General features: G+C 62.7%; 39 protein-coding genes and 2 tRNA genes (1 of these 41 only partly in view). 12 read left to right on the top strand and 29 right to left on the bottom strand.

Annotated elements, in window-relative coordinates:
• The 5 genes in view from E4T66_RS13745 to E4T66_RS13725 are tightly spaced (at most 3 nt apart) and all read left to right on the top strand, a layout consistent with a single transcriptional unit that may run on beyond the window.
• Window positions 1–782: the 3' end of an ankyrin repeat domain-containing protein gene (locus tag E4T66_RS13745; protein ID WP_136849623.1), read on the top strand. 1210 nt of this gene lie to the left of the window's left edge; the window shows 782 of its 1992 coding nt (coding positions 1211–1992); the start codon falls outside the window, past its left edge; the stop codon is at window positions 780–782.
• Window positions 779–1639, top strand: coding sequence for a hypothetical protein (locus E4T66_RS13740; RefSeq protein ID WP_136849622.1), 861 nt, complete (start codon window positions 779–781; stop codon window positions 1637–1639). Before E4T66_RS13745 ends, E4T66_RS13740 begins: the two co-directional genes overlap by 4 nt.
• Window positions 1614–3260 (top strand): cytochrome c3 family protein, encoded by a 1647-nt coding sequence (locus E4T66_RS13735; RefSeq protein ID WP_136849621.1) that lies wholly within the window; start codon window positions 1614–1616, stop codon window positions 3258–3260. The genes E4T66_RS13740 and E4T66_RS13735 overlap by 26 nt, the downstream gene beginning before the upstream one ends.
• 3 nt (window positions 3261–3263) lie before the next feature.
• On the top strand, window positions 3264–5669 hold the full coding sequence (locus E4T66_RS13730) for a cytochrome c3 family protein (RefSeq protein WP_136849620.1): 2406 nt from the start codon (window positions 3264–3266) through the stop codon (window positions 5667–5669).
• Between the two features lie 3 nt (window positions 5670–5672).
• Window positions 5673–8126 (top strand): tetratricopeptide repeat protein, encoded by a 2454-nt coding sequence (locus E4T66_RS13725; RefSeq protein WP_136849619.1) that lies wholly within the window; start codon window positions 5673–5675, stop codon window positions 8124–8126.
• 9 nt (window positions 8127–8135) lie between these two features.
• On the opposite strand, the gene E4T66_RS13720 is transcribed toward E4T66_RS13725, so the two are convergent.
• The gene (locus tag E4T66_RS13720; RefSeq protein WP_136849618.1) at window positions 8136–9611 is read right to left on the bottom strand and encodes an NAD-dependent succinate-semialdehyde dehydrogenase; all 1476 of its coding nucleotides are present in this window, start codon (window positions 9609–9611) and stop codon (window positions 8136–8138) included.
• 189 nt (window positions 9612–9800) lie between these two features.
• Between E4T66_RS13720 and E4T66_RS13715 the strand changes: the two genes are divergently transcribed.
• Window positions 9801–11726, top strand: a complete 1926-nt coding sequence (locus E4T66_RS13715; RefSeq protein ID WP_136849617.1) for a pyruvate kinase — start codon at window positions 9801–9803, stop codon at window positions 11724–11726.
• Window positions 11727–11801: 75 nt separating this feature from the next.
• Here E4T66_RS13715 and E4T66_RS13710 read toward each other — a convergent pair whose 3' ends face one another.
• The 3 genes from E4T66_RS13710 to E4T66_RS13700 form a co-directional block, all read right to left on the bottom strand.
• Window positions 11802–13211 carry an AcvB/VirJ family lysyl-phosphatidylglycerol hydrolase gene (locus tag E4T66_RS13710; protein ID WP_136849616.1) on the bottom strand — a complete coding sequence of 470 codons (1410 nt, stop codon included), beginning with the start codon at window positions 13209–13211 and terminating at the stop codon, window positions 11802–11804.
• Complete coding sequence (gene mprF, locus E4T66_RS13705) at window positions 13208–15799, bottom strand: bifunctional lysylphosphatidylglycerol flippase/synthetase MprF (RefSeq protein WP_136849615.1); 2592 nt, start codon at window positions 15797–15799, stop codon at window positions 13208–13210. Before mprF ends, E4T66_RS13710 begins: the two co-directional genes overlap by 4 nt.
• A gap of 390 nt (window positions 15800–16189) precedes the next feature.
• Window positions 16190–17221 (bottom strand): AraC family transcriptional regulator, encoded by a 1032-nt coding sequence (locus E4T66_RS13700; RefSeq protein WP_169577619.1) that lies wholly within the window; start codon window positions 17219–17221, stop codon window positions 16190–16192.
• A 190-nt stretch (window positions 17222–17411) separates the two neighbouring features.
• Between E4T66_RS13700 and E4T66_RS13695 the strand changes: the two genes are divergently transcribed.
• The gene (locus E4T66_RS13695; RefSeq protein ID WP_136849613.1) at window positions 17412–18344 is read left to right on the top strand and encodes a fatty acid desaturase family protein; all 933 of its coding nucleotides are present in this window, start codon (window positions 17412–17414) and stop codon (window positions 18342–18344) included.
• 931 nt (window positions 18345–19275) lie between these two features.
• Here the strand turns inward: E4T66_RS13695 and E4T66_RS13690 are convergent.
• The 12 genes from E4T66_RS13690 to E4T66_RS13635 all read right to left on the bottom strand — a co-directional run bounded on the left by E4T66_RS13690 (window position 19276) and on the right by E4T66_RS13635 (window position 34393).
• On the bottom strand, window positions 19276–19875 hold the full coding sequence (locus E4T66_RS13690; protein ID WP_136849612.1) for a hypothetical protein: 600 nt from the start codon (window positions 19873–19875) through the stop codon (window positions 19276–19278).
• Between the two features lie 484 nt (window positions 19876–20359).
• Window positions 20360–20653 carry a hypothetical protein gene (locus tag E4T66_RS13685; protein WP_136849611.1) on the bottom strand — a complete coding sequence of 98 codons (294 nt, stop codon included), beginning with the start codon at window positions 20651–20653 and terminating at the stop codon, window positions 20360–20362.
• 266 nt (window positions 20654–20919) lie between these two features.
• Window positions 20920–21219 (bottom strand): hypothetical protein, encoded by a 300-nt coding sequence (locus tag E4T66_RS13680; RefSeq protein WP_136849610.1) that lies wholly within the window; start codon window positions 21217–21219, stop codon window positions 20920–20922.
• A gap of 427 nt (window positions 21220–21646) precedes the next feature.
• Window positions 21647–24760, bottom strand: coding sequence for a type I restriction endonuclease subunit R (locus E4T66_RS13675; RefSeq protein WP_136849609.1), 3114 nt, complete (start codon window positions 24758–24760; stop codon window positions 21647–21649).
• A complete protein-coding gene (locus tag E4T66_RS13670; protein WP_136849608.1) occupies window positions 24757–26019 on the bottom strand; it encodes a type II toxin-antitoxin system HipA family toxin in 1263 nt (420 codons plus the stop codon). Before E4T66_RS13670 ends, E4T66_RS13675 begins: the two co-directional genes overlap by 4 nt.
• Window positions 26019–26285 carry a helix-turn-helix transcriptional regulator gene (locus E4T66_RS13665; RefSeq protein WP_211242918.1) on the bottom strand — a complete coding sequence of 89 codons (267 nt, stop codon included), beginning with the start codon at window positions 26283–26285 and terminating at the stop codon, window positions 26019–26021. The genes E4T66_RS13670 and E4T66_RS13665 overlap by 1 nt, the downstream gene beginning before the upstream one ends.
• 147 nt (window positions 26286–26432) lie before the next feature.
• Entirely contained in the window at window positions 26433–28532 is a 2100-nt protein-coding gene (locus E4T66_RS13660) for a DUF4357 domain-containing protein (protein WP_136849607.1), read from the bottom strand.
• Window positions 28533–28709: 177 nt separating this feature from the next.
• Window positions 28710–29165, bottom strand: a complete 456-nt coding sequence (locus E4T66_RS13655; protein ID WP_136849606.1) for a hypothetical protein — start codon at window positions 29163–29165, stop codon at window positions 28710–28712.
• Window positions 29162–30421 (bottom strand): restriction endonuclease subunit S, encoded by a 1260-nt coding sequence (locus E4T66_RS21575; protein WP_211242917.1) that lies wholly within the window; start codon window positions 30419–30421, stop codon window positions 29162–29164. Before E4T66_RS21575 ends, E4T66_RS13655 begins: the two co-directional genes overlap by 4 nt.
• Window positions 30418–31395 (bottom strand): Fic family protein, encoded by a 978-nt coding sequence (rhuM, locus tag E4T66_RS13645; RefSeq protein WP_136849605.1) that lies wholly within the window; start codon window positions 31393–31395, stop codon window positions 30418–30420. Before rhuM ends, E4T66_RS21575 begins: the two co-directional genes overlap by 4 nt.
• A 12-nt stretch (window positions 31396–31407) precedes the next feature.
• On the bottom strand, window positions 31408–32589 hold the full coding sequence (locus tag E4T66_RS13640; RefSeq protein WP_136849604.1) for an AAA family ATPase: 1182 nt from the start codon (window positions 32587–32589) through the stop codon (window positions 31408–31410).
• 58 nt (window positions 32590–32647) lie between these two features.
• Entirely contained in the window at window positions 32648–34393 is a 1746-nt protein-coding gene (locus tag E4T66_RS13635) for a type I restriction-modification system subunit M (protein WP_136849603.1), read from the bottom strand.
• A 141-nt stretch (window positions 34394–34534) separates the two neighbouring features.
• Between E4T66_RS13635 and E4T66_RS13630 the strand changes: the two genes are divergently transcribed.
• Together E4T66_RS13630 and E4T66_RS13625 are read left to right on the top strand one after the other, a co-directional pair.
• On the top strand, window positions 34535–34732 hold the full coding sequence (locus E4T66_RS13630; protein ID WP_136849602.1) for a hypothetical protein: 198 nt from the start codon (window positions 34535–34537) through the stop codon (window positions 34730–34732).
• A 19-nt stretch (window positions 34733–34751) separates the two neighbouring features.
• Window positions 34752–35264 carry a hypothetical protein gene (locus E4T66_RS13625; protein WP_136849601.1) on the top strand — a complete coding sequence of 171 codons (513 nt, stop codon included), beginning with the start codon at window positions 34752–34754 and terminating at the stop codon, window positions 35262–35264.
• A gap of 128 nt (window positions 35265–35392) precedes the next feature.
• Here the strand turns inward: E4T66_RS13625 and E4T66_RS13620 are convergent, their stop codons facing one another.
• From E4T66_RS13620 to uvrB, 12 genes are all read right to left on the bottom strand, one after another.
• Complete coding sequence (locus E4T66_RS13620; protein WP_136849600.1) at window positions 35393–35680, bottom strand: hypothetical protein; 288 nt, start codon at window positions 35678–35680, stop codon at window positions 35393–35395.
• 27 nt (window positions 35681–35707) lie between these two features.
• The gene (locus tag E4T66_RS13615) at window positions 35708–36031 is read right to left on the bottom strand and encodes a hypothetical protein (protein WP_136849599.1); all 324 of its coding nucleotides are present in this window, start codon (window positions 36029–36031) and stop codon (window positions 35708–35710) included.
• The gene (locus E4T66_RS13610; RefSeq protein WP_136849598.1) at window positions 36031–37860 is read right to left on the bottom strand and encodes an AAA family ATPase; all 1830 of its coding nucleotides are present in this window, start codon (window positions 37858–37860) and stop codon (window positions 36031–36033) included. The genes E4T66_RS13615 and E4T66_RS13610 overlap by 1 nt, the downstream gene beginning before the upstream one ends.
• Window positions 37857–38717, bottom strand: coding sequence for a DUF1376 domain-containing protein (locus tag E4T66_RS13605; RefSeq protein WP_136849597.1), 861 nt, complete (start codon window positions 38715–38717; stop codon window positions 37857–37859). Before E4T66_RS13605 ends, E4T66_RS13610 begins: the two co-directional genes overlap by 4 nt.
• On the bottom strand, window positions 38714–38977 hold the full coding sequence (locus E4T66_RS13600; protein ID WP_136849596.1) for a hypothetical protein: 264 nt from the start codon (window positions 38975–38977) through the stop codon (window positions 38714–38716). The genes E4T66_RS13605 and E4T66_RS13600 overlap by 4 nt, the downstream gene beginning before the upstream one ends.
• Entirely contained in the window at window positions 38974–39423 is a 450-nt protein-coding gene (locus E4T66_RS13595) for a helix-turn-helix transcriptional regulator (RefSeq protein WP_136849595.1), read from the bottom strand. The genes E4T66_RS13600 and E4T66_RS13595 overlap by 4 nt, the downstream gene beginning before the upstream one ends.
• 442 nt (window positions 39424–39865) lie before the next feature.
• Entirely contained in the window at window positions 39866–40177 is a 312-nt protein-coding gene (locus E4T66_RS13590) for a helix-turn-helix domain-containing protein (RefSeq protein WP_136849594.1), read from the bottom strand.
• Window positions 40164–40499, bottom strand: coding sequence for a type II toxin-antitoxin system RelE/ParE family toxin (locus E4T66_RS13585; RefSeq protein WP_211242916.1), 336 nt, complete (start codon window positions 40497–40499; stop codon window positions 40164–40166). Before E4T66_RS13585 ends, E4T66_RS13590 begins: the two co-directional genes overlap by 14 nt.
• A 52-nt stretch (window positions 40500–40551) precedes the next feature.
• A complete protein-coding gene (locus E4T66_RS13580) occupies window positions 40552–41799 on the bottom strand; it encodes a tyrosine-type recombinase/integrase (protein ID WP_248679700.1) in 1248 nt (415 codons plus the stop codon).
• A gap of 174 nt (window positions 41800–41973) precedes the next feature.
• A tRNA-Val gene (locus E4T66_RS13575) sits at window positions 41974–42050 on the bottom strand.
• Window positions 42051–42107: 57 nt separating this feature from the next.
• Window positions 42108–43559: a sodium:proton antiporter NhaD gene (gene nhaD, locus E4T66_RS13570; protein ID WP_136849593.1), complete on the bottom strand. Its 1452-nt coding sequence runs from the start codon at window positions 43557–43559 to the stop codon at window positions 42108–42110.
• A gap of 115 nt (window positions 43560–43674) precedes the next feature.
• Entirely contained in the window at window positions 43675–45693 is a 2019-nt protein-coding gene (uvrB, locus tag E4T66_RS13565; protein ID WP_441347702.1) for an excinuclease ABC subunit UvrB, read from the bottom strand.
• Between the two features lie 195 nt (window positions 45694–45888).
• On the opposite strand from uvrB, the gene E4T66_RS13560 reads away from it, so the two are divergent.
• Both E4T66_RS13560 and E4T66_RS13555 read left to right on the top strand, forming a co-directional pair.
• Window positions 45889–47073 (top strand): pyridoxal phosphate-dependent aminotransferase, encoded by a 1185-nt coding sequence (locus tag E4T66_RS13560; RefSeq protein ID WP_136849591.1) that lies wholly within the window; start codon window positions 45889–45891, stop codon window positions 47071–47073.
• 102 nt (window positions 47074–47175) lie between these two features.
• A tRNA-Asn gene (locus E4T66_RS13555) sits at window positions 47176–47251 on the top strand.
• A 58-nt stretch (window positions 47252–47309) separates the two neighbouring features.
• On the opposite strand, the gene E4T66_RS13550 is transcribed toward E4T66_RS13555, so the two are convergent.
• Window positions 47310–50138, bottom strand: coding sequence for a protein kinase domain-containing protein (locus tag E4T66_RS13550; protein ID WP_136849590.1), 2829 nt, complete (start codon window positions 50136–50138; stop codon window positions 47310–47312).
• 337 nt (window positions 50139–50475) lie between these two features.
• Between E4T66_RS13550 and E4T66_RS13545 the strand changes: the two genes are divergently transcribed.
• Window positions 50476–57671: FG-GAP-like repeat-containing protein (locus tag E4T66_RS13545; protein ID WP_136849589.1), on the top strand; the 7196-nt coding region annotated here is incomplete at its 3' end.

The raw sequence follows: 57671 nt of genomic DNA, 5'->3' as shown, positions 1-57671 counted from the left end.
ATGGCCGCAGTGCGTTGCTGTATGCGGCTGCCGGTGGGCATGTCGAAACCGTGGCGGCACTCAGCGAGCGTGGTGCGGATCTGCACGCGCGCGACGCGCAGGGGCGCAATGCCCTGGCGATCGCGATCGACGCCGGACAGCAGCAGGCCGCGATCGATCTTCTGAAGCGCGCGCCGGATCTGGTCGATGCGAAATCGGATCTGCTGGCCCAGGCAATTGATGCCGGCATGACGCGGTTGGCGGCGGCAGTACTGGCTACTGCGACGGTTGATCGCGGCGTGCTTGACCTCGCGTTGCCGGCGGCCGTTCGCCATGGTGACAGCGCCTTTGCCGCCCAGCTGGTGACACGCGGCGCGTCGGCGCACGGCGCTGCGGGGGAGGCCATGTTGCAGAGCGCGATCCGTCAGCGGAGTGCCCCCTTGGTCAAGGTACTGCTGCAGGCCGGTGCGCCGGTCGATGGTGCGTCGGCACCGCCGCTGGTACTTGCGGCGGGGGCGGGTGATACCGAGATTGTGGCGCAGTTGCTTGATGGTGGCGCCAAGATGGATGCCCGAGACGGCGTCAGCCAGACCGCGTTGATGATGGCAGCGGCGCACGGACATCTCGCGGTGGTCGATCATCTGCTCAAGCGCGGCGCCGATCCGGCGATGCGCAACCGTGACGGTGACAATGCCATGGCCCTGGCACGGCGCGGAGGTCACGAAGATGTTGTCGCCCGTCTGCAGCAGGGTCGGCGCTCGGTGCTGGACATGATCAAGGGGAATGCGGGAGGCGGCACATGAACGGCCCCATGCCGCAGGCCCCTGCCTCGACGCAGGGCTGGAGCTACCGCCCGGTCGTGACGCGCGTGACGTCGTTGCTGACGTTCCTGGCGACGGCGTTGCTGTTGTACTGGGGCTGGATGCAGCGCGACCGCTTCTATGTCAGTCCTGCCGATGGTCTGGGCTACGCACTCGGGATCACCGGTGGCTCGCTGATGCTGCTGCTCGGGTTGTACCCGCTGCGCAAGCATCTGCGTTTCATGCATCGCTGGGGAGCGGTGCGGCACTGGTTCCGCATGCACATGGTCTTCGGTGTGGTCGGGCCGACCGCGATCCTGTTTCACAGCAACTTCAGCACCGGGGCGACCAACAGCAACATGGCGCTGTATTCGATGCTGATCGTGGCGTCGAGTGGCCTGATCGGGCGCCACCTGTACTCGAAGATTCATGAGGGGCTGTATGGTCGGCAGCTGGAGCTGAGCGAACTGCGGCGTTCGTGGGTCGAGGCGCGCGCACAGCTTGACCTGCACACGCACAATCTCGACGCGCTGGACGAGGCGCTCGAAGCGTTCGAACGTCCGTTGCAGACCATGAGTGGCAGCCTGCGTCACAGTCTGCTGCGCTTGCCACTCGCGACCTGGCGTCGCCGCCGGATCGTTGCGCGAGCCACGCGCCTGCTGAAGCAGGCACAGGTCCCTCAGGCGCAACGTGCACCCGCGATGCGGTTGCTGCGGCAACGCGTCGCCGCTGCCGCCGCGGTCTATCGGTATACCGCTTTCGAGCGTCTGTTCGGCGTGTGGCATCTGCTGCACCTGCCGCTCTACTTCATGTTGATTGTCACCGGAGTCGTGCATGTGGTCGCCGTTCACATGTATTGATTCCACGCGCCGGCGTGGACGATGGCATCTCGGCTGCCTGATCGGGATGCTGTTGTGCGCGGCATTGCCGGCGCAGGCTGCGCCCCTGGAAAAGCTGTTGATGCCGGGACCGCTGACCGAAGCGCACGCAAAATACGAAGACGACTGCGCGCAATGCCACAAGTCCTTCAGCCGGTCGATCCAGCAGCAACAGTGTCGTGACTGTCACGACAAGGTCAGTGCCGATATCGACAGCAAGCGCGGCTTTCACGGCCTGTCGCCGCAGGTCGCATCGCTGGAATGCCGGCAATGTCATACCGAGCACAAGGGACGCAAGGCCGACATCGTCGGACTGAGCCCTGCGCTGTTCGATCACGCGGTGACGGATTTCGCGCTCGAAGGACTGCACGGCAAGGTGCCGTGCGCGGATTGCCATGTGGCTGGAAAGCCGATGCGCGATGCTCCGCACGCCTGCAACGATTGCCATCAGAAGGACGACGTCCACAAGGGGCAGATGAAGGATCAGTGCCAGGACTGTCACTCTGCCAAGAGCTGGCGCAAGAGCGAGTTTGATCACAGCCAGACTCACTTTCCGCTCAAGGACAGCCATCGAGACGTGGCCTGCGCCAGCTGCCATCCTGACCGTCGCTACAAGGACACGCCCACCGCGTGCGCGTCGTGTCACGGATTGCAGGACCGGCACGGCGGTCTGTTCGGCGATCGCTGCGCGGATTGTCATGGCGCCAAGGACTGGAAGAGTGCGCGCTTCGATCACTCCAAGACGAAGTTCCCGTTACTCGGGCGACATCGCAGTGCGGACTGCCACAGCTGTCACACCGAGCAGACACGGAACAAGACGTTGCCAACGCAGTGCATCGACTGTCATCGCGGAAGCGATGTGCATCAAGGCCGCTTTGGCCGCGCGTGCGACAGCTGCCATAGCGTCGAGAGCTGGAGCAAGAAGAGCTTCGATCACGATCGTGAAACCCAGTTTCCATTGCAGGGGCCGCATCGCACAGTGGGCTGCAGCAGCTGCCACGCGGGTGCGATGAGCATGGCCGGCAAGCAGCCGAAATCGACGCCCGCACGCGCCTGTGTCGACTGTCACCGGGTTGATGATGTGCATCACGGGCAGCAGGGCGATCGCTGCGATGCCTGCCACCAGGTCAAGTCCTGGCGTGAGGGCGTCAAGTTCGATCACGACCTGACCTTGTTCCCCCTGGTCGGACTGCACGCGACCGCATCGTGCAACGAGTGTCATCTCGATTCCAACTATCGGGCAACGGCGACCACCTGCAACAGCTGCCACAAGACCGATGACCCGCATCGGGGCGCGTTCGGCACGCAATGCCAGAGTTGCCACAACCCTGCCGGGTGGCAGCGCTGGACCTTTGATCATGACAAACAGACCGACTTTCCTCTGGAAGGTCGACATCAGCAGGCGCAGTGCGAGTCTTGTCACAAGCCGCCGGTAGCGCATACGGACGGCATCAAGCTGGATCGCAGCTGCAACAGTTGCCACGCCAGTGACGATGCCCACCACGGTGGATTCGGCAAGAACTGTGAGCGCTGCCATCAACCCAGCGCATTTGGCGACGTGCGGATCGGTCCGCGCGCTGCCCGGACCAAGGAGGCGCAGTAGACCATGCGACGCTTAATTTCGATGTTGAGTCTGAAGCGGTTGCGTTGGCTGGCTGCGCTGTTCGGCGGCGGCGCGCTGTTGGCCCTGCTGCTGGGCGCTTCTGCTGGAGGCAGTCCGCCGGCTCCATGGACAAAGTTTGATCACGACCAGACCGGGTTCGAATTGCGCGGGCGGCACCGCACCGTCGACTGCGAGAGTTGTCACGTCAACGGAGTCTTTGTCGGCACGCCGAAGACCTGCGAGTCGTGCCACAACGGCGTTACCGCGCCGGGCAAGTCGTCATCGCATCTGCCGACCACGGACCGTTGTGAATCCTGCCATAGCGACAACTCGTGGCTCAGCGTGCGTCGCATGCAGCACATGGACGTCACCGGCAGTTGTACGAGCTGTCACAACGGCACTCTGGCAATCGGCAAGCCACTGAATCACATTCAGTCGGGCAATGATTGCGAGAGCTGTCACACGACCTCGCTGTGGACCGGGGTTCGCTTCGACCACGCCAATATCACCGGGACCTGCGTCAGCTGTCACGACGGCGGCACGGCGACGGGCAAGGACGCGAAACACATCCTCAGCTCGACCAACTGCTCGGCCTGCCATAGCACGCGTCGCTGGAGTCCAGTGACCCGGGTCGACCATATCGAGCTGAGCGGGACCTGCACCAGCTGTCACAACGGTAGTACGGCAGCCGGCAAGCCGGGCAAGCACGTTGCTACCACCAGCGACTGCAGCATCTGCCATTCGACCATAGCCTGGACGCCGGCCAACTTCGATCACACTGCAGCGACCGGCAACTGCGCCAGCTGCCACAACGGCACCACCGCCACCGGCAAGGACGCCAAACACATTGCCAGCTCCACGCGTTGCGAGGCCTGTCACGGTACGGTCGCATGGTCTCCCGTCACGCGCGTTGACCACATCGAGGTGACCGGCAGCTGTTCCACCTGCCATAACGGCAGTACCGCGACGGGCAAGCCGGCAAATCACATTGCGTCCGGCAACGACTGCGAAAGCTGCCATTCCACCACCACCTGGTCGGGCGCGCGCTTTGATCACAGCAACGTCACCGGCACCTGCACCAGCTGCCACAATGGCAGTACCGCGACCGGCAAGCCGAGCAAGCATGTCGCCACCACCAGCGACTGCAAGGTGTGCCACTCCACGGTGGCGTGGACCCCGGCCAACTTCGATCACGCGAACGCGTCCGGCAACTGTTCGACCTGTCACAACGGCAGCACGGCGACTGGCAAGAATCCGCAGCACATTGCCAGCTCGACTCGATGCGACGCCTGCCACAGCACGGTTGCGTGGACGCCAGTGACGCGAGTCGACCATCTGGAAGTCTCTGGCAGTTGCGTGACATGCCACGATGGGCGTACTGCGACCGGCAAGCCCGGCAATCACATCCCGTCAGGGACAGATTGCGAAAGCTGCCACACGACCAGTAGCTGGGATGGTGCCGTGTTTGATCACAGCAACGTCACAGGCACCTGCTCGAGCTGCCACAACGGCAGCACCGCGACCGGCAAGCCGGGCACGCATGTCGCCACCACCAGCGACTGCAAGGTGTGCCACTCCACGGTAGCGTGGACTCCGGCCAACTTCGATCATGCCAACGCGTCCGGCAACTGTTCGACCTGTCACAACGGCAGCACGGCGACTGGCAAGAATCCGCAGCACATCGCCAGCTCGACTCGATGCGACGCCTGCCACAGCACGACTGCGTGGAGCCCCGTGACGCGAGTTGATCATGTCGAGGTGACAGGTAGTTGCGCGAGTTGTCACGACGGACGTACGGCGACCGGCAAGCCCGGCAATCACATCCCGTCAGGGACAGATTGCGAAAGCTGCCATTCGACCAAGACCTGGTCGGGCGCCGTGTTCGATCATCGCAATGTCACCGGCACTTGCACCAGCTGCCACAACGGCAGTACCGCAACCGGCAAGCCGGGCAATCACATACCGACCACCAGTGACTGCAAGGACTGCCACTCGACGGTGGCATGGATTCCGGCCAGCTTCGATCATTCCGGTGTGACCGGAAACTGTGCCGGCTGTCACAACGGCAGCAAGGCCACCGGCAAGCCGTCGAACCATTTTGTGACGACCGAGGACTGCTCCAGCTGCCATAACACGTCGAACTGGTCGTCGGTCAACTTCAGGCACACCTCGCCGAATTACCCCGGTGATCATCGCGGCAGTCCGCCATGCAGTGCCTGCCATCGAACCAATTCGCAGACAATTCCATGGCCAAATTCGTCTTATGCGCCGGATTGTGCGGGCTGCCACGCCAACGATTTTGATGCCGGAGAGCACGACGGCGAGACGGTCAGCCAGCTGCGTGATTGCGCTGGGTCATGCCACCAGGGTTCCGGCCATCATCGCGTCAGCGATTCCAGCTGGGATTGAGCCATGACCAAGCTGAAATGGTCGGTGGTGACGCTGTGGACCGTGTTGCGGGCCGGGCTGGCGATGGTCGCTGCGACGCTGTCGCTGGATCTGTCTGCTGCCGATGCGACGGATCGTTTGCTGACGCGGGTGGATGCCTATCGACACGACGGGCGCGCCGATATCGTGATCAGCCTGACGCAGGGGCTGCGCTACGTCAGTCACACGCTGGATGCCTCGGGCAATGTGCTGGAAGTGCGCTTGCGCGCGGAAAGCGCAGCCGGCAGCGGGACCGAGGATGGCGCCACGACGCTGCGCTGGGCCGAGTCGAGCGGACCTGACCGGATTCCGCTGGAACTGATCAGTGCCAATCTGAACGGGACGATTCCGTCGGTGATCCTGCGATTTGCGCAGCCGGTCGACGTGCGTGAGGTGACGGCGAATCCGGACGACCGCACATTGACGGTTTCGATCCTGCGACCCAAGGCTGTCGCAGCGCCCACACCGGCGCCGAGCGCACAGGCTGTCGAGCCTCTGCCGCGGGCTGGCATCTTCGTCATCAATCTCACCTCGACCAGCACCGAAACGGTGATTGACCCCAAGCAGCGTACGGCGCTGACGCAGGGCAGGCATCTCTATCAGGTGAAGTCGCGCACCAACGAGGTATTGCGATTCCGTCAGCGATTGGGATTCTTTCCGACCGCGGCCGCTGCGCTGGCCGCGCTGGAGCCGCTCAAACGCGACTATCCCGATGCCTGGGTCAGCGAGATCACGAACGTCGAGCGCGATGCCAGCGTCAATGCCGGGCCGGTGCTCGATCTGTCAGCGGTGATGGTCCGTGCCGACGTCGGCCAGGCGGTAGCGCCGACCGACCTCAATCGCCTGACCGAATTGATGGAGGATGCAAAGTCTGCGGCAACCTCCGGCAATCTGACGCGCGCGGCGACCATCTATGAGCGCGTGTCAGCCTACGCGATCGCGCCGATGCAACAGGACGCGCGCGAACTGCTGGGTGTTGTGCGCGAGAAAGCGGGGCAGCCGGCGCAGGCCAAGGCAGCGTATGAGGCTTATCTGCAGGCGTACCCGAATGGCGACGGTGCAGAGCGTGTGCGCCAGCGTCTGACCGCGCTGGTGGCGCCCCCGATCCGGGTGGACGCCCGAGCTGACCATCCGCTGGCGGAGGGCTCTGCGGCGCAGTGGGACGTGTTCGGCAGTTTCTATCAGTTCTACCGATACGATCAGTTCCAGGTCAACAGCGAAGCGTCGCAGACCACACTGTCGCTGCTGAGTACGGATCTGGACGTCAATGGCCGTCGCCGTTCCGATGCGCTGGATCTGCGCATGCGCCTGTCCGGTCGCTATGACTATGATTTTCTCGACAGTGCGGACAATCAGTTCCGCGCCTCGATGGCGTATATCGATCTGGCCACGCGTGACCAGGTTCACAGCGCCCGTGTCGGTCGGCAGACGCGCACCTCTGGGGGGGCGTTGGGACGTTTCGACGGCTTGTACTACGGCTATCGGACGACCCAGCACAGCCGCGTGAATGTGCTGGCGGGAACGCCGGTGGCGTCGACGGCGGACAGCTTCAGCACGGATCGCGTGCTGTACGGAATGAATGTCGATATCGGGCCGATTGCCGAGCGCTGGAACTTCAACGTCTACGGCGTCAATCAGACAGCCGATTCCAGCGTCGACCGGCGTGCTGTCGGCACCGAATTGCGTTATTTCAATGACGGCGTCTCGCTGTTCGGTCTGTTCGATTACGACGTCTATTTCAGCGAACCCAACATCGCGTATGTGATCGGCAGCGGCAATTTGAGCGATGAGACGACGGTGAGCGTTGTCGCTGACCGACGCCGCAGTCCATTGTTGAGCGTAAGCAACGCGCTGATCGGGCAGACGCAGACCACGCTGTCCGAGATGCGGCAGATGTACTCCGACGCCGAGCTGAAGCAGCTGGCGCTCGACCGCAGCGCGATCAGCACCAGCTACACCGCCAGTCTGTCGCAGGCCATCAGCACCCGGTTCCGCATTTCGGGCGATCTGACTTCTGCGGAACTGACCTCCACACCGGCGTCCGGCGGCGTCGAGGCGATTCCAGGCTCCGGTCCCGATTGGTACTACAACCTGCAATTGATCGGCAGCGACTTCTGGGCCGTCGGCGATCTTGCGATTCTGGGGCTACGCTATACCGACACCACGACCTACCAGGGTATCGCGACCTCGCTGAATTACCGGCGCCGGTTGTTCGATCAGCTGGACATCAATCCGCGCCTTCGGGTTGACCGTCGCAGCACCGATGCCGGCCGCACCCAGTGGATCTACGGGCCGAGCGTACGTGTGGTCTGGACCGGTCGGCGTCCGTGGACGATCGAAGCGGAACTGGCCGCTGAACTCTCCAACGAGAAGTTTCTCGACACGACCGACAAGACCAAGCTGTACTACGGCTATCTCGGCTATCGCTACGACTTCTGAGGCGTGGCCTCAGGTGGGTGTGCCGAGACCGGCGACGAGGACATACTTGATCTCGACATATTCGTCGATGCCGTGGTGTGAGCCTTCGCGTCCGTTGCCGGATTGCTTGACGCCGCCGAACGGCGCCAGCTCGGTGGAGATCAGGCCGGTGTTGAGGCCGACCATGCCGTATTCGAGCGACTCGGAGACCCGGAACGCGCGGCCGAGATCGCGCGTGTAGACATACGAGGCCAGCCCGGCGTCGGTGTTGTTGGCCATCGCGATGACTTCGTCTTCGTGCTCGAAGCGGATCACCGGTGCGACCGGGCCGAAGGTTTCCTCGCGTGTGATCAGGGCGTCCGCCGGCACGTCGACCAACACGGTCGGCTGGAAAAAAGTCTGGCCGAGGGCATCACGTGCGCCGCCGAGCACGATCTTTGCGCCGCGCTGCGTCGCGTCGGCGATATGGCGTTCGACTTTTTCCACTGCCGCCGCATTGATCAGCGGCCCCTGCGTTACGCCGGCTTCGGCGCCATTGCCCAGGCGCAGCGCGCGCGAGGCATCGGTCAGTCTGGCGACGAAGGTGTCGTACACCGCGGACTGCACATAGAAACGATTGGTGCAGACGCAGGTCTGCCCGGCATTGCGGTACTTGGACACCATCGCGCCTTCGACTGCGGCGTCGATATCAGCGTCGTCGAAGACGATGAAGGGTGCATTGCCGCCGAGCTCCAGCGCCACGCGCTTGACCGTATCCGCACATTGCCGCATCAACAGCTTGCCGACTGCGGTCGAGCCGGTGAAGCTCAGAACGCGCACCGCAGGGTGGCTGGTCAGTACGCCGCCAATGGCCTGCGCGTCGCCGGTGACGACGTTGAACACGCCTGGCGGGAAGCCGGCGCGCTGCGCCAGTTCCGCCAGCGCCAGCGCTGACAGCGGGGTTTCCGGGGCCGGTTTGACCACCACGGTGCAGCCGGCCGCCAGCGCCGGTGCGACCTTGCGCGTGATCATCGCGTTGGGGAAGTTCCACGGCGTGATCGCCGCGGCGACGCCGCAGGCCTGGCGCTGCACCAGCATGCGGGCATCGCTGCGGTGACTCGGCAGAATCTCGCCGGCAATGCGCTTGGCTTCTTCGGCGTAGAACTCGACATAGGACGCACCGTAGTCGATCTCGCCGCGCGCCTCGGCCAGCGGCTTGCCCTGTTCAGAGGTCAATAGCAGCGCAAGGTCGTCACGATGCTCGCGCATCAGCTCAAACCAGCGCCGCAGAATCGCACTGCGTTCCTTGGCGGTGCGCCTCGACCAGGGGCCAAAGGCGCGAGACGCCGCGTCTACCGCAGCCCGTGTGTGTTCGCTGCCCAGGTTCGGAACGCGTGCGATCTCATCGCCGGTGGCGGGATTGCGCACGGACAGCTCCGGTGAGCCGACGAAGGCGCCATCAATCAGACATCCGGTCCGCAACAGGCCGGGATCGCTGAGCGCTGGGGGGCGTGCGGTGACGGTCATCAGGGGCTCCAGGCGAATGGCAGTGGGGCGCAGCTTGCTGCGCTGGGGGCGGTTCCAGACGCTCGATTCTACTGATTCATTGACGGGGGTATCGCGGTGCTGTGGCTTCCCTGTCATGGTTTTGCCATCAAGGTTTCACGCAGAATCACTACGGTGAATGGTCCGCTCCGGTTCCGCTTGAGTCGTCCGATGTTCGCTTCATCTGCTGATCGCGCTGCTGTGCTGAATGCGGGTCCGGCCCGTGACGATGCGGCGCTGAGTCTGGAAAATCTGCTCGCATTGCGCCAGCGCGTCGCGGAGTTCGCGGACCATGCGGCTGCCGATCTATCCGGGATCTCACCGCAATACGTCGAGAGCGCGCGCAATCTGTTGCATTACATCGCGCTGCGCCAGCAGGATTTGCGACCGTTGCAGGAACAGCTGGCACAGCAGGGCCTGTCGTCGCTGGGGCGCGCCGAAGCCCACGTTCTGGCGACGCTGGATGCAGTGATTCGTGCAGCGCAGGCGGTGCTTCCGGCCGGCGCGTCCGGAGCCTCGGAGCCGGTGCCGTGCGCGGCAACGGCGCATCGATTCGAGTACGGCGAGCGTCTGTTGCAGCGGCATGCCGAAGATCTCTTCGGCGTGGCGCCGGAGGGCCGCCGGACCCGCATCATGGTGACGATGCCCAGCGAAGCGGCCGATGACGATGCGTTGGTGCTGAATCTTCTGCGCAGCGGCATGGATTGCATGCGGATCAATTGTGCGCACGACGATGCCGACGCGTGGCAACGCATGATCCGGCATCTGCGCCGGGCCGAATCATCCACGCAGAGGCGTTGTCGCGTACTGATGGACCTGGGCGGACCCAAGCTGCGCACCGGATCGATCGAACCGGGGCCAGCGGTCATGCGCGTACGGCCGCAGCGTGACGCATTCGGGCGCGTCATCCGCCCGGCGCGAATCTGGCTGACGGCGTTGGATCGACCGCAGCCGGCGCCGGGTCCTGCGGACGCCGTGTTGCCGATAGCGGCGGACTGGCTGCGTCGCCTGCGGGCCGGAGATCAGATCGAGTTCGACGATGCGCGCGACGCGCATCGTCATTGGCGGGTCGATGACATCGCCGCGGCAGGATGCTGGGTAACCGCGAGCAAGTCCGCGTATCTCGTTCCCGGCTTGCGCCTGCGCCGCAGCAGCGATGGTCCAGTGGCGCACGCCGAGGCGGAGATCGCCGAAGACGCCATTGCGCGTCGCGAACGCCCATTACTGTTGAGGTGCGGTGATCATCTGGTGCTGCACGGGGATGACTCGCCCGGACGACCGGCCCGCCTTGATGGCGAGGGCAACCTGCTTGAACCGGCGACGCTCGGCTGTACCTTGCCCGGGGCCCTGGCGGCGGTGCGTGCCGGCGAGCGCGTCTGGTTTGATGATGGCCGTATCGGCGGGGTGGTGGAGCACGGCGATGGCGATCGAGCCTGGGTTCGTATCACGCAGGCGCCGCCGGACGGCGGCAAGCTGTCGGCGGACAAGGGCATCAATTTTCCCGATACGGCACTGGGAATTCCGGCGCTGACCGACAAGGATTTCGCGGACCTCGAATTTGTCGCCAGGCACGCGGACATGGTGGGCTTGTCGTTCGTCAATCGCGCGGACGATGTGATCCAGCTGCATCAGGCCATCGAACGCCTGGGTCCGGAGCGCCCGGCGATCGTGCTGAAGATCGAGACGCAAACCGGATTCGCGCATCTGCCTGAACTGTTGCTGGCGGCGATGCGCTATGACCGCTGCGGCGTCATGATCGCGCGCGGCGACCTGGCGGTCGAATGCGGCTTCGGTCGTCTGGCTGAAGTCCAGGAGGAGCTGCTGTGGCTGTGCGAGGCGGCACACGTGCCGGTGATCTGGGCGACGCAGGTGCTCGAAAGTCTGGCCAAGCGCGGTATGCGCTCACGCGCCGAAGTCACCGATGCGGCCATGGGCAACCGTGCCGAATGCGTGATGCTGAACAAGGGCCTGCACGTTGCTGATGCTGTGTCCGCACTGGACGAGATCCTCAAGCGCATGCAGGCCCATCAAACCAAGAAGACGCCACGGTTGCGGGCGTTGAAGCTGGCGTCAGCATTTCGCCCGGCGAGGCCATAGCCAGCGGCGTTGAAGGCGGCTTTTGTGGGGCTGCCCAGCGCGCCAGGCGATGCTGTCCGGTGTCTGGCCGGATGTTCAGGCTCCGGCGTGATACGCGAGGATGCGTGACGCCAGCGCAGTGTAGTCGCCGTCGAAGTGATGGCCGCCCTGCAGTTGCTGCACCTGAATCACCGGATTATGTGTCAGCGGGCACGCGCTATCGTGTTCCTCGGTGCCATACAGGCAGAGCGCAGGAATTCGCAGACGCGCCAGTTCCGGATCGGTGGATGGATCGCGCTCCGAGATGTGCCACCAGTTGCCGATATGAAACTCAAACGCTGCGTGTGTCTGCAGTCCCATCAGCACGGTGCTGTCGATCATCTGTGTGGTTGCGGGGGGCAGGCGGTTCAACGCGGCCGGCAATACGTTCGCACCCTGGGAGTAGCCGATGACGATGGCGCGTGTGCGATGCCATTGCTGCGCGTAGCGGTGCAGCAGATGATCCAGATCGCTTGCGATCGAGTCGGGCGTTCTGGCGGTCCAGAAATAGCGCAGGGTGTCCAGGCCAGCGACGGGCACGCCCTGCGCCGCAAGTGCTTCCGCAACACCGCGGTCGAGTCCGGCCCAGCCGCCGTCGCCAGAAAGTAGTAGCGCAAAGCGATCGTCTACGGTCAGGGTGCGGGTGGCGGGCACTTCGGTGACTGGCAGGTCCGGTTCAAGGGTGGCCACCGCGGTGGTGCCGATATCGGGCCAGCCGCTGTGCATCGCATCGAGCAAAGTCTTGCGCCAGGCGGCATCGGAAAATCCGGGATGCGCGGCGGATGGCAGTTCGATCATGCGTGCGCCGGGGACGGCGGCGACAAACTTTTTTGTCGCGGCGGAGGCGGGATCGGTCTGCATTACCGTCCACGCCAGCGCGTCGTCGGCTGGTGGCACCAGGCCCCACTGCGTTCCCTGCGCGACGGTGCGCAGGGCGTTGGCGCTGCATGGCGGATGGTTTCCTTGCAGTTGCGGTTCGAAACCGATCGAGAGCGCACCGGAGAATGTCGTCGGGGGAGCCTGGGCCAGCGTCGCGTAGGCCAGTGCTGCGCCGGCGCCGCGACCCACCAGCAGGGGCGCGTCGTATACCGGACGGTGCAGATACGCCTGAATGAAACGGCTCAGGTTTTCCAGATCACCGTCGGCGAAGTTGCACGGGCTGTCGGCGTCGAGTGCGGAGGTAAGCTGGGCGCTGTCGATGCCGGCGACGTAGGTGCCCGCATCGGCCAGCAGTCGGGCCAGGCGTGTGTCACTGCTGCGCCAGCCGGAAGCGTCCGACAGCAGCAGCACGAATCCCCGATGATCCTGCTGGGGCGAGAAGATCCGGACGGACTTGAGGCGGCCATGATCGAGAACGTCAACGTCGAGGTCCATGCCGATCCGGCTCGTGGCAGCGACCATCACGACGATGATCACCGCAATCAGCGCGAGCATCCGCAACGACAGGCACTGCCGCGCCGTACTCATCGGCGGATCACGCCACGTACGCCACCGCCGATCAGGCTGGCTGTGTCCAGCAGGACGCGGGGCAGGCGCAGGCCGCCGGGGGAAACCAGGTAGCGCGGCTGCCACTGCGGGTCGTACTTGGCCTTGTAGCGCCGCAGGCCGTCGAAGTTGTAGAAGGTCTCGCCCTGCCGATAGATAAAGATGCCGAGCTTGTGCCAGGGTGACGCCAGCGGGTGCGCCTCAAGCCCGGCCAGCGGTGCCACGCCGAGGTTGAACCAGGCATAGCCTTCGGTCTTGCCCCACAGCATCAGTTCGGCGAACAGGAATTCCATCGCGCCTTTGGGCGCGCGCTGGTCGTAGCGCATCAGATCTACCGACAGCTCCTGGCGTTCCTCGGTACACCACAGCGTCGCGAACGCGACAATCTCCCCATTTACGCGGACCACGCCGCAGGGAAACCGCGTGACATAGTCCTGCGTAAATGCGCCGATCGAGAAGCCCTTCTCGGCGCCGCTCTTGTTGCTGAGCCAGCGGTTTGAAACGAGCCGCAGTGCGTTCAGTTGCTCCTGGACCTGCGTGGGCTGCAGCAGCTCGAACTGTGCACCGTCGCGCTGTGCGCGGCGGTGGCTGTGACGGATATCGGCACGACGCGGACCCTCAAGGCTGAAGTCCGCCAGTGCCACACGTGCTTCTTCACCGAGCTTGGCCGGCGACAGTCCTAGGTCCAGATACATTGGCAGCAGTTTGGCGCCAACCTGATAGAACACCGGCCACGCAGCGTGGCGATCACACAGCTCGCGGAAGCGCCACGCCAGCAGATCGAAACGTTGCGGATTGCCTACCGGATCCCCCATCGCGATCCAGCTGCGACCGCTGACCTGGAACATGATGAAGGCGTCGCGCTCGTCACAGAACAGCAGGCGCTTGTCGCCTGTGAAGACGAGATTCGCGGAAGTTTGCGTGCTGCGACGAACGCAGGCCGCAGCGTCTTCGAGATCGCGCGCGTCGGGCAGGCTCAGGCGCGGCCGGGCCGGCGACAACCATAGCCACAGCAGCAATCCTGCTGCGACGGCAACCGCTGTCAGTGCCGCGCGCAGCATGCGTGGCGCGTCGGCGTTCAGGGCAAAGTGCAGCCACAAGGCGTCGTGGTACTGGACGTGGCGGAATGCGAGCAGGCCGATCCAGATGCTGGCCAGCAGGGTGATCGCGATTGCCGCCAGCCAGGGCCCGGAAACGCCGATCGCGCGCAAGGTGGCGTGACGGTCGAAGCGTGGGCGCGCCAGGCGCAGCGCGCTCATGACGGCCAGCAGCAGGCTGGCTTCTTCATAGTCGCCCCCCTTGAGCAGCGACGCTGCAATGCCGGTGGCGAGCAGGACCTGGGTCAGGTAGTAGGCGGCATCGATCCGTTGCAGCAGGCCACGCGCGAGGATCAGCAGTCCCGCTCCTGTCGCGCTGCCGGCCAGATGGGACAGTTCGACCAGCGGCAGCGGAATCAGTCCCATGCGCGAGCCGACGCTGGGCAGGGCGCCGGAGATCAGCAGGACCGTGCCGGCAATGAACACGGCAACGCCCAGTACCTGCGGTGTGACCAGGCCGATCCAGCCGCCAGCCCCGCGGGCCAGACGCCGGACGGTCTTGCCGCGAAGTGCAACTTCCTGCACGACCATCAGCGCCAGTGCCGCTGCGAACGGCAGCAGATAGTAGATCGCCCGATACAGTGCGCAGGCGGCAAGCACGGCACCCGGCGACTGTTGTGGCAGCAGGACCAGCAGGATCGATTCGAAGACCCCGATACCGCCGGGCACGCCACTGGCCAGCGCTGCGACCATGGCGACGACGTACAGACCGGTGAATGCCGGCAGCGACAGGTTCGGGTCCGCCGGCAGCAGGACATAGAACGCGCTGGCGGCGAAGACGATGTCGAGTGCGCCGAGGACAAATTGCAGCACTGTGGTGGTGGCGCCTGGTGTGTTGACGCTCCAGGAGCCGATAGCGAGTGTCCGCTTGCGCCCGGCGATTGCGACATACGCCAGCAGCAGCGCCAGCAGACCCCAGCCGCCGACAGACGCCGTGACGTTGGTGATATGCAACACGCGCGCGGCATCGCCGGCGTCAAGCAGCAGCGACAGGTCCAGTAGCAAGGCCGCACCCATGAAGAAAGTCGCACTGCCGATGGCGACGATGCTGGTGATCTCCAGGGTCGTCAGCCCGACGCTGCCGTACATGCGCAGTCGCATCGCGCCACCCGACAGCGCGGCGAAGCCGACGTTGTGCCCGATGGCATAGGACAGGTACGCCACCCGGGAGACCAGCGAGTACGGCAGCTTTCGCGCGATGGCGCGTAGTGCGATCACGTCATGCAGCGTCAGTACAAAGTAGCTGGCGCCGGTGAGCAGCAGTGCCCATGCGATGGCCTGCGGCGTGACCGCACGCAACTGCGCCGAAAACTGCGATGGATGGAAGTCGCCCAGCTCGCGGTGCAGCATCCACAGCGCCAGTGAAAACAGCAGAATGGTGAGGGCCGCTGCCGGTGCGCCGCCCAGCGGGAATTGCAGCATTTGCCGCCAGCGGCCGAGTGTGCGGGGCGATTCAGACGCGACGTTGCTCATGGCGAAATCAGATGGCCCCGATTCGCCGCGATCGGGTGCAGGCGTGCATACGCCCGCCGCGCCGATGCCCGACGCGTACTGCTGCCGTCAATCACTGCCATGTCTCCTCTGTCGCAGGTCCTGGGGGAAGAACGTGATCGCGACTCCTGCTGGACCTGAAAAGCGCCGCAAAGTTTCACCTGCGGCATCGCTTTTGGTGCGCTCCAAGAGGGACCTGCAAGAGGAAATTGAGCGGCTTGCGTGCATCGGAATCGCATCACCCGTGTCGGCTCGACAACGGGAATCGCAAGCTCTGCCGCGTTGTTTCTGGTTGTGACGCGGGCAGACCACCCTTGCGGCTGATTTCTCTATAGCAGGCCTATGCACCTGCGGGTTTAGAGTCGCGCAGTGCTATGGCAACTGGCGTTGGGTGTTCAGATGCTGCTTCCGATAGGTGGCCGGGGACATGCCGAACCACCGCCTGAATGCCCGGCGAAAGTTGGACGGATGTTCGTATCCGAGATCGTAGGCGATGGCGTCCACAGTCAGGGTCGTTTCCCCCAGTAGGTGCACGGCCAGCGACTTCATGCTCGAGTCAACCATGGCGTGGTAGCTGGTGCCCTCGGCCAACAGTCTGCGATTGAGTGTTCGTGACGAGACGTGAAGCAGTTGTGCGCAGTCTTCCAGCGAAAGAAATGCCGCATGGCCCACCCGAAACAGTGCCTCAACTTTGCCGCGCCATGTCGCTTGTCCGGCAATCTGATCTGCAAGTGTTCGGCATCCCACTTCAGCGCGCTCATGCAGCGCTTCGTTGCGTGTCGGACACGGCATGTTGGCCAGTGCCAGAGGGATCGCGTATTCGCAGAGCGCCGCGTCGGTCCGCGTGACTGCGCAGTGGAAATGCTGCCGGTAAGTCTCCCAGGCCTGTGATGGAGTCAGCGTCAGGAGAAGGGACGCATTTGTGACCTCGTCTTCGACGATGCGCTCCACGATGGTCTGCAGCATTGATGCGAAGGCTTCGATCAGAAAACGACTGACCGGCTCGCTGATGTCATCAACGGTTCCGAAACGGATGATCAGATCGCGATCCGATTGCTCCTGCTGGATGCTCAAAAAAGGGGCGCGTACGGGATGGTACTTGGTGATGATCGACAGGGCTTCGTTGAGCGTTGCCGACGTCATGGCCGCGAGTCCCAGGATGCCATGCGTGGACATCTCGACCTGCTCGCCGACGAGCAGGCCCAGCCCCGGCTGATCTGTAAGTTTCAGGGCGTTTTCGATGATCTGATATTGCTCTGCCCGGGTCAGCTCACGCTTCTCGAATTCGATGTCGGTGGGCGTGACATCCGTGCCTTGCAGTAACGGCTGTACTGCATTGCCTTTAAGTCCCAGGGTTCGCGCCAGAATTCGGGTGTATGTCGTGGCAATTCGGGCTTTGTTCAAGATGCCGGCTCCGACCTCGTCATTCCAGGCACTGTATTCCGAAAAAGGCACGGTTGTCGCTTAATGACACGTTATAGGCGGGTCCGGCGCTGGTCCCGGAGTCGACGCGGCAGGAAGATCTTTCTGCGCGAATCGGTACATCGAACAGAGCCCTGAAGAAGGCAAATCGACTCAATTCTGGAGACCCCTCATGACTGAAGACCTTGGAAAGCCGCTGTCGATACCGGAGTCGAAGCGGGCAGAGTTCAAGCGACTCACTTCGGCGCCCACGCTCTCAATTCCGGTTGTCGGCGTCGTGGCCGGGGGCACCACGGCCGCGGTGGGGCTGATCGTCGCTGCCGTCACTCAAACAATTCCCTTTTGGCTTGCTGCAACGCTGCTGGCGTTCATCTACTACTGGTTTTTCAGCGCAGTCCATGACTCCATCCATGGTGCGGTTGCCAAGAACCGCCGGCTGAATGATGCGCTGGGTCAGCTGGTTATCACCCTGGTCGTTCCCTATGCGAACCTGGGTCTCATGCGCTGGGCGCATATGGAGCACCATCGGTTTACCAATGACGGGACCAAGGATCCGGATTCGTGGAGCCACGGTGCGTGGTACTCGCTTCCATTTCGCTGGTTGCTCATCGATGTCATGTATACGCTGCGTCTGATTCGCAGTGACGCCCCGATCGTGAAGAAAGTCATTCGCGAGCTGATCCCCTATCTGGCGCTGGGTGCTGCCGTGATTGGGGGGCTCATTTCCGCCGGGTATGGCGCCGAGTATTTCTGGCTGTCGTTTCTTCCGTCACGGTTGATGTTCCTGGGAATCGGCTTCACGTTTTTCTGGCTGCCGCATAACCATTGGAACAAAGACAAGATGGACCTACGGCAGTCCGACAACTTCACGCGCGCGACCAGCGTCCGGGAAGGCCGTGAGTGGTTGATGAATCTGTTGCTCCAGTACCAGAACTATCATCTGGTGCACCACATGTGGCCGATGACGCCGTTCTACAACAACGAGCGCGTGTTCCGGTTGCTGGAGCCGGAATTCCGCAAGCGGGATCTGGTGCTGGTGAAGAGCTTCGAGGTGTTTCCGAAGATCGAGTCGCCAGTCCGCCCCGGAAACAAAATGGCCGCATGAAAATTGGGTAATGACATGACTCCCGGAACGCTCTTCCGGGTGTTCCCAATTGACGCGTGATCTGCCGGGTTCACTCGGCCTATACGGGGCAGGAACGGGTTCCACGCTCAGGTTTCTGTGCTCTGTGGCGCGCTGCCTGTGAACCTGGGGGATCAGTCGACGGGCTGTGTCGTGTCGCTCGCGTGCGCTGGAGGGGGAGAGGGGCAGTGTCTAGGTGCACGCTACAGATGTGCGCGCTACAGAATTGATAAAGCCCCGACGGTGCGGGGCTTTATCAAAGAAGGGGTGGTGCGCTTGGACTTGCCTGCGCCTTGGGCGCATCGCGTGCTTCAGCACGCAGCCCCGAAACACACCTCGGCGTGCGTCCGGTTCAGACGGAGTGGATTCGAGGCCGCTGCGGCGGGTATGAAGAAGCCCCGACAGTGCGGGGCTTCTTCACGGAATTGGTAGGCGCGATTGGACTCGCCTGTGCTTCTGGCGCATCGCGTGCTTTGGCACGCAACCCTGCAGCACGTCTCGACGTGCGTCTGATTCAGGCGGAGTTGGTTCGAGTCCCATGCTGCGGACATGAAACAGCCCCGACAGTGCGGGGCTGTTTCACGGAATTGGTAGGCGCGATTGCTCTGCTATAGGGGTCTTATCTCATTGAGTTAAAAGAAAAATGCAACGAGTAAGTTTGTTGGTTACTGCAAAAGTTATGTATCAGGCGCAAAGCGTAGCCAAAGTTCCAGCGATGTCGACCTGAATTCTGCCAAACCCTGCCAGTTGTTTTTCCAAGCTTTCCGACGAGCGGCGAGAACTGGTGCTACTTCGCTTCTGCGAAACGCGCAAATACGAACCTGTTGCTGCCAATCCCGGCTGGTCAGTATCGTGTAGCCAAAGTGGACCAGTTGCCATTTCTCCCGTTTTACCTGCATGGAAACAAGGAGCTTCAATCCGCTCCACCGCGCAATTCCGTAGGTCTACTTATCCTGCGTCCATTTGTTTCTGGATCTAGATCTCCCCCAAACCGCCTTCGACACGACTCTCTCATCATCAGTGCGATCTGATTGGTTCTAGCCTTCGCCACATACTTGTCTAGACACGCCTCATAGGTGTGAGGGCGCTGGAAATACAGCATTGCGCCCAGCGCGACTGCAAGCCCCAAGCAGAGCAGTGCAACGTTCTTTGCAAATTTACTACTAGCCGAAATCCTCACCCATTGCTCAAATTGATTGCGCTTGCTGTCAATATGGTCGAGAAACCAGATATCTGTCGCATTACCCGGTCGTGCGAATTTCGCTGCGACGCCAATTGCCACGACCAGCGCGATGCAGATGATAATGAAATATTCATCTTCGCTCAGCCTATAGCCGACCAGACCGAACTTTGGCATCACCGAATTGACGAAGACCGTAGCTACAAGCCATTCAACCATGCCCACAGAGTAGCCAACTACTGCTCCTACAAATATAAATACGGCTGCGCGTAAGGACTTACGCAAAACTTCTAATATGAGCTGAACTACTCTTGTAGAGAAATCATTTTGCATGGCTTATGGATCTCTTGCGTTGGAGCTAGTTCTTAAGTCGATAGATATGCGCGAGCGGCCTCGCCCTTTCATAGAGAACCCGAGAAGTACATCAAAATACGTGGTTGAGGCCTCAGGAAGGTTCGTCGGTGAGGTGGTTACTACGAGGACATCCTATGCTCCTAGCTGCGCGGGCAGCGACGTCGAGTTCGCGGTGTCATGCATCAGCACTCGGATAGTGTCGTAGCGATCCGGACCGCCTCATCAACGTGCCCAGCATCGTAAGCCTTACACGATCTCTCAATGAAACCGAACTGGCATGCCAATTGCGCTTTGAAACGGCCCTGTTCACCAGATCATTCGATCTCTCCGTTAGCCCCAACAGCTAAAAAGTACGTGGTGGGTCAAACGTCACCTGAAGCCGATTTAATGCAGTTGTAGGCCTCCCTATGACGACGCGAAGTGGTGGCAATGACGTCGGCTGGAAGTGCCTGGTTGGGTGGCATTACTCGCCTATGTGATGCCATTGATTTTCTGCAAGGCTGCAAAGAAACGCATGCACCTCATCAAGGTGCCCATGCGATGCGGCCCACTCAATGTGCTCTTTCAGCCGCAGCATCTTTGGAAGTGCTGGCGTATCCCCCCACGCAGCGAGAATTAGCGGCAATGCCGGCTCCCAGCCCCCACCTTTGCGTAGCTTGTTGGGCAGCAGCTCATAGAGTGCCTGCCATTGCTGAGGCTGTGGGCACACCCGCTGATTCTTCTGTGCTTCGGCCAGCGTAGCTTCCAAGGTAGCCATGCTTTTATGACACCCAACGAGAGTGTAGAAAAAGTCCGGACGTTTCCGAACACCCCTCGGAATCGCTAAAAAGTGCTCGCGTGAGATCGCTCAAAGCACACTCAGAATTTTGAACCGCATTCGACGCAACTGTCGCAGAGAAATTTTTATCGCGGCCATGGGGCGAAACCTTTTTCTACAGCCTCAACGCTTGAGTTCAGCCGACCGCTTTCCGTAGCGAAGCGCAGGCAAGTGGGTCGGTTGGAACGACTGGTTGGGCAAAAGCATTACTCTTTGCTCATGGCACTACCGATGCCAATTATGATCATTGCGGCGATGCCGCCGCCATAATTGAGAATAAGTGGAAACCAATTGCCCCAAGCGAACCCCGCGTAAAGAGGAGCGGCAAGAAAGGTAACTGGGCCGAGAACTAACGCACCGACAATGCCCCAGAAGCCAGCGACCTTAGAAATAATGGCCAAGCACAAGAAGAAGCCCCAGATGCCAGTGCCGAACCAGACGATGTAGCCAATGGTCTTGAAAAATCCACCGATTGCATTTACGCGCTCCCTCCTTCCGTTGCCCAACAGCTAATCACCGGACACTCGTCCGCATATTCATTCTTGGAGCAGGCCATTGGCGAGCTTCGCAACTGATAGAAAACAATGTGCTTGTTCATCGAGCTGTCTGCTAAACAAATTGTTCGTCTGGGCGCCATTTCGAATCCGTCCTTCTCTCGTACTGTAGCTAAGTTTCACTGTCCCGATAGAGGCCGAGCAATCGGTGGCCGATTCGGACGCCTGGGGCTGAATCCGGACGGGCGCGGTGCCGACGGTCTGTCACTAATCAAGGTCAAGGCCAAGCGCCCGCCAGAGCCCTCGACCTAAAGATCGAATTCGTGCCACACCGGCACTTCCGTGTCGACGGCCACGACGTTTCCCTCGACGTGCCGATCTCCCGATAGCAGTCGGACGCTTCTTTCAATGAGTGGCGGAATCCAGCGAAAAGAGATCTTCACTGTGCGGTCCGTTCTCGTAGCGCTTCATACAGCCCGGCCGGCCCCAGCAATACGTCCTTCAGTCCTTCGCGCACCTTCGGTGAATCCAGTGCCTGCTTGCTCATGGTCTGGTGCGCGCCCAGCGCGTCCATGATGGCGTTCAGGATCTCGTTGGCCAAGTCGGGGGAGTTGGCGAATTGCTCTTTGGTATTGCTCCTGGCCTGAGCGGCCAGCACGTCTGATTCCAGCAGCTTCCCCTTGAGCACATTGTTGACGTAGACCAGCTTGTCGTCGTCCGACAGCTCGCCTTCGAACAGCTCATTCAGTTTGGCGATGATCTGGGCGAGGTAGACCTTCTCCGGCTCGCGGACTTCGCCGGCGCCGGCTTCGGTCATAGCTTGCAGCGTTGTGGCCTGACCAGAGTAGAGATCGAGTTTGGTGGCGCCGAGTGATTTCAGCTTGTGATGGGTCAGCACGACTTTCGAAAGATCGACAGTGTCGCGTTCTCTGCCGAACTCCAGTAGCGGCAGCAGGCGCCTGAAGAAGATCGCACGCTTTTCCAGCGACGTGTTTCCGTAGTCGAAGATCTGTGACAGGAAGGCGTAGACGCGGCCGAAGGTGCCGATATCGCGTTTGAACATCGCCAGCGCATTGATCTCGTTCTGTGCTTCCTGCTCGGCGTTGGCGTCCTTGCGTTCTCGTGCCGCGCTCAATGCCCGCTTTGCCGCCGTGTAGGATTTCAGCAGACGGTCAGCGACCGGCTCGATTGCCGCGCTCAATTCCGACTGGCTACCCTTGGGATTCAGCTCGGCCCGGACGACGCGCTCGACCTCGTTGTCATCGTAGTGACCGCTGGCGTCGAGTTTGGCGCGCAGGTCGAAGACGAGATTGGGGTCGGTGACGCCGTCCAGCTCTGCCGTCGTGTGGTAGGTCTTGAACGCCGCCAGAATTTCCTCGGGGTCATTGACGAAGTCGAGGATGTACGTCGTGTCCTTGCCTGGATACGCGCGGTTGAGCCGCGACAGGGTCTGGACGGCCTGGATGCCGGCGAGCCGCTTGTCCACGTACATGCCGCACAGCAGCGGTTGGTCAAAGCCGGTCTGGAATTTATTCGCAACCAGCAGGATCTGATACTCGTCCTGAGCAAACGCCTGCCGGATGTCGCGGCCCTTCAGGTTCGGATTCAGCGACTTTGAGTTTTCGGAGAACGGATCGGGGCCAGACTCCTTGTCATTGACCTCGCCAGAAAACGCGACCAGCGTGCCGATCCGGTAACCCTGGCTCTTGATGTACTTGTCGATCGCGAGCTGCCAGCGCACCGCCTCCTGCCGGCTGCCCACCACCACCATCGCCTTGGCGTAGCCATCGAGCAGCGGCGCCACGTTCTCGCGGAAGTGCTCGACGACGATTTGCACCTTCTGGCTGATGTTGTACGGATGCAGCCGCACCCAGCGCATCAGGCCTTTCATTGCGTCGTCGCGCGCAACCGCCTTGTCGTCCCATTCCTTCCCCTCGCTGGCGAGCTTGAAGGCCAACTTGTAGGGCGTGTAGTTCTTCAGCACGTCGAGGATGAAACCTTCCTCGATCGCCTGCCGCATCGAATAGACGTGGAACGGTGCGGGCAGATTGTCGGGGCCGGCCGGGAGATCGGGCTTCGGCCGCCGGCCGAACAGTTCCAGAGTCTTGGCCTTCGGTGTGGCAGTGAAGGCGACATAGGTGATCCCGGATTCCGCTGCGCGTGCAGTCATCTGTGCTGCCAGGACATCTTCCGTGCTGATCTCGCCGCCGTCGGCCAGTTCCTTCAATTCGTCGGCCGACAGCACCTGCTTGAGCTTGGACGCGGCTTCGCCCGTCTGCGAGCTGTGTGCCTCATCGGCAATCACGGCAAAGCGCTTGCCCTGCGTTGCTGCCAGCTCCTGCACCGCAGCCAATGCATGCGGGAAAGTCTGGATCGTGCAGACCACGATCTTCTTGTTGCCGGACAGAGCCTCGGCGAGCTGGGCGCTCTTCGATCCGCTCTCGTTCTTGATCGTTGCCACCACGCCGGTGGTGCGCTGAAAGTCGAAGATCGCGTCCTGGAGCTGTGAATCGAGCACGTTGCGGTCGCTGACCACCAGCACGGTATCGAACAGCTTGTCGTGCCCGGCGTTATGCAGATCCGCCAGGAAGTGCGCGGTCCACGCAATCGAGTTGGTCTTGCCCGATCCAGCGGAGTGCTGGATCAGATATTTCTGCCCCGGCCCTTCCTCCAGAACCTTTGCCACCAGCGAGCGCGTCGCATCGAGCTGGTGATAGCGCGGAAAGATGATCGCCTTGATCTTCTTCTTGTCGTCGCGTGGCGCGACCAGATAGCGGCCGATGATCTCCAGCCAGCTTGCGCGTGCCCACACCTGTTCCCACAGGTAGGCGGTGCGATGGCCATTGGGGTTCACCGGATTGCCGGCTGCGCCATGGTCCCCCTGATTGAACGGCAGGAACGTCGTCACCGCGCCGGCCAGCTTCGTCGTCATCTTCGCTTCGCTGTTGCTGACGGCGAAATGCACCAGCGCCCCGCGCGGAAAGTCGAGCAGCGGCTCGGCCGCGGACTGGCCCTTGGGGCGTGGGTGACGGTCAAAGCGGTACTGATCGACCGCATCCTCCACGCTCTGCGTGAAATCGGACTTCAGCTCTACCGTCGCAACCGGGATGCCGTTGAGGAACAGCACCAGATCGATGGAGTTCTCGTTGTGCAACGAATACTTCACCTGCCGCACCACGCGCAGGCGATTGGCCTCATAACGCGCGACGATATCCTCATTCATCGCCAGCGCCGGCTTGAACTGCGCCAGTGTCAGTGGTTGCCGCAGCCCCATCATCTCGACGCCATGACGCAGCACGTCCAGCGTGCCGCGGTCGTCGAGCTGCTTGCGGATTCGGTCGAGCAGCACCGCCTCGGTGGCCGCTCCGTGGCTTTTGCTCAGGGCTTCCCAAGCCTGTTGCTGAGAGGCCTGAACCCAGGCGATCACATCCGCCGGAAACAATGCGCGGGCACGGTCATAGTCGGCTGCGTCCTTCTGCGCATACAGCCAACCGTGCGCGGCGAGATGCGCACAGATGTCGTTCTCGAACTCGATTTCCTTGTGCAGGCTCATGCGGCCCCCCCGATCTTGTTTTCGATTCTCTCGCTGTTGCGTTCCAGCGTCGCTGTCAGATGCTGCGCCAGCGGTAACGGTACCTCCAGTGCAGCCATCACCTCATCCTTGTGAGTCAACGCCTTCGCACACAGGTCCCGCGCACGCCGCCGGAGCTGCACGGTATTCAGCCCCAGGCTTTCGCAGAACCGCTGCCAATGGCGTGCCTGTACCCAAGCCGGGCGCCGCTCGCCGCCGATAGCCATCGCCATCCGGTCCGACAGCTCGGACCAATAGCCGGTCGCCAGCAGATCATAAGCAGGCGCCAGACGCAGCCTGCCATCCGCGCCGTAGAGCATGGCCAGATTCTTGGCGTGCGCGTCTGCGTTGCCGATCAGCAGATTGAATAGGGTCCAGTCCACCAGTTGAAGGCGACCGCGTGCGGGCGCTGCGCTGTGCGCGTCGATCAGCTCGAAGCACGTCTTGAAACCCGGCCCGCCATCGACCTCATATTTCTGCGCCGGCAGTACACCCGCGAGCTGGCACAGGTCGAGCTGGTGCAGGCGCTCGATCCGGTCTCTTGCAACGACGCGGTCATAGCGCTCGATCAACAGCACCGGTTCCGGTTCCATCAGGACGGTGACCGCGGCCGCCGGCAGACCCAGTGCTGCGGCCAGGCGCATGCAGAAGGCCTCATTCATCACCGAATCGGGAAACAGCTTCTGCGGGTGCAGGGCAGGTTTCAGGATATGCGTGGACGGTGCATTGCCCTGTGGCAGCCATAACGCGCCTTCCGCGTAGCGCACCGGGATCTTGTCCTGCGCGCCGGCCAATGACAGGCGCAGCTCGGCGTGACCGGCCATCAGTGGAATGTTGTCGCGTAGCCGCGCCAGATCCTCTGCCAGAGTCGCGGGCGGATATTCCCGGTAGTTAGATGTTTTCGATGCCGTGCGTGACACATGTCTGGCTTCGGCTTCCGGCACGATATCGAACGCGCCTGCGCATTCGCGGCCAAAGGCTTCCAGCAGGCGATAGACATTGCCGCGCGGCAGGCGACGCAGCCGGATCAGCGTCTCCAGCACTGCGCCTTCGGGCAGGAGATTGGCGAAGAAGAACAGCACTTCATCGCCGCGCCATGGCGCCTCCCGCAATGCCAGGCGCGGTGAAAGCGGGAATGCGCCGGCGCTTTGCAACCAGTCCGGCGCGTAGCTGAATTCCAGCGCGCCTTCCACGGCACGCAGGCTACCGACCCGGCCCCGACTGTGAATGACTGCGAGCATCAGCGCCTCGGCACTGGCGCCAGGGTCAGGCCCAGCCCCTTCAACACCCGCAGCGCTGAACCCAGCGAGACGCCGGGCCGTCCGTTCTCCAGCGCGATGATGGTGTCGCGTCCCACACCGGACACCAGTGCCAGATCGGCCTGGGTCAGGTTGGCATCCGTGCGTGCTGCACGCACGGTATCCGCCAGCGCCAGCAGGTCAGCGTCATTTCCGCGCTGGGCGTGGCCTCGTGCGATTCTTGAAAAGTTGGTCTTAGGCGACTTCACGGTTCGGCGTTCCCTGAATCCTTGAAAAGTCGGGAACTACCGACTTCCATTGGCGATCAAGGCCTTGTACGCCGAATGTCGGTAATCGTCAACTTTCCACCAATGAACCCTGGGAAGGCCGTCCCCGTGCCGACAGACCGTATCCGGTCATTCGGTTCCCTCCGAGGGGCCAAGTCCGCAGGCTTCACGTAGAGACATGCCTTCGGCATCCTTCCACTCGGTCCAGCCGTTCGCTGCGCGACCGGTTACCGCAACAGCAGCGGCGCTGGGCCGCTTGAAGAGGAAGTCCTGCTCGAAGCGAATGCGGCCGTCGCCCGAATCGACGATGACGCCCTGCTTCAGAAGGGTTGATCTGATGTCGCGATACGTATGCTCTTTCAGAGACTCGGTTGTCTCCGATCGGCCGGTCGACCCCTTCAAGACCCACAGGCCTTCCGCCGTACACCGTGCCGTGGCATCGGCCCCGGATGCCTTGCAGAAAAACAAGCGATCGATGTCGATCAGTTCAGCGCGCTCACGCGGCCCGCTCGACACTTGGGGCCCGCTCACAGGCATGACGCGATCTTCCAGCGCCCAGTGCTTCTCAAGAATCGCCAGCCTTTCGGACTGCCACTTCTCGACGGTTTCGAGATCCCAGTGATCGCCGGCAAGCACCTGTGTCGTCATCGCAAACGGTGATACACCGCCCTTGGCGAAGTACGAGTTCTTCTTGCGGTCGAAGTCGTAGTTGCTGGCCGAGCTGTTCTTCTTGCGTGTCAGCAGCGCGAGATTGCCGAGCCGATGCACCCATTGCTGCCGGATCTCTTCGTCCGGGAACCAGTCCAGCCAGGTGCTGCCCGCCTGCGGGTTCTGCGGCAGCACATGTTCAACGGTGACGACGTTGTAGTTGTACGTCGCGCCGCCGCCGGAAAGGAGGGCATCCAGCCGCAGTAGCAGGAGAGACAGCGCACGCGCGGAATGCGTGCTGTAGAGCGGCCCGTTGAGCGCCTGATACGTCGCGCCCCTCTCGATGTCCGTGAGCAGCAGCGGCGATCCCGGTGCCCACAGATCCTGACCCGATTCGATGGCCTTCGTCAGCGCCGAACACCGCTCGATGCGTTCGTTGATCCCCCAGCGGCCGATCAGCATCGAATACACGAGACGCTCCAGGTCGCGGAAGAACGCCACCATGCGGTCATGGTCATTGCGATGACGCGACATGAAAACCAGCGCCGCCGGCATCCAGTCCTTGAACTCGATCCGATTCAGCCAGTACAGATGCGTGTTGACGGCCTCGGCGTCCTTCGGGCTGGTGTAGGCCGCGTCCGTGATTTCCTCGTAGGCGGCGGCAAGGGGCGCGAGCACCCCGTCCATGAAGGCTTCCGGAGACGCATACACAACATGCTCGCGGAACTCCTTGAGCACCGTGCCCTGCGGCTTGGCCTTGCGGTGGATCATGCGGATATGGCTGAAGAGATTGCCGAAGTCCTCACGGCCCAGATCGTCTTCGATGTTCTCCCAGACTTCCGTGTAGTGATCCCGCTTGCCGGCGCCGATCTTGCCGACAATTTCCGCCTTGAGAATGTCGGTTGCGCTCAGGTCCAGTCCGCGACTGTTGAGCACATTGAAGATGCGGTACGCGGAATCCAGATCCGGTGTGCAGACGGTCACCAGATAGCAGCGCGTGGCGATGAACTGCGCCAGCTTGACCCGCTCACCTTCGTTCAGCTCATCAAGGCGGTTCATGAACAGGCGCGCGTTCTCGCGCAGGTTGTTCTGGCTGTCGGGGAGGTCCTTCGAGAGAACAATCAACTGGTCGATGCCGCCATCGTGCTGCACGTACTCGCGGAAGAAATCACGGTCCCGTTCGCGCAACGTCAGCCGGTAGTGATTCTCGGTGTTGAGAATGACGTCGCCCTGTTCGTAGATCAGCCTGGACAGGCCGCTCTTGGCTTTGTCGTCCGCGGTTTTGGCCCTGATGGCGGACAGCAACAGCGTCAGTGTCGTCAGGCGCTGCTGCCCATCAACGACGGTGGTCGGTGGCTGGGACTCCTGCTTGATCAGGACAATGCTGCCGAGGAAGTAGGGTGGAATGTCCCCCAGCGCCTTGTCCGAACTTTTCATGAAGCCATGAAGGTCGTCGATCAGCTCACGCGCCTGCTCGGTCGTCCACGAGTACGGACGCTGGTAGCCCGGAATCGAGAACACGTAGTCATCGCTGAAGATCTTGGATAGTGGCTGCTCGTGCGCGGTCAGCGTGCTGCTCATGAATCGCTCCCTTGTTCGAGTGTGATTGTTCTGATGATGGCATGACAGCAGTGGAAATCAGCCCGGGTCAACACTCCAGGATCAGAAGCGGAAAGCGCGTTGTGCCGCCAAGAGGTGTTGGATCACGGCGGAGTTCCTGTCCGGAAGATGGGTGGCTCTGCCGGATCATCGGCGTCCTCAGAATCCGGCAGTTTTCGTGAGTAGATTGACCACTGCGCTTTCACCCATCCGGCTCACTGCTTTGCGGACAGCAGAGACCAGATCGGGGCCTGTCGGCTCGTAGGGTAGGTAAAGCGAGCAGCCGGTCTTGAAGGTAAAATGCTGCGACAGGTGGGCCAGCTCCGCTGCGACATCTTTCGCCGGCCGGCCGACGCCGTGAAACTCAACGTACCTGACCACAGCGAGCGTCGCGATGTCGCTGCCGGACACGACCTGTTCACGCTCGGGTACGCCCTGCCATCGCACGCGGATGAAGTCGTTGTCGGGGTCATCGTCTTCGCCGCCCGGCTGGGGAAGCAACAAGGTGCCATCTTCCAGCGAGCGTGCGCACCAGACGCGTTCGTGGTCTTCACCGTCGTACAAGGGCATCAGCTTGGCGATGAAGTCGACGATGGCGGCGCTTTGCTCGCTCATGCGGCTTGGGCCTCGACAGTCCCCCGCACGTCGATCTGGCCCGTGACGGCGGCAGAGATCAGGGCGGAGCGGCGTTCTTTGAGGAGATTGATGGCGCACTCGGCTTCCGAAATCAGCGAATCAATATCAGCCGTTTCACGCGTCAGCCCGTCCGCAATCTCCGCCTGCTCGGCTCGTGGAGGAACTGCGATCCAGAAGTTGATCGCGTGACTGATGTTGAACTGCTCCTGAGCGGCACCGTACTGCACGACTTCCACCTGGAACCGGACCATGCGACTGTTCATCGCGAAGCAAAGCCAACGGGAGTCGAAGGCTCCGCGACGAATCAGCATTACGGATGCGCAGTTTCCGCCCTCGCAGTCAGGACCAACAACAGCCGTGACCCCGGGGGCCCCAACGCGAACTGTGAGCAGATCTCCCGTTTCAAGTCTCGTCTTGGAATTCTTTTCGCTATGTTCCGGAGAGATTCGGCGGGCAGCGTCCGCATCAATACTTCCCTCCGAGATGTCGCCCCCGTAAATAAAAGGCAGTCCGTCCTCAGACACGTAGTCGCTCGGATTCACGACTATGCCCACCGTAATGAAGGGCGACACGTTTTTCAGTCTCGCCATTGTCCAATGCGCTGGCACATCCCCCAGCCATTCGATGCCGGAGGGTTTCATCGGGGCATCGGGGTTGATCCCCTTGGTGACGGCGTGGGAGATGACGGCCTGACGTTTTTCCTTGAGCAGCGCGATCAGCTTTTCCTGCTCCGCCACCAGCGCATCGATCTTGGCGGTTTCGTGGTCAAGGAAGGCGGCGATGGTGGTTTGTTCCAGCTTCTCGGGATAAGCGATTGCGTGCGCGCCAAGCGCGCTCTGGGTCATGCTCGGCAGCGCGGTATTTGTCGAGTAGTAAGCGAATGGAATGGACGCTGCTACGTAATAGCAAAACTTCCCGTTCGCTTCTCGCCTGATTCGTGTCCAATACATCGTGTCGACCGTCCAGAACCTACCGGTCACGTGAAGCGGCTTATCGATGGTGCCTTTCCGACCGAGAAGCACCGACTCGCCGTCGTATAGGTACTGCGACGCTTGGGCGAATACGCCGCCTGAGCCGTAGACAGGATAGCCCTCGTCGACTTCGACGGCCTTGTGGTCCGCACCGTTCTGAAACTCAACGAGGCGTTTGAACGGCGCGACTGTCCAATGGGCGGGGATCTCGCCCAACCACTCCACCCCGCTGTCCTTGTACTCGGGATATCGGGGAAAGCTCATCGGGACGCTCCCGCAGGCCGCGCGAGCATGTTCATGATCAGCCGGATCATGGTGTCCTTGTTCTGCGCCGGCGATTCGGCTACGAGCAGCGCGAGCGCGGCGAGGCCCACGTCGTTGATGACGGGCTGGCCGCTGGCATCGAGCAATCGACCATTGCGGTTCAGGAAATCGACGAACAGGAAGGCGCCGCTGCGCTTGTTGCCGTCCGTGAACGGGTGGTTCTTGATGACGAAGTACAGCAGGTGCGCGGCCTTGGCTTCGATGCTGGGGTAGACGGGTTCACCGAAGGCGGTCTGGTCAAGATTGCCAAGCAGGGCACCGAGGCCGTCGCCGGCGCGTTCCTGCGCAAAGAGCCCCGTGGATTCACCTCGGGCGATGAGGCTGGCCTTGAGCTGGGCCAGCGCAGTGCGGGCTTCGGCGACCGTGGGCAGCCGTCCACCGGGCTGAGCGGGTGGCTCGGTGAGCAGGCCTTCGTCGTAGCCTTGCAGCAAGGCGAAGGTCTGGGCGTAGCGGCTGACAATATCCACCAGCCCGCGGCCGGCCTCTGCTGTGAGTTCCGGGGATGCCGCGACCTTGCGCACCAGTTGCAGGGCGGCGTCCAGCTCGCGGGCGTTGGTTTCCAGCCGCTGGCGGTTGAGGGTGTAGCCGCGCGTGAGGTGTTCGCGCAGGATGCCGGTGGCCCATTGCCGGAAGCGGGTGCCCTGCTGGGACTTGACGCGGTAGCCGGCGGAGATGATCACGTCAAGGTTGTAGAACCGCACCGGCTTGTCTGATCCGGCAATGTGCAAAATTTGCACATTGCTTTCTTCGTCGAGCTCCCCGTCGGCAAAGGCGTTGCGGATGTGGCGGCCGATCACGGTGCGGTCGCGGCCGAACAGCTCGGCCATCTGTTCCTGCCGCAGCCAGACCGTGTCCTTCTCCAGCCTGACCTCGACGGCGCCTGAAGGCGCGGTGTAGATGGCAATGTCGCGCATAGGAGACTTTGGTCAGGGCCAATCGGGCATTACGCGTCGCATGTAGGCATCAAACAGCGGCACGGTAAATCCGGTGTCACCGTGGGCCGGACTGAAGACCATGCCTTTGTCGATCAGCTTGGCGCGCGTGGGCGCAACAGTGGCCACTTCGCGCCCCAAGGTGTGCGCAATATCGCCAGAACGGTGTGGCCCCGGCCCGAGTTCGGCCATTGCGCGCAGGTAGCGCTTCTCCGACGGAGTGAGGCGATCGAGGCGCACGCGAAAGAAGCTGGCATCCAGTTCGGCGAGCGCCTGATCTGTCGCCGCGTGGACATCCGCCAAGGTGATGGGCGATTGCTGGGCGCAGGTCCAAGAGTGCTTGCCCCATTCCTGAAGGAAGTAAGGATAGCCTTCGGTCTGTCGCAGGATTTCGTGGAGCGCGGCTTCTTCGTATAGCACCCCGGCGCGTTGTGCCGGCGCGGCGAGGGCCTGCCGGGCCGCAGCGTCTGGCAGCTTGCCAATGGGAGTGAACTCGAACAGACGTTCGGCATAGGATTTGGCGCGACCCATCTGGCCGAGGAGTTGCGGCAGCCCTGCGCCGATCATGGTGACCGGTAATTGGAGCTGCGCGCAGCGGTGCAGTGCCGTGATAAGGGCGGCGAGCTGGGGTTCCGGCACGTACTGAAGTTCATCAACAAATAGCACCAGCACGGTCTTGCGTTCGCGGGCCGCTTCGCCGACGACCTGGAACAGGGAGATCAGGTCAGCGTCCAGGTCGCCGGTGTCGGCAACGCCAGGTTCCAATCCCAAGTCCAGGCCGAACTCGATATCCCCATACTTCAGTTTCATCGCCTGAACAAAACCGCCCAGGGCTCGCAGAGCACGCTTGGCCAGGTCGCCTCCCGCCGCCATTCGATCCAGCTTGAGCAGTACGGCTCGCATCGACGGCACCAGCAAGGCGGGAAGCGAGCGCTGTTCGGGGGCCTCTAAGACGACTGTAGCGAAGCCGCTGGCCTCTGCATCGTTATGCAGGCGATTGAGGAGAACCGTCTTTCCCACCCCGCGGAGTCCCACGAGCATCAGGCTGCGAGCGACCAGGCCATTACGCATCCTGTCGAGCGCGATTGATGCGGCCTCGATGACCTGGTCACGGCCAGCGAGTTCAGGAGGCGGAGCGCCTGCTCCGGGGGCGTAGGGGTTGATACGCGGGTCCATTTCAACTGACCTTATCAAATGTTATCTATATTTGATAACTTTGGATAAGAAAGGTCAATCATGTGGACAGCCCTTCGATCATTTGCTTGATGCGATCGGTACAGGCTTTCAGCTCGGCATCGATCTCCGCCAGCGGACGCGGCGGCTTGAACACGTAGAAGTGCCGGTTGAACGGGATCTCGTAGCCGACCTTGGTCTTGTCGGGGTCGATCCAGGCGTCCGGCGCGTGCGGCAGCACTTCGCGCTTGAAGTAGGTCTCTACGTCTTCTGAGAGCGGCACGTTCTCGGTGTCACGCAGGTTGCTGTCCGGCTGCGGTTTGCCTTTCTGCTTGCCTTTGGTGCCGATCACGGACTTGCCGTGCTCGTCCTTGAGCGGGCGCTCGACGGTAATGGTGCGGTAGCCGAAGTCCTCGTTCCTGAAGATACGGCTGATGGGCTTGCCGTCGTCCTTGGCCTCGACGAACTCGCCAAACAGGCGGGTGATGCGCTCGATGTGCGCGTCGCTCAGTTCCTTGCGCTTGCTGCCCAGGCTCTTGCGCATCTTCTGCCAGTAGCCGGAGGCATCGATGAGTTGGACCTTGCCCTTGCGCGCGGCCGGCTTGCGGTTGGAGACGATCCACACGTAGGTGGCGATGCCGGTGTTGTAGAACATGTCCGTCGGCAGGCCGATGATCGCCTCCAGCAGGTCGTTCTCCAGCACGTAGCGGCGGATCTCGCTTTCGCCACTGCCGGCGCCGCCGGTGAACAGCGGTGAGCCGTTGAGCACGATGCCGAAGCGGCCACCGCCCTCCTTGGCCGGGCGCATCTTGCTGATCAGATGCAGCAGGAACAGCATGGAGCCGTCGGACACGCGGGGCAGGCCGGGGCCGAAGCGGCCGTTGTAGCCTTCCTGCGCGTGTTCCCGGCGGATTTCCTTTTCGACTTTCTTCCATTCCACGCCGAACGGCGGATTGGACAGCATGTAGTCAAATTGCTTGCCGGGATGGCCGTCGTCCGACAGCGTATTGCCGAAGGCAATGCTGGACACGTCCTGGCCCTTGATCAGCATGTCCGCCTTGCAGATGGCGTAAGACTCGGGGTTCAGCTCCTGGCCGAACACAGTGAGGCGCGCCTGCGGGTTGTGCTCGGCGAGGTATTCGCCGGCGATGCTGAGCATGCCGCCGGTGCCCGCAGTCGGGTCATAGATCGTGCGGACCACGTTGGGTTTGGACAGCACGTCGTCATCCTCGACGAAGATCAGGTTGACCATCAGGCGGATCACTTCGCGCGGGGTGAAGTGCTCACCGGCGGTCTCGTTGGAGATTTCCGCAAACTTGCGGATCAGCTCCTCGAACACGAGCCCCATCTGGTGGTTGTCGACCACCTCCGGGTGCAGATCGATGCCGGCAAATTTCTCGGTGACCTGATACAGCAGGCCGGCCTTGGCCAGCCGCTCGACCTGAGCGTGAAACTCGAAGCGCTCGAACACATCGCGCACCCCGGGCGCGAACGCCTGGATGTAGCTGAACAGGTTCTCGCGGATATGGTCCTGGTCGCCCATGAGTTTCTTCATGTCCAGGGGCGATGTGTTGTACAGGCCACGCTGGCCGCTCTTGCGCTCCAGGAACGGTTCGGCGTTCAGTCCGGATTGGGTCTTGGCCTCAAACTCGGCGAGGACGGCCGCCTTGGTCGGCTCCAGCACGCAGTCCAGGCGTCGCAGCACGGTGAACGGCAGGATGACCTTGCCGTATTCGGACTGCTTGTAGTCCCCTCGCAAAAGGTCGGCGACCGACCAGATGAAGGCGGATAAGGCTTGCTGGTTCATGACCCACCCTTAATTGTTTTTCGGCCACACCACGATCTTCGGGGCGCGGCATGACATTCCAAGGATCGGAAATTACCTCATGCGGCAGTCTGATGGGCAGATGTCTCAGCTTTTGAGCCTGACATTGGGTAATTTCTCCGCATGACCCAGGCCAGCCGCTCCCGATCACCGTGGTTCTTCCGCTTCGCGCTGCTGCTGCTGGCGGTAGCCGCCATGTCCGATCTGTTCGGCGGAGTCTGGCTCGTCCTGCTCAACGGAATGCTGACGCTCATGTTTCTTGGCATGGCCGCGACGATGGCAGTCATCGCCGGGGCCTTTTTCATCGCGCTGCTCGGTTGAACCTGCAAGGAGAGAGGGGATGGGGTGGGAGAGTATCGGCAGCGTCAACACCGGGCAGATGCCCGAAGATGGGGACTGGATCGTCTTTGCGCTCGACATTGCCAGGCTCTATGTCCTGCACGTTGCCGGCAAGCCGCCTCCGGGGCACACGCTCGGGATCTGCTGGAACGACCATGATCTGGGCGAGTACCCGACGCTGGGCGTGTACTGCGAGTTCACGCCGGACATGCGTTACGTCGGCGACTGCGAGCGTGCGCTGGAACGCTTCGACGCGGCGGTTGAATGGTCGGCGATCAAGCCCGACTGGGCGCACGCTGAAGACCTTGTCGGCAATGCGGGTGATGATCCCGGGTGTGGATCGTCCATGGCATCCGATCAGCCTGACTACACCCCTGCGCAGCAGCGCGAGTGGGCTAGGAAGATGCTGCGCAACAAGCAGGCGATAGGGCCCGCTGGCTGTATCACGCTGTTGCTGCGGGATGCGATGAGCGAGACGGAGCGGCGCATGCTCGACGAGGACTACCGGGAGTAACCCGCGCCGATTCGTCGTAGCGGGCAGACGTTCCGCTCAACGGCTGGCAGCGATCGGGAACGCGCGCGTGAGGGTGCGAACTGCGTGCGTACCGCGAATGGTCACTCTCCGAGTGCTTGCTGCACGGCTTACGGGATGAGCTCTTCCTGGGCTAGCTGCATCAATGCAGCTTCGTAGGGGGGAAGGGTGGAGCCCTTGATTGTGGCTTCTGTCGCCTGCAACCGCGGGTGGATGTACGGAGCGGCCGCTTTCGCAGCGTCAAGCCGGATGGACTGCTCCTGAGCCTCGTCACGCATGACGGTGAGCAAATATTCCAGCGGAAGCAACCCGCTCGCAGCGGCCTTGTCGGCAATCTCTCTCGTGCGCTTGTTGGCGGCTCCCTTCTGTCGGCCCCCGGATTTTTGACCTAAAGCCATAGTCTATTTCCGTCTAGTTAGATGCAATCAGCTCAGGTGCTTGGGCTGAGCGAGCGCGGCGTGTTCCCGGTGCATCCTGCGCACCATTCGATCAGTCAGAAGCCGCAGAACCTTTGCTCGCAGCTCCAACGTGCCATCCTTCGCTATGGTTGCCGCCTTCAGCTCGGAGAGCCCTTGCGTGATTGCCAAGTCGTCAGACTCGGTCGATTTATCATCCTTGCTGCTGGTCAAGAGTGATGCGAGCGTTGGATAGCGGTTTCTCCAATCAGGCGGAGTCTCGAGCCAGCCCTCCAGGAAATTCCCGGCATTGTCGAGATCCGGTTCAGCGAATTCAAAATCGTAGTGTTCCATCATGCAGCCTCCATCTCGTTGAGTTTGGTCTGGACGTACTTGCGTGGGCGCTGGCTTGATCGTTCGAGGAACTGATGGCTGGCACGATCGAACCAGAGCGCGATTTTTGGCTCGTCTTCTCCGTTGCGTTGTTTGAAGCAGGTCAGGACTGCGTCCGGGGCAAGTGCATGTTCCGGCGGTGGTGCGACCTGCTGCGTCGCCGCTTTCTCCAAAGCGTCGTGCTTGGGCTTGTTACGCCAGATGCTGAGTACCGAGTCGGCCATGTCGGTGATTGCGCCGGTGCCTTTCACGTCCATCTTCCCCGGCGCCCGGTTCTCATCCTCCACCTTGCGCGGATGGCAGACCAGCAGGACCGTTGCGTCGTACTCCTTGGCGAAGTCGGTCAGCCCATCGATGAAATTCTTCTGCCCGGTGTAGTCGTCCTCGTCGATGCCGCATTTGGCGAGGTTGTCGATCACGAAGAAGCCGATCTGGTAGCGGCGAGCGGCGTAGCGGAAGACCTGAAGCAACCGCTCCGACTTCGCCTTTCCGGTTACATCAAAGACCCAAAGGTTCGACGCCCACCAGTTCGCAATGTCACGGATATAGTGCTCGCTCGGGCGCTCGATGCCCGCTGCCTGCCGCGTCAGCCGCTTGAGCCACTTTGCCGGTTTGAATTCCATGCTGGCGACACAGATGCGAGCACCGTGACCAATGCCGTGCACAACAAAGTTTCCCGCGATCTCGGTTTTGCCGTGGCCGTTGATGCCCTGAAGGACGACCAGTTCCCCAGGCCGAAATCGGAATTTCTCAGTGAACTTCTGCCATGGGGTTTCCAGCGCGATTTCGCAGCCGCCATTGGCGGGATAGAACTCGGCGATGATTGCGTCGGTGTACTCGACCGCGGACTTCAGCTCGTCCGGGTCGAGTGATCGCGCCTTCTTCAGCAGCAGATGAAAGTCTTCACCGGTGCAGCCATCCCGCAGTAGGTCATTGGCGTCCTTGAATGGGGCCGGGATGTTCACGATGCGGCAGCGCTCCGGGCCGATACGCTTCGACAGCTCGTGCGCTGCCTCGCGCCCGGGACCATCGTTGTCCATGGCAAGGTAGATCACGTCAAACCGGGCGAGATGGTCAAAGTCGTTCTCTACCCAGTCCTGCTTGTTGCCGCCACCCCCGCCGAAGGGTACAGACAAGGCGGGGAATCCCATCTGCCACGAACTCATGGCGTCAATCTCGCCCTCGGTGATGACGATTTCGCGTGCCGTTTCGGGTATGGCCTGCCAGCCGAAGGCTGTCTTCTCGCAGTCGGACTCGGTCGGTTTCGGCTTTGCGCCGTCGACAGCCTCTCGTTCCTTGGCCATCAACAGTTCGCCATCGCGCAGGAACGGAAACACAATCGTTCGGCCGCGCTCGCCGATGGCGTACGCCTTGAGTGAGTCGTCGGCCAGGCCGCGGCCGGCAAGGTAGTCGCGCACCGCGCTCTTCGGGGTGGCGCATTGTGGCCGCTTCGGGCGGTTGTAGGCCTTGGCGGTATTGACGAACGCCGGTGCAGCCAAGCCCAGAAATTGGCGAGCCTGTCCCATGGCCTCGCCGAGCGGAACCCGGCGTACCTGCGCCCACAGATCCAGCAAGTCGCCGCTGTCGCCTGAAGCGAAATCACTCCAGACGCCGGCCTTCTCCCCGACGAGGTGAACGCCCATCGATTTGCCGGATTCGCCATGGACGCTGCCCACGCGCCACTCGTGACCTTCACGCTTTCCGGCGGGTAACAACTCGCGACAGACATCCTCGACGCGGCTGGCCAGCAGATAGGCAAGCTGGCGTGGAGTCTCGAGCAAGGCCGTCATGCTGCGCTCCGGGTGGCTGCCAAGATCACATGGGCAACGGATTCGTCGTATGGGATGCCACCGATCTGCACCTTGCCGTTCGGCAACGGGCCGTCAGGTCGCAAGTCCGAGCGGCTCAACTTGCACGCCTCAATCAACCACGGGATCGGGTCGCTGGGCTGGATTTCCTCGGCACGCGCAATTGCTCCCATCACGGCCACATCGCCAAACTCCTTGCGGAGCTTGCCAAGCATTCCACGCGCACTCTTCGTATCGCCGAGCAACGTCACACCGCGGTCAAACAGAGCTTTCAAAGGGTCAGATTTCAAATCCGGAACGGGCGGCGAAGCCGAATGCGGCGCATCGGCGCCCGGAGAAGCGATAGCTTCTTCGGAAAAGACTGGTTCCGGTTCCGGTGGCGTTGCACTGGCGTAGGTCACAGCGGGGTCGCGCGCTACTTCAACGTGAGTCACGTCGGTGTAACGCGTTACACCGGGGGTATCGCCACGCTTTGCGGCGCGATGTCGGTCTACCCGATCGGCAACCTTGCGACGGCGCCCGATCATCTCCAGAACGTGCTCAGTCAACGTCCTGTGGTAGAGCCGACCGTCTGCGGCCTTATGCCAGCCGCGGAGTAGAACTTTCTTGGCGGCGGTGAACGTTTCCAATGGCATTCCGATCCGCACGGCAATCAATTCGTCGTTGTCTGGCAGCGAGCCGCACGGGGTCTGCTCCCATGCAACCATCAAGAGCATCAGCAGCCATGGACGCAGTTCCGGCGGAGCTAGAGCCCAGGTGTCCGACTGGCGGATGCGCTCATAGTCCAGCTCTAGGCGCCAGCCTTTGGCGCGAGTGTCAGACGAATAGGGCGCGTTCATGACATGCGCACCTTGGCCAAGCGCTCGGCGGCGAGGGCGGCGGCAACCTCCGGGCTGCGGAGTTTTTTCAGCGCCAGCCCGATCTCGTATGCCTCCTTGTAACGATCGTCACCGATGCGGATCGCGGCATCGAAAATTTTGTACGCTGCGGCGATCCCTTCGTCGATCGCCGAGTCCAGATCGTTGTAGGTCACACCGTCGCCGCTTACGTGGTTGCCGATTGCGCGCTTGTTCTCGCGGAGCTTGTTGGAGGCGGTCACGCTGCACCCCCTGCGTTCGCCTTGCTGGCAGCGTGCATAGCCTTCTTGCGGCGCTTGCCGTCCAACAGGCGATCGACGACGGCCTTCCGTTTCTCTCCAATTTCAGGCGGCATCGCTCCGCCGCGCCGCTCGTGCAACGTGGTCACCAGCGCGCGCAACTCGTCATCTGTGGCGCCGCGCAGGCGCGCCGCGAGGATATGTTCGATCTCGTGGCTCGGCCATAGGCTCTTGGCGCCGATCTTCACGGGCTGCGTGAACTCGCCGCGTCCGATCGCTGCCCAGCGGGACGATTTGCCCCAGCCGAAGGCGTCGTCGACCTCGGGGCCGGCCATGAAAACGAAGGGCACGCCCGGCGTGAAGTTTTTGATGGGCGTGAGCAGAAGCTGCGCGGCAGCAGCGTGGGGGGCCGATTCTGGCGTCGGCGAAACGCTTGGGTTGGCGGACATGGGCCAGTCTCCATTTAAGGATGAGCTGGCTGCGCCTCGCCGATAGACCGCAGGATTGCGGACTATCTCTTCCCTTGTGAAAGGGGGGCCTTACGGGATTTGAACCCGGCCGTTTTATAAAGGCATTCGGCTAGCCTTGCCTAACGTTGGCGGCCCGGTTCGACCTGTACATAACGCCGAACTGCCGTAGTCGGCGAACCAGTACTGACACTCAGTGCATGCTAATTCTGCTCCTGCCCCCATGCCCCGCACAAGTGCAAATTCGTTCGTAATGCTCAGAACTTAACGATCGAACGTGTGTGCCAATAGCGTCAGGTATGCGTTGTGCCCCAGGGCCGGCGACGTGTTGAGGTAAGCGCCGGTCTGAATCAGATGCCGGTGAATCGCTCTGGTGGAGGTGAGTTGCCGTCGTCTCTCCGCGGTGATTTCGAGGATGGCTCAGTCATACCGTCACCGCTTCGCGCACGATTTTTGGGTGCTTTGCCGCGATCCTCAGTAGGGTCCGTGCGGCGCCGCTCGGCTCGCGCCGGCCTTGCTCCCAGTCCTGGATCGTGCGAACGGAGACGCCCATGCTCGCCGCGAACTGTGACTGTGACAGGCCGGTCTTCAGGCGAGCAGCGGCCGCCGGCGTCAGCTTCACCTCGGCGACACGCTTCACCTTCCCAGCCTTCATCTGGCGCACCGACCGCAGCAGTTCGGCGCCGATATCGCGCTTCGCGTCGCGGGCCAGCAGTTCACGTTCAGTTTTCGGCATTGTCCAGTTCCTCTCGAATTTTCCTCAACACTTCGGTGGGGAAGTTGTCCCGCGCGCTCTTGGCGTAGATCATCAGCAGATACAGCCGGCCCCGTGCGGTCTGCGCGTAGTAAATGACTCGCACGCCACCGCGCTTGCCCATGCCTGCGCGAGCCCACCGCACCTTGCGGCAACCGCCGGAACCGGGGATCACGTCGCCAGCGTCCGGGTGGTTTGCCAGCCAGGTCGCGAACTCTCCGCGCTCGTCCTCCGCCCAGTAGTCCGGCCAGAGCTTGGAAAACAGGGCGGTCTCGACGACGGTCATGCGCGTTGAGTAAATCATACGGCAATGCCGTATGTTGTCAAAGCGGTGGGTGGGTGGATTTTTTGCACTGTCAGGCGGCTCGCAGAGGCATGGCCAAGCTTTCCCCTTGCTTGAGGCCGTCCAGGTACTCTGCCCATGCCTGCATCATCCGGCGGCGCTCCGGAAGTGCACGCAGGTACTGGTCTCGCTTGTACTTGCCCCGCACGCCAGCCACCTTGTGCGAAAGCTGTGCTTCGATAGCTGCGTCCGAAAAACCCAGTTCTTCGAGGCGCGTGCTCGCCATGTGGCGAAAGCCGTGGCCTACCATCTCGCCTTTGAATCCGAGTCGGGCGAGGGCGGCGTTCACGGCGGCTTCGCTCATGCAGCGCTTGGGGTCGCGGGCGCCCGGGAACACGAATTGCCGGCGCCCGGTCAGTGGTTGCAGCTCACGTAGGATGGCCACTGCCTGTTGCGACAGCGGAACAAGGTGGGGTTCGGCGTCCTTGGCGACCTTGTTCGCCTTGCGTAGCTTCCGATTCGCTGGAGGTACGCGGTACTCGGGGTTCTCACCGTCGAGCACGAAATGCGACCACTCAGCCTTGCGCAGCTCGCCGGGGCGGCAGAACAGCATCGGTGCGAGACGTAAGGCGCAGAAGACAGGGAAGGTGCCTTTGAACCCTTCGATCGCACGCAGCAGTTCGCCAATGCCAACGGGATCGACGATGGCGGGAAATCCGCCTTGCTGGCGTGACGGCAGGACCTCGGACAGAGCGTGCGCGGGATCGGTCTTGGCGCGGCCCGTCGCGATCGCGTAGCGGCAGATGCGGCTGATCTGCTCGCGTAGCCGGTGCGCCTGCTCCAGATGACCGGATTCGAATACGCGCCGGATCAGCGGCATCAGATCGTCCACTTCGAGCTCCGCCATAGGCTTGGCGCCAATCCATGGGAACGCGTGCTTTTCGATCCGCAGGGATTCCTTAGCCAGGTGCGCGGGAACCCACTCGTGTGCCTTGACTCCCAACCACTCGCGGGCGACCGCTTCGAAGCTGTTCGCTGCCCGGTCTACGCTTGCCGTTTTGTCCGCTTTGCGCTGCGCTGCCGGATCGACGCCCTGTGCGATGAGTCGGCGGGCGTCATCTCGGCGAAGTCGGGCGTCGGACAGGCCAGTATCAGGGTAGACGCCCAAGCTCAGAGTGTTGCGCTTGCCGGCGATTGAGTAGCGGAAGCGCCACCACTTGCTGCCGTTTGGATTAACCAGAAGGTAAAGGCCGCGGCCATCCTTCATCGTGTAAGTCACATCGTTGGGTCGTGAGCGTTTGATAGCGGTGTCGGTCAGCACTGGTATAACTCCGGTGGCGGATGGTGGGCCGACACCCAAGTTATACCGGGACCTATACCAGTCAAGCACTGGCTGCCGGTGGACAGCCATGGACACTAAAAAACAGAAACCCAACAAAAAACCGCGCATTAGCGCGGTTTTCTGTACGTCCATGTACTGCTTTGGACGGATTCTTGGTAGGCGCGATTGGACTCGAACCAACGACCCCTACCATGTCAAGGTAGTGCTCTAACCAGCTGAGCTACGCGCCTAGGGTCCTACCGAAGGGCGCGAAGTATGCCCGCTGGTCGCGGCGGGTGCAAGCGTTTTCATGCGCCGGTTGCTGCATGCACGAGTTTGAAGCTGTCGCCGTTGACCCAATAGTGGAATGCGATGCTGGCGGCGTAGCCCAGCGCGACCGCCCAGCTCCAGCGCAGATGCGCGAAAAAGGTGTATTTGCCGTGGGCCTGGCCCATGACCGCGACACCCGCGGCTGAGCCGATCGACAGCAGCGAGCCGCCGACACCGGCGGTCAGCGTGACCAGCAGCCAGTGGCCGTCGCTCATGGCAGGATTCATTGTCAGCACGGCGTACATCACCGGGATGTTGTCGATGATGGCGGAGATCACGCCGACCAGGATATTGGCGGGCCAGGGGCCGAGATCGCCATACATGAACTCGGAGCCGAGGGCGAGATACCCGATGGTGCCGAGGCCGCCGACGCACATCATGATGCCGTAGAAGAACAGCAGCGTGTCCCATTCGGCGCGGGCGACCTGATTGAAGACGTTCAGCTCCTGATGGTGGCTGCCGGTCTGCGCCTCAATGCCGCCGCGCGCCATCATCTCGCTTTCCATGCGTCGGTCCATTTGCGCGGTGGAGCGATTCAGGAACCAGCTGTACAGCTTGAGCAGGCCGAGACCGCCCATCATGCCGAGCACCGGAGGCACATGCAGCGTGCTGTGCAGGGTCACGGTCATCGCGATGGTGCCGATGAACATCAGGATGATGACAAAGCCGCCTTTGCGGATGGTGATGGTCTCATCGCCTGCTTCCGGGCAGAGATTGGGAACAGCAAACGACAAGATCGCGGCCGGCACCAGCCAGTTGATCATGGACGGCAGCAGCAGCACGAGGAATTCGGCCGCGTCGAGCTTGCCCTTCTGCCAGACCATCAGTGTGGTGATGTCGCCGAATGGACTCCAGGCACCGCCGGCGTTGGCGGCAACGACGATGCTGATGCACGACACCACGACAAAGCGCGGATGGTCCTTGCCGACAGCCAGTGCCACCGAAGCCATGACCAGTGCTGTGGTCATGTTGTCGGCGACCGGCGAGATGAAGAACGCCAGCACCCCCGTCAGCCAGAAAATGGTTCGCAGGGAAAATCCGCGCGACAGCAGCCACGCGCGCAGGGCGTCGAATACACCACGCTCTTCGAGCGAGTTGATATACGTCATGGCCACCAGCAGGAACAGGAACACCTCGGCGTATTCGAGCAGGCTTTCCCGGATGGTGTGAGCAACGAAGTGCTGATCGCCATGTTGCGCGTACATCGCGCCGATCAGCACCCAGATCGCAAGCGCAGCGACCATGACCGGAATCGACTTGCGCATGCCGCTCCACTCTTCGAGCACCACCATGACATACGCGAGCACGAACAGCACCAGGGTGAGGTATCCGACCCAGGAATGTGCGAGGTCGAGCTGTGACGATCCCTCAGCCGCGAAGGCGGTCAGCGGGGTGAACAGGCAGGTCAGGGTCAACAGCAGGGCGCGCATTTCTGGAGTCTCGGTTGCGGCGGGGGCGCGCGATGATAGCGACCGGGTGCTGCATCGGCAAAGACGACCAAAGTTGAACGACGCCGGCGCACGCCGCAGCGATGCCGTGACGTGCTCAGACGGCGCTGAGCAAGGCCTGTTCGCGCAGCTTGCGGATCTCGTCGCGTTTGGCTGCCGCGGCCTCGAATTCCAGATTCATCGCCAGCTGCTTCATTTCCTTTTCGAGCTTGGCGATCTTCTTTGCCATGACCTCGGGTGAAACCGCTTCGTAGCGTGCTTTGACTTCAGCGGCTTTCAGCGCTGCACCGCTGACATTCTCGTAACCGAAGCGCATGACGTCGGCGACCTTCTTCTGCACGCCCTTGGGGGTGATGCCATGTTCGGTGTTGAACGCGATCTGCTTGTCGCGCCTGCGCGTGGTTTCGTCGATTGCGCGCCGCATCGAATCGGTGATCTTGTCCGCGAACAGGATCGCGCGACCGTTGAGATTGCGTGCGGCGCGGCCGATGGTCTGGATCAGCGAACGATCCGAGCGCAGGAAGCCTTCCTTGTCGGCGTCAAGGATCGCGACCAGCGACACTTCCGGGATGTCGAGGCCTTCACGCAGCAGGTTGATGCCGACCAGCACGTCAAACAGACCCAGGCGCAGATCGCGAATGATCTCCGCGCGTTCGACGGTATCGACGTCGGAGTGCATGTAGCGCACCTTGACGCCGTTCTCGTTCAGGTAGTCGGTCAGATCCTCGGCCATGCGCTTGGTCAGAACCGTGACCAGCACGCGCTCGTGAAGCTCGGCACGGATGCGGATTTCGCCCAGCAGGTCGTCGACCTGGGTCGACGCGGGGCGAATCTCGATTTCGGGATCGACCAGCCCGGTGGGGCGCACCACCTGTTCCACCACGCTGCCGCGCGAGTGCTCGATTTCGTAGGGACCGGGGGTTGCCGACACGAAGATGGTCTGCGGACAGATGCGTTCGAACTCGTCGAAACGCAGCGGCCGGTTGTCCATCGCCGACGGTAGGCGAAAGCCGTATTGCACCAGCGTCTCCTTTCGGCTGCGATCGCCTTTGTACATGGCGCCGATCTGCGGCACGGTGACATGGGACTCGTCCAGCACAACGATCGCATCCGGCGGCAGATAGTCGAGCAGGCAGGGAGGGGGCTCGCCTGGTGCACGGCCGGATAGATAGCGCGAGTAGTTCTCGATGCCGGAGCAGAAGCCGATTTCCTGGATCATCTCCAGGTCGAACGTCGTGCGTTGTTCCAGCCGCTGCGCTTCAAGCAGCTTGTTCTCGGACTTGAAGTAACGCACGCGCTCGCGCATCTCCTCGCGAATGTCGCCGATCACGCTGAGCAATTTGTCGCGCGGCGTCACGTAGTGCGTCTTCGGGAAGACCGTGGCGCGTGGCACCTTTTGCTTGACTTCGCCGGTCAGCGGATCGAACAGGCTCAGTGCCTCGATCTCGTCATCGAACAGCTCCACACGCACCGCATCCTGATCGGATTCGGCCGGATGGATGTCGATCACTTCACCGCGCACACGGTAGGTCCCGCGTTCGATCGCGACCTCGTTGCGGGTGTACTGCATCGCGGTGAGTTGGCGGATCAACTCGCGTTGCTCGATGCGTCCGCCCTTGACCAGGTGCAGCACCATCGAGAAATAGCTTTCAGGATCGCCGAGGCCGTAGATCGCCGACACCGAGGCGACGATGATCGCGTCGCGCCGGGTCATCAGCGCCTTGGTTGCCGACAACCGCATCTGCTCGATGTGCTCGTTGATCGAGCTGTCTTTCTCGATGAAGGTGTCGGTGCTGGGGACGTAGGCTTCCGGCTGGTAGTAGTCGTAGTAGGAGACGAAATATTCGACCGCGTTGTTCGGAAAGAACTCGCGGAACTCTCCATAAAGCTGCGCCGCCAGGGTCTTGTTGTGCGCCATGATCAGCGCCGGCCGCTGCAGCTGCTGGATCACGTTGGCGATCGTGTAGGTCTTGCCGGATCCGGTGACGCCGAGCAGCGTCTGATGCGTCAAGCCGTCCTGCAAACCCTGGGTCAGGCTTTGGATTGCAGTGGGCTGGTCCCCGGCGGGCGCCCATTCGGCCACCATCTTGAACGGGCTGTCGTCGCGGCGCCGCAGGCGCTGGGACTTGGAAGATTCGAGGGGTGCGTCTGACATAGCGGCTAAGCATAGCGCCGGCGCCGGGCCAGCGTCGTGGCGCCGGAGCGGGCGGCGAAGTGTTGGGCGCTGCAACGCGGGTGTCGAACTGGTGGGCGGGTGCACGGAACTCCAGTATCATGCCGCCCCGTTTGTGTTTACCTGCCGGGACCTATCGTGGACTTCACACTTGCCAAGCGCGTTGGCCGCATCAAGCCATCTCCCACCCTCGCCGTGACCGCCAAGGCGGCCGAACTCAAGGCTCAGGGCAAGGATGTCCTGTCGCTCGGAGCCGGAGAGCCCGATTTCGACACGCCGGAGCACATCAAGGAAGCCGCGTACAAGGCGATCCGTGAGGGCAAGACCAAGTACACGCCAGCCGCCGGCACCCCGAGCCTGAAGCAGGCGATCATCGCCAAGATGAAGCGCGACAACGGCCTGGACTACACGCCCAAGCAGGTGATCGCCTCGGTTGGCGGCAAGCAGGCCTGCTACAACCTGTGCCAGGCGCTGTTGAACGAAGGCGACGAAGCCATCATCCCGGCGCCGTACTGGGTCAGCTACCCGGACATGGTGCTGCTGGCCGACGGCACGCCGGTGTTCATCGAGACTACCGCCGAACAGCGCTTCAAGATCACGCCGGCCCAGCTCGAAGCTGCGATCACGCCGCGGACCAAGCTGCTGTGGCTGAACTCGCCGTCCAACCCCTCCGGCATGGCCTACACCGAGGCGGAGCTGGCCGCGTTGGGTGAGGTGCTGCTGAAGCATCCGCAGATCGTCATTGCCTCGGACGACATGTACGAGAAGATTCTGTGGATCGACGAGCCCTATAGCAACATCATCAACGCCTGCCCGGCGCTGTATGACCGCACCGTGATCATTCATGCGGTGTCCAAGACCTATTCGATGACCGGCTGGCGCCTCGGCTGGGCCTGCGGTCCTGCCGACATCATCCGTGCGATGGGCGATATCCAGTCGCAGTCGACGTCCAACCCGACTTCGATCGCGCAGTACGCCGCCGAAGAAGCACTGAACGGCGATCAGACCTGCGTCACCGAGATGGTCAAGGCGTTCAAGGCGCGTCACGACGCGCTGGTCGACGATCTGAACCGCATCCCCGGCGTCAGCTGCCTGAAGGGCGACGGCACCTTTTACGTGTTTCCGAACGTCGAAGGCCTGATGCAGAAACTCGGCTGCAAGACCGACCTCGAACTGTCCGATCTGCTGCTGGACAAGGCGCTGGTCGCCGTTGTGCCGGGTTCCGCGTTCGGTGCGCCGGGACATCTGCGGCTGTCGTTCGCGACCAGTGACAAGGTCCTCAAGGGTAGCGTCGAGCGAATTGCGGCTTTGGTGGCGGGCTAAATCACGGCGATCTGACGCCGATTCGATGTCCTCTCATAATCAATTGCGATTAGGCGTTGCACCGACGGGATCAGATCACTACAATTCGCGTCCTCCTACGCTTCCGCGATAGCTCAGTCGGTAGAGCAGCTGACTGTTAATCAGCGGGTCGTTGGTTCGAGTCCAACTCGCGGAGCCAGTAGGAATAACGATTTAGCCGCCTCCGGGCGGCTATTTTGTTGGCCCAGTTTCCGGCATCAGCGCGTACGCGGAGCGACAGCCGCAGGCTTTTCAGGGGGATCGAGCCGCTTCAGCAGATTCTGTTCCGCGCGTGTCCGGACATCGTCCGGGCCGAGGGCAGCAGCGATGATCGTCGCACCCTCCCGCATCAGCTTCAAACCTGCCTCGCGCTCGCCGTGGTCGTAGCGCCACTGCCCGTCGCGGGCGGCGATATAGCCGAGATACCACTGGCCCTGGGTGAAGCGCCGGCGCGCGTCTTCGAGATTGGCGGCGAGCAGGGTGCCGGCTTCGGCGTCTTTGCCGGTGGCGCGCAGCGTGTCGGCCAGCATCACACGGATACGCAGCGCTTCGATGTCGTCACTGCGTCCGGCGGCGTCGATCCGGGCTGTCGCCGTGCGCAGCAGAACCAGGGCTTCCTGGCTGCGCCCGTTGGCGGACAGGGCCTCGATCAGCGGCACCAGACCCTGCACGGTCGGCAGCGAGGTGGGCCCGTAAAAGCTCACCCGCCAGCGATAGCTGCCGTCCAGCAGGGGAATGGCTTCGTCGTAGCGCCCGAGGAAGGTCAGCGCGCGGCCCAGGTAGACGCGAGCGGTAACGAAGAACGGATGGTCCGCGCCGACGGTTCCCATGAGACTGTCGACAACGCTCTGGAACAGCGCAATGCCGCGCTCGGCCTGTCCGGACTGGGCCAGAGACTGTGCCCACTGCAATCGAGCTTCCGCCAGCCGAGGATTATCCGGCTCGTAGATACGGCGCATCCGCTCCACCGCTTCTGCGGCCAGGGGCTCGGCATCGCCAGCGTTGCCGCTGATGTCTTTCAGCACGCTCGCGACCCAGAGCATGCGTGCGATGGTGGGATCGTCAGGGCCGAGTTCGGTGCGCGCCTGCTGCACCAGCTCGACGATGCGGCCGCTGCAGTCCGTCAGCCACATCGCGCCGGCCTGGGCAATGCAGTCGGCAAAATGCAGGCCCCATTCACCTTCGTACCACATGTCCGGGTTCGGACGGCCTGCAGCAACCTCAGCGTCGCGGATACGGCGGGAGACTTCGCCCATCTTGTCGAAGCGCATCGGAATCCGGTACGCCTCGCGCAGCGCAACGCGCACGTCCTGCGTTTCGCGTGCGGCCGGGCCGAGCAACTGCGCGAACGTCTGCTCGGATTGCAGCAGTTGCGCCTCCGCCTTGTTCATCGCGCCCAGCGTGCCGTAAGCGGAACCGATCACTTTCTGCAGCCGCGCACGCGTCAGCGGTTGTTCGCTGAAGCGTTTGGCCAGCCGCTCGGCGCCCACATCCAGCAGATCGCGGACGCGCAGGTTCGGTGTGCCGGACGCCCGCGGATCGGCCGAAGTCAGCAGGTCATCGATCAGAAAATCCGCCGTCGCCCGCGCGGCTGCGGCCTGGGTCGCCGCGTCCCGGCGTGCGCTCTCCGCTCGCAGATACAGCGCGGCGCTGAGTACGGCGCCCAGGGCAAACGTCGCCGCAAGGCCAAGCAGCAGACTGCGTCGGGCCTGGGCGCGCTCGAGCGCAATCTGCGTGCGTTCTGCCTCGGCAGCACGCTGCTGCTCGCGCGTCCAGTCGACACGTCGCGCATCCAGCCTGCGCAGTCGCACGGCGAGCTGCTTCGCATCCGCCAATCGCGTCAGCGGGTCTCCGGCAGCGGCCAGCGCGATGTCCTCGCGCAGCAGCGGATCGGCCACCTGCTGCTCCCAGCCCGGCGCCGGCACGCGCCGGAAATCGCCGACCACCAGCTGGAACAGCAGAACGCCGAGTGCATAGATGTCCGCCGCGACCGTCGCCGGCTGTCCCGCCATCACTTCGGGGGCCAGATACAGTGGCGTGCCACTGAGCCCTGGTTCGAATGCGGTATGGGTGAAACCGAGCTGCGTGATCCCGAGGTGTTTGAATCGCTCCGGGTCCAGTGCACGGCCGGCTGCGAAATCGCACAGGCAGGCGTTTGGCTGCGCCGCTGCGTCGTTCGCCACCATGATGACATTGGACGGTTTGACGTCCTTGTGCAGCACACCGACCGAATGCGCGGCGGCCAGCGCCGCGGCGCACTGCGCGGCGATTTCGATCCGCGCCTCCAGGGGCACGGCGGCAACGCCGCCCTGCGCGTTGCACCAGTCCTCCAGGTTGCCGAGTGCCGAGTACGCGGTTTCCAGGAAGTACGGCGGCTCTTCGACGTTCCAGTCGAGAATCCGCACGAACTGATCGTGATCGCCGAGCGACTGCATCAGTACCCGGCCCAGCGTGATTTCGCGTTTGAGCGCAGAAAGTCCGTCCACATCGCGCGCGAACTTGATCACGCGCTGCTCGGACGCCGCGTCTCGCACCGCGAGCCAGACCTCCCCATGCGCGCCGGATGAGAGCTGTCGATCCAGGCGCCAGTCGGCGCGGCCCGGCACCGCCGCACCTACCTTGAGCTTCAAGGTGTTCACCGGGACCAGCGAGTTCGACGGCACCAGCCTTTTGACGTCCGCCACCAGGCGATAGCCGAAGCGCGGCACTGTGCGCACGAGGGTCTGATCGTGATCGGCCAGCGCCGTGCGCAGTTTCGCCACGCAGTTGGTGACCACACTGTCGGAGACCACCCGCGTGGGCCACAGGCCCTCGAGGATTTCCTCGCGCGTCACCACCTCGCCGACCCGTCGCAGCAGGAACATCAGCAGTTCCAGCGGTTTCGGCTCCAGGCTCACGGCAGAGCCGTCGACGCGCAGCTCCATCGATGTCTCGTCCAGCACCGCCGCCCCGAACTGCCAACGCAAGCGCCCGGCTGGCTTCGTGGCGTCGGCGGCGATTTCGTTCGCGGCCGCATCGGCAGCGTGATGATGGTGTGCATCGGACATCGTCAAAGACAGCGCCTCCCCGAACGCGGCAGCCTCGCTGGATCAATTGCTGGCTCGCGCGCAAGCCGTCGCACACGGCGGTACACGCTACCCAGCGCCCCGATCGCGTGCCTCGGCGGATTTCTGTCCTCCAGCCGTAGTGCCACCGCGGTGACGCAGCTTACTGGACGTTTTCCCGCAATATCAATTCATTGGCCGTGGTTGCAGGTGCGCCGATAGAAAACCGATAGAAAAAGAACAGCAAGCCGTGAGGACTTGCCGGGCACGGCTTGCGACAGTCCGACGCTGAGGAAAAGGTCCGCGAGGATCAGCGGTTCACCACGGGGGAGTGTCGCAGATGGGCTTGATCGGTTCGGTACGTGCGGTGTGGGTGGCGATGGTTTCTTCGGGGCTCTCCGTGCACAAGGCCCGGCGCCATGCGCGTTCGCGCCTGCTGGCGGCCCTGCTCGGGCTGTTCGTTTCGCTCGCCGCAATCGGTGACAGCAGTTCGATCACGGTCGCCGACGGCGAAGTCACCATCACCGACACCAACCCGCAGACGCTCAACTTCCCCGTCAGCGTCACCGGCGACAGCACTTACGACCGTTACATCAGCTTTGCCACCGCCGATGGCACAGCGGCGGCGGGCACCGACTACACCACCAGCAGTGGTGTGTTCAAGCTCGCGGCGGGGGCCAATAGCGGCAACATCCCGGTTACGGTCGCCGGCAAGAGCGGCAGCGGCACGCTGCCGGACAAGACGTTTGCACTGAATCTGGATGGTGCCGTCGGCACTGCGGCGGCTCCGGCCTTCAGCGTCAACCCCGCCGTCAGCGGCACGCAGGGATCCGCCAGCGTGGTGTCGCTGGACATCAACGGCGACGGCAAGCCCGATCTGGTCAGCAACAACAGCGCTTTCAATGTGATTGCGATGCTCAACACCAGCGCTCCGGGTGCCGCTACGCCCACGTATGCCGCGCCGCAGCAGATTTCCACCATTGATTTCGGCAAGTTTGCCGTGGGCGATGCCGACAACGACGGCAAGCCCGATCTGCTGGTCACCGACACCAGCAACAGCCAACTGGTGCTGCTGCGCAACACCACCGCGACCGGCTCGCCGACTGCCAGCTTTTCCGCGGTGGCCGCCAGCCTGCCCATTGGCACCAGCAGTGGCGCCACGATTCTCGCGCCGCTGCTCACCGACATGGATAACGATGGCCGCCCCGATGCGGTCATGGTCAACCCCAACGACCAGCAGGTGCGCGTGTTCCGCAACACCACCTCGGCGGGCGGCGCCGTCAGCTTTGGCGCGGCGGAGTTGTATGGCATCAGTATCGTAGCGCCGGTCCTGACGGCGGGCGATTTCAACAACGACGGCAAGCTTGATCTTGCTGTCGGCAATGGCGAGCTGTTGAGCACCACCGCCGCGCAGGTGCTGTTCAACCAGGGTGGCGCCACGCTGCTGGGTGCGGCTCAAAACATCAGCTTCGGCAGCGGCAACCACAACGCCGACGGCATCGCCACCGGCGACTTCAACCACGACGGCAAGCTCGATCTGGTGCTGTCGGATCGCGGCAGCGACCTGCCGCAGGTGCTGCTCAACACCACCGCCATTGGCGGCAACAGCTTCAGCTTTACCGCGCATTCGGCGGGTGGCCCCGTCATGAAAAGCCCGGATACGCTGGTGGTGGCGGATTACAACGGCGATGGCCTGCCCGATCTGGCGGTGAGCGACCGCGATGGCCCCAGTAATGGCAATAAGGGTCTCATCGTATTTCAGAACATCACCGCCCCCGGCGCCAGCAGCACCCGCTTCGTGCAACTGGCGGGTGCGGACCTTAGCTTTAGCTTCCCTGGCCCGCTCACGCTCACCGACTTCAACACCGACGGCAAGCCCGATCTGGCGGCGGTGAATAGCACCAGCGTCGGCGGCCCGGCGGTGGACGTGCTGGCCAACATCACGCTCGCGCCAACGGCCACGCTGGCCTTCAGTGCCGTCACCGATTTTTTTTCCACAGTCCGATCCAGAGGCACCACCGCCGCAGATTTCAACCGCGACGGCAAGCCCGACCTGTTGACCGCGGGCTTCGGCTCCAGCGGAGTGAATCTGAACACCACCGCCGTGGGTGCCAGCACACCCAGCTTTGCTGCCCCGCAGACGTTGGGCATCCCCTCATACGACTCTAATTCTAATACTGCGGCGGACATCAATGGCGACGGCGTGGCCGACTTCATTGGGGCCAATTCCCTGGCCAATCAGGTTGCCGTGCAGCTCAATACCACGGCGTCGGGGTCGGGCACGATCAGCACCGGCACGGCGCAAAGTTTTGCCGTCGGCGTCACGCCAAGGGCTCCCGCCGCCGCCGACCTCAACGGTGACGGGCGGCCCGATCTGGTGGTGCCGAACCTATCCAGCAATACGGTTTCGGTGCTACTGAATGCCACGCCGCCGGGGGATGCCGCCAGCACCACGCCCAGCTTTACCGCGCAGCAGACCTATGCCACCGGCACCGCTCCCACGAAAGTCGCGCTGGGCGATGCCAACGGTGACGGCAAGCCTGACCTGATCGTGTTGAACATAGGTGACCACACCGTATCGGTGTTGCTCAACGCCGTCCCTACTGGCGCGGCGACGCTGAATGCCAGCAGCTTTAGTGCGCAACAAGCGTATGCTGTCGGCGTAGATCCAAGGGACGTGACGACCGCCGATGTCAACGGCGACGGCAAGCCCGATCTGATTGTCACCAACTCCAACGATGGCAGCGTTTCGGTGCTGCTCAACGCCCTGACCCCTGGCGACAGCACGCTCAACGGCAACAGTTTCGCTGCGCAGCAGGCCTTTACGGCCAACCCGGGCGCCTTCGGCGTGGTAGCCGCCGACCTCGATGGCGACGGCAAGCCCGATCTGGCGGTGGTCAATGCGGCCAACAACGGCACGTTTTCGATACTGCGCAACACCACGCCGACCGGCAGCGCCGCGCTCGACGCCAACAGTTTTTCTGCCCCATTCACGGTCGCGATGGCTGGCACCGGCGTGTTTCAATCGCTGGCCGCAGCCGATTTCAACCGCGATGGCAAACCCGATCTGGCCGCGGCAGGCGCAAATTTGGAGATTCTTTCGGTGGTGCTGAACACGCAATATGCCGCCAGCCTCAGCTCCACCAGTGCCACCGGCACCATCCACTACGATCTGCCGGTGCCGATCACGGCGAACCCCACCGCGCTGAGTTTTGCCAGCCGGGCAGTCGGCGAGACCAGCGCCACGCAATTTGTGACGCTGACCAACAGCAGCGGCAATCAGCTGGCATTGAGCATTCCGACCGGCGCGGGCGATTTTGCCGTGGACAACACGCCCGCCGACCGCTGCGGCACCGCGCTCAACGGCGGCGGCGCGAGCTGCCGCGTGTACCTACGCTTCACTCCCAGCGCCACCGGCAGCCGCACGGCCACGCTGAGCATCAACAGCGGCGCCATCGATATTGCTCTCTCCGGCGCCGGTGAGGCGCGTAATCCGCAGCTGAGTTTTGTTCCGGATGCCGGTGGATCTGCCAGCGTGCCGTTCGGAAACCAGCCGGTGAATATGCAGTCCACTCCGCAGAGTGTTGAGATTCGCAACAGCGGTAACGTGCCATTGAACCTGAGCACAACGGCGGGCGGCAACGACCCCACCACGTTTACGCTCGATCCCTCGCGCACCTGCGGCGCGACGCTGGCAGTGAATGCAAGTTGCACCTACGCCTGGCGCTTTACGCCGACGGCGGTGCGCGTATTCACCGCTGCGACCACGATCAATGCCAGTGACACCGGCGGCAGCAACGCCGCAGCCCCTCCGCTGACGGCGGACCTGCTTGGCGCCGGCATCGGTGCGATTGCCAGCCTGGCCCCCGCAAGCCTGGACTTCGGCAACATCCCGGTGGGCAACAGCAGCACCAACCAGCTGTTCACGCTCGAAAACACCGGCGATGCAACGCTGACGATTACCTCGATTCTCAGCGACAGCAGCGAATTCGAGATTCTCGGCAATGGCTGCGGGGCGCCGATGTCACTGGGTGGCACCTGCAGCTTTTTCGTCCGCTTCGTGCCCAATGCCACGGGTGCGCGCAGTGGCACGGTCAGCGTGATCAGCAACGGCGGAAACCCCACCTCCGATCTGAGTGGCACCGGCACCGCGACGGATGCGACGATCGTGGACCCACCGCCAGTGACCGATGCCGAGCCGAACCAGAGTTACACCAGCGCTTCGATCACGATCACCGGCATCAACGTGCCGACCGCGATCAGCGTGACGGACGGCGAGTACAGCATCAACGGCGGTGCATTCACTGCGGTCGCCGGCACCGTGCAGCCCGATGATGCCGTGCGCATCCGCCGCAACGCCTCGCCGGACTTTGCCACGCAGGTCTCCGCGACGCTGACGGTGGGTTCGGTTTCGGTGAGCTATCACGTGACCACGCGATCGGCCGGCACACAGGCGGACGCGTTCAGCTTCACGCCCGCGAACGACGTATCGCGCAACACGGTGATTGTCAGCAACGGCATCAGTGTGAGCGGGATAGAGATTGCGGTGCCGATCGGCATTGTCGGCGGCGAGTACAGCGTGAACGGCGGGGCGTACACCAGCGCTGCGGGCACGGTGAACGATGGCGACAGCGTGACGGTTCGGGTCACCTCGTCGGCGAGCTTCGCGACGGCGGTGACGGCGACCCTGACGGTGGGTCAGGGCGGCGACGCGCAGAGCGCGGACTTTGTCGTCACCACCCTGGATGCGATCACCGCCCCCAACCCGTTTGGTTTCGGCAGCCGTAGCGATGTGGCACTGAACTCCGAGCAGACCAGCAACGACGTCAGCATCGACGGCATCAACACCGATGCGCCAGTGAGCGTGACGGGCGGCGAGTACAGCATTGACGGCGGTGCGTTCACGAGCGCGGACGGCACGATCGCGCCGGGCGGACAGGTGCGCGTGCGGGTGACCGCGTCAAGCCAGTTCTCGACCGGCGCCACCGTGACACTGAACGTCGGCGGTGTCGAAGGCAGCTTCGTCGTCACCACGCTGGCGGCGGATACCACGCCGGATGCGTTTGGCTTTGGCAGCATCGACGACATTCCGCTGAACTCGGTGCAGACCAGCAACGAGGTCACCATCACCGGCCTCAACACCGACGCGCCGATTAGCGTCAGCGGCGGCGAGTACAGCATCGACGGCGGCAGCTGGACCAGCGCGGCGAGCACGATCGCAGCCGACGCTTCGGTGCGCGTGCGCGTCACCGCGGCCGGCACGTTCTCGACGCCGGCGACGGCGACGCTGGACATCGGCGGCGTGACGGCGGACTTCACCGTCACCACGCTGGCCGCAGTGACCGACCCGAACGCGTTCAGCTTCGGCAGCGTCAGCGACGTACCGCTGAACTCGGTGCAGACCAGTGCCGCGGTGGCGATCACTGGCATCAACACCGGCAGTCCGGTGAGCATCGTTGGCGGTGAGTACAGCATCGACGATGGACCGTTCACGGCCGTCGACGGGCTGATCAATCCGGATCAGACGGTCGCGGTGCGCACCACCGCCAGCGGCGACTTCAGCACCGCCGTGAGCGTGACACTGACCGTGGGCAGCGTGACCGGCACCTACACGGTGACGACGCTGGCCGAAGACACCACACCGGACGGTTTCAGCTTCAACGGCGTCACCGGCGTGAACCCGTCGACCGAGCAGACCAGCGATCCGGTGACGATCACCGGCATCAACTCGGCGGCCGCGGTGACGGTCACCGGCGGCAGCTACAGCATCGACGGGGGACCGTTCACCAGCGCACCGGGCACGATCACCAGCGGTCAGCAGCTGCGTGCACGAACCAACGCCAGCCCGGGCTTCGACACTACCGTGCAGGCGACCGTGTCGGTGGGCGGTGTTTCTGCGCAGTTCAATGTCACCACGCGCGTTCCCGTGCGCATGCCCGATGCGTTCAGTTTCACGCCACAGACCGATGTGGCACTGGACAGTGACATCGACAGCAACCCGGTGGCGATCAGCGGGATCGAAGTCGCGGTGCCGATCAGCATCGTCGGCGGCCAGTACAGCATCAATGGCGGCGCGTTCACCGCCGTAACCGGCACGATCCTGGCAGGGCAGAGCGTCGTCGTGCGCGTGCATTCAGATACCGCGCTGGCGTCCACGACGACTGCCACTCTGACGGTGGGTGACGGCGGCGATGCGGTTGCAGCGGACTTCAGTGTGACCACACTGACGGCTGACACGGATCCGGATGCTTTCAGCTTCACGCCGGTAACCGGTGCCGAGCCGAACAGTCTGCAGGCCAGTCACGCGGTGACGATCAGTGGAGTCAACACTGCCGTGTCGATCAGCGTCGTCGGTGGCGCCTACAGCATTGATGGCGGAGCGTTCACCGTCGCGGCGGGCACGGTCAATGCCGGCCAGCTGGTACGGGTGCAGCTCACCGCATCCGGCAGCTTCTCCTCCGCTGCGCAGGCAACGCTGACGGTGGGCGGGGTCAGCGCCGACTTCACAGTGACCACGCGTGACGCGAACACCACGCCGGTGTTGTTCAGTTTCACGCCGGTGACGGACGCGGCGCTGGATGCGCTGGTGACTTCGGATGCGATCACCGTGACCGGGATCGAGGCACCGACGGCGATCAGTGTCAGTGGCGATACCGATGCGGCGTTCTGCATCGATGGCAATCCCTGTACGGCCATGATCGGTGCCACGGTCAGCGCCGGACAGAGCGTGCGGCTGCAGGTGCGTTCTTCGCCGGACTTCGGCACGACGACGACGGCAACGGTCGACATCGGCGGCGTTACCGCCGACTTTGATGTCACTACGCTGGCCGAGGATACGAGCCCCGATCCGTTCAGCTTCACCGCGGTGACTGGCGCCGATCCGTCAACGCTTCAGATTTCTGACGCAATCACGGTTGCCGGCATCAATTCGCCGGCCAGCGTCAGCGTCACCGGCGGTCGTTACAGTATCGATGGCGGCGCGTTCACGGCGTCAGTCGGGACAGTGAATGCCGGCAGCAGCGTGCGTGTCGAGAACACCGCTTCGCCGGATTTCGCCACGACGACGACGACGACGCTGGACATTGCTGGCGTGGCAGCGGACTTTGACGTGACCACGCGATCCGCCGACACACAGGCGGACGCGTTCAGCTTTACGCCGGCGAACGACGTATCGCGCAACACAGTGATTGTCAGCAACGGCATCAGCGTGAGTGGGATCGAGATTGCGGTGCCGATCGGCATTGTCGGTGGCGAGTACAGCGTGAACGGCGGGGCCTACACCAGCGCCGCGGGCACGGTAAACGACGGCGACAGCGTGACGGTTCGGGTGACCTCGTCGGAGAGCTTCGCAGCGGCGGTGACGGCGACCCTGACGGTGGGTCAGGGCGGCGAAGCGCGCAGCGCGGATTTTGTCGTCACCACCCTGGATGCGATCACCGCCCCCAACCCGTTTGGTTTCGGCAGCCGTAGCGATGTGGCACTGAACTCCGAGCAGACCAGCAACGACGTCAGCATCGACGGCATCAACACCGATGC

It is taken from the genome of Sinimarinibacterium arenosum, from assembly GCF_005047655.1.
In the GTDB taxonomy this organism is placed as follows: domain Bacteria; phylum Pseudomonadota; class Gammaproteobacteria; order Nevskiales; family Nevskiaceae; genus Solimonas.
This window is presented reverse-complemented; position numbering and strand designations above follow the sequence as displayed.

What these genes read in the sequence shown, in the direction of transcription:
- E4T66_RS13740 (WP_136849622.1), top strand. Translation starts at nt 779, where the DNA reads ATGAACGGCCCCATGCCGCAGGCCCCTGCCTCGACGCAGGGCTGGAGC.
- E4T66_RS13735 (WP_136849621.1), top strand. Translation starts at nt 1,614, where the DNA reads ATGTGGTCGCCGTTCACATGTATTGATTCCACGCGCCGGCGTGGACGA.
- E4T66_RS13730 (WP_136849620.1), top strand. Translation starts at nt 3,264, where the DNA reads ATGCGACGCTTAATTTCGATGTTGAGTCTGAAGCGGTTGCGTTGGCTG.
- E4T66_RS13725 (WP_136849619.1), top strand. Translation starts at nt 5,673, where the DNA reads ATGACCAAGCTGAAATGGTCGGTGGTGACGCTGTGGACCGTGTTGCGG.
- E4T66_RS13720 (WP_136849618.1), bottom strand. Translation starts at nt 9,611, where the DNA reads ATGACCGTCACCGCACGCCCCCCAGCGCTCAGCGATCCCGGCCTGTTG.
- E4T66_RS13715 (WP_136849617.1), top strand. Translation starts at nt 9,801, where the DNA reads ATGTTCGCTTCATCTGCTGATCGCGCTGCTGTGCTGAATGCGGGTCCG.
- E4T66_RS13710 (WP_136849616.1), bottom strand. Translation starts at nt 13,211, where the DNA reads ATGAGTACGGCGCGGCAGTGCCTGTCGTTGCGGATGCTCGCGCTGATT.
- mprF (WP_136849615.1), bottom strand. Translation starts at nt 15,799, where the DNA reads ATGAGCAACGTCGCGTCTGAATCGCCCCGCACACTCGGCCGCTGGCGG.
- E4T66_RS13695 (WP_136849613.1), top strand. Translation starts at nt 17,412, where the DNA reads ATGACTGAAGACCTTGGAAAGCCGCTGTCGATACCGGAGTCGAAGCGG.
- E4T66_RS13690 (WP_136849612.1), bottom strand. Translation starts at nt 19,875, where the DNA reads ATGCAAAATGATTTCTCTACAAGAGTAGTTCAGCTCATATTAGAAGTT.
- E4T66_RS13685 (WP_136849611.1), bottom strand. Translation starts at nt 20,653, where the DNA reads ATGGCTACCTTGGAAGCTACGCTGGCCGAAGCACAGAAGAATCAGCGG.
- E4T66_RS13675 (WP_136849609.1), bottom strand. Translation starts at nt 24,760, where the DNA reads ATGAGCCTGCACAAGGAAATCGAGTTCGAGAACGACATCTGTGCGCAT.
- E4T66_RS13670 (WP_136849608.1), bottom strand. Translation starts at nt 26,019, where the DNA reads ATGCTCGCAGTCATTCACAGTCGGGGCCGGGTCGGTAGCCTGCGTGCC.
- E4T66_RS13660 (WP_136849607.1), bottom strand. Translation starts at nt 28,532, where the DNA reads ATGAGCAGCACGCTGACCGCGCACGAGCAGCCACTATCCAAGATCTTC.
- E4T66_RS13655 (WP_136849606.1), bottom strand. Translation starts at nt 29,165, where the DNA reads ATGAGCGAGCAAAGCGCCGCCATCGTCGACTTCATCGCCAAGCTGATG.
- E4T66_RS21575 (WP_211242917.1), bottom strand. Translation starts at nt 30,421, where the DNA reads ATGAGCTTTCCCCGATATCCCGAGTACAAGGACAGCGGGGTGGAGTGG.
- rhuM (WP_136849605.1), bottom strand. Translation starts at nt 31,395, where the DNA reads ATGCGCGACATTGCCATCTACACCGCGCCTTCAGGCGCCGTCGAGGTC.
- E4T66_RS13640 (WP_136849604.1), bottom strand. Translation starts at nt 32,589, where the DNA reads ATGGACCCGCGTATCAACCCCTACGCCCCCGGAGCAGGCGCTCCGCCT.
- E4T66_RS13635 (WP_136849603.1), bottom strand. Translation starts at nt 34,393, where the DNA reads ATGAACCAGCAAGCCTTATCCGCCTTCATCTGGTCGGTCGCCGACCTT.
- E4T66_RS13630 (WP_136849602.1), top strand. Translation starts at nt 34,535, where the DNA reads ATGACCCAGGCCAGCCGCTCCCGATCACCGTGGTTCTTCCGCTTCGCG.
- E4T66_RS13625 (WP_136849601.1), top strand. Translation starts at nt 34,752, where the DNA reads ATGGGGTGGGAGAGTATCGGCAGCGTCAACACCGGGCAGATGCCCGAA.
- E4T66_RS13620 (WP_136849600.1), bottom strand. Translation starts at nt 35,680, where the DNA reads ATGGCTTTAGGTCAAAAATCCGGGGGCCGACAGAAGGGAGCCGCCAAC.
- E4T66_RS13615 (WP_136849599.1), bottom strand. Translation starts at nt 36,031, where the DNA reads ATGGAACACTACGATTTTGAATTCGCTGAACCGGATCTCGACAATGCC.
- E4T66_RS13610 (WP_136849598.1), bottom strand. Translation starts at nt 37,860, where the DNA reads ATGACGGCCTTGCTCGAGACTCCACGCCAGCTTGCCTATCTGCTGGCC.
- E4T66_RS13605 (WP_136849597.1), bottom strand. Translation starts at nt 38,717, where the DNA reads ATGAACGCGCCCTATTCGTCTGACACTCGCGCCAAAGGCTGGCGCCTA.
- E4T66_RS13595 (WP_136849595.1), bottom strand. Translation starts at nt 39,423, where the DNA reads ATGTCCGCCAACCCAAGCGTTTCGCCGACGCCAGAATCGGCCCCCCAC.
- E4T66_RS13590 (WP_136849594.1), bottom strand. Translation starts at nt 40,177, where the DNA reads ATGCCGAAAACTGAACGTGAACTGCTGGCCCGCGACGCGAAGCGCGAT.
- E4T66_RS13585 (WP_211242916.1), bottom strand. Translation starts at nt 40,499, where the DNA reads ATGATTTACTCAACGCGCATGACCGTCGTCGAGACCGCCCTGTTTTCC.
- nhaD (WP_136849593.1), bottom strand. Translation starts at nt 43,559, where the DNA reads ATGCGCGCCCTGCTGTTGACCCTGACCTGCCTGTTCACCCCGCTGACC.
- E4T66_RS13550 (WP_136849590.1), bottom strand. Translation starts at nt 50,138, where the DNA reads ATGTCCGATGCACACCATCATCACGCTGCCGATGCGGCCGCGAACGAA.